Here is a 53143-nt window from a genome sequence, read left to right as displayed (position 1 = left end):
CGATGTACGAAGACGGCCGTAAGACCGGCGACTACGAGGAAGCCATCGACGTCGTGGACATCTCCGAACTCGTCGTGGAGGCGCTCGACGCGAAGGCCGCCGCGACGGGGACGGGCGGGGACACGACGCCCGCGTCTGCCGACTGAGTCGGCGGCGCGGCTGTTCTGTTTTCCTCGCTTTCTTCGCTTCTATTCTAAGTCCAAGCGGTCGATGGACTCGCGGATGACGCCCGCCGACTCCCGGAGCGCCGCCGTCTCGCTCTCAGAGAGGTCGAACTCGTGGACGTCGCGGACGCCGCTTTGGTTGACGGTACACGGGAGGCTCATGTAGACGTCGTCGATGCCGTGTTCCCCCGAGACGAGCGTCGAGACGGTGAGGATGGAGTTGTCGCCGCCGAGGATGCGCTCGGTGGTCGCGGCCACCGAGCGGGCGACGCCGTAGTTCGTCCGCTCCTTGCGCTCGATGATTTCGTAGGCCGCCTCGCGGACCTCCTCTTCGACGCGGGCTTTGAGCGCGTCGATGTCGTCGACGCCGTGGCTGGTGGCGTACGACTCGAACGGGATGCCGCCGAGGTTCGCCGAACTCCAGACGAGTACCTCGCTGTCGCCGTGCTCGCCGACGACGTAGGCGTGGACGTTCGCCGGGTCGAGGTCGAACTCGCGGCTGAGCGAGTGGCGGAACCGCGACGTGTCGAGGACGGTCCCCGACCCGATGACGCGCTCGGCCGGCAGGTCCGACACCTTCCATGTGACGTACGACAGCACGTCGACGGGGTTGGTGACGATGAGCATCACGGCGTCGTCGTTCAGCCCCTCGGTGATCTGCGGAATCATGTCGGCGAAGATGTCGGCGTTCCGCTCCATCAGGTCGAGGCGGGTCTCGTCGGGCTTCTGGCTGGCTCCGGCGGTGACGATGACCACGTCGGCGTCCCAGCAGTCCTCGTAGTCGCCCGTCCGCACCCGGACCGGCGACGTGAAGTACGCGCCGTGGTTGAGGTCCATCGCCTCGCCCTCGACGCGCTCTTCGGCGATATCGACGAGGATGATTTCGCCCACGAGACTGCTCTCCATCAGCGCGAACGCCGTGCTCGACCCGACTGCGCCGGCGCCGCCGACCACCGCGACCGTACCTTTGCCGCGTTCAGTGCTCATACCGGTCGTTCGAGCGACGGATTGATAAAAATAAACCCCTGTTTCGAAGAACTGGGAATACTACTTTTGTAACAGATGATAATTTGTTAGATACGGGTCGATAATGACACATTTTTCGAAAAGTAGTGAATACGGAGCGCGGTCGAACCCTCGTGCGGTCGCCCGTCGGTCGGCGCTCGGTGGACCTATTCGCGGTCGTACTCTTTCTTGAAACCGCGGAACTCGGTCCGGTGGGCCTCCTCGTCGGCGAGGATGGTCACGGCGAGGTCCTCGGTGACGGGGTCGTTTGCCTCCTCCGCGGCGTCGATGAGCGCGCGGTAGGTCTCGATGGCGTCCTCCTCGGCCGTGAGGACGCCGTTGATGACCGCGAGCACGTCCGTGCTGTCCTCCGGGGGCTGGAGGTCGTGCTGGCGCGCCTCGAATGACGCCGAGCCCGGCGGCTGCTCGTCGAGCTGCTTCAGCCGGTTGCCCAGCTGTTCGGCGTGGGTGAGTTCCTCCTGAATGTCGGTCTGGAGGGACTCCTTAATCTCCTCGGCCCGGACGCCGTCGAGGACGATGGAGTTGGTCATGTAGTTCATCACGGTCTCGATCTCGTCCTGATAGGCGCGCTTCAACAGCGCGGTTACGTCCTCAGACATAGCGACTTCGTATTGACGCTCTGGCAACAAATAGCTGTTCGCCGCGGCGAGTCGGGCGGGCGGTCGACCCGTCGGCGTCGGTGAAAATCGGCGTCTGAGACGGGTCGACGGCGCGGCTCAGTCTTCGAGCGCGACGAGTTCGACGACGTAGCCGTCGGGGTCCTTCACGAACGCCGCGCGGGCGTTCGCCGGGTCGATGTCGACCGGCGGCTTCACGACTTCGGGCGACTGCGCCTCGACGATGTCCTCGAACGCGCGGTCGGCGTCGGCGACTTCGACCGCGACGTGGTCGATGCCGGCGGGCTCGACGCGCGCCGCCGAGGTCGGGTCGTACTTGAACTGCAGTTCCATGTCGGTGTCGTCGCTGCCGACGTAGACGTTCCGGACGCCGTCGAGTTCGAACTCGTTGGTCCGTTCGAGGCCGAGGTCGGCGTAGAAATCGAGCGTGGCGTCGATGTCCGAGACGACGAGGGCGGTGTGGATGAGACCCATGGCCGACGCGACGCGGCGGGGAGAGATAACGTCTGGTCTTCGCGTCAGGCCTGCCGCGAGGCGTCCACGTCGATGGCGTCGACGGGACAGATGTCGACACAGAGCATGCAGTCGATACACTGGTCTTCGTTGGTCGGTTCGACCTTTTTCTCGCTCACCGGGTGGTCCGGCGTGTCGACCCACGTGAACACGTCGACGGGGCAGTTTTCGAGGCACGCGCCGTCCGCGAGACAGATGTCGTAGTCGACGGCGACGTGGGTGCCGTGGATGCCGAGTTTCTCCGGCGGTTCGACAGGTCCCCAGACGGCGACGCCGTTTTCCTCGCCCGCGCGTTCCCGGTTCTGGTCGAAGTTCGAGTCGATAGCCATCGCCGGGCGTTGGCCGTACCGCGTACTAAAACGTCCGCATCGAGACGCGAGAACTCGGAGACGGAGTCGGGGTCGAAGTCGGTGGTTGGGGCGGGGTCGGTCACCGAGACGACCGGGACGCGTCGGCGGCATCACCGGAGAACGCGGCCGCTCGGGGACCTCGAAAGCGGAAAAAGCCAGCGGGCGAGCGTCGGGCGGGCGACTAAGCCCGCGCGGCCTCGATGTGTTCGAGAACGCGCGAGATGTGGTGGTCGTCCCGGGCGGGAGCCTGTGTCCGATAGGTTCGGAGGGCGTCTACGAGATAGTCGAGTTCGGCGCTGTCGAAATCTTCGTCGCCGGCCTCGACCCGCGCGAGCAGGCCGGGGGCCGGCGTCGGCTCTTCGTCTGCATCGACCGCCCGCTCGATGGCGTCGAGCAAGGCGGCGTGGACGACCCACGTCTCTTCGCGAGACAGGTCGAGCGCCGTCGGACGGTCCTGGGCCGATGTGGTCATTGTGGGGCCTCTATCGTAACCTATGGTCGGGGAGATATAAATGTATGTGTGCTGTTGTCATACGGCACGCACGACCGCGAAAGCCACGGGGGCGTCCGCTCCCAAGCCCTAGTGGAATGCTTCGATTCCCGTCAGGTCAGCGCCGAGGACGAGCGTGTGGATGTCGTCGGTCCCCTCGTAGGTGTAGACGGTCTCGATGTTCTCCATGTGGCGCATCGGTGAGTAGTCGGTCGTGATGCCGTTGCCGCCGAGCATCTCGCGGGCGGTTCGGGTCACCTCGCGGGCGACGCGGACGTTGTGGCGCTTCGCCATCGACACCTGCTGGTGTCGCAGGTCGCCGCGCTCTTTCAGGTCGGTGAGGCGGTGGGCCATCAGTTGCGCGTTCGTGATTCGGGTCGCCATCTCCGCGAGTTTGCCCTGCTGGAGTTGGAACCGCGCGATGGGGCCGCCGAACTGGTCGCGGTCCTTCGCGTACTGACGGGCGTCCTCGAAGGCGTCGCGCGCCGCGCCGACGACGCCCCACGCGATGCCGAACCGCGCCTGCGTGAGACACGACAGCGGCCCGTTCATCCCCTCGACGCCCGGGAGCACGTCTTCCTCGGGCACGCGCACGTCGTCGAGGCCGATTTCGCCCGTGACCGACGCGCGCATCGAGAGTTTGCCCTCGATTTTGTTCGTCGTCACGCCGTCGCGGTCGGTCTCGACGAGGAACCCGCGGACCGGCGACCCCTCCGCCGACACGTCGCGCGCCCAGACGACCGCCACGTCCGCGATGGGCGAGTTCGTAATCCACGTCTTCGAGCCGTTGAGGACGTAGCCGTCGGCGTCGCGCTCGGCGCGGGTCTCCATCCCCGAGGGGTCCGAGCCGTGTTGCGGTTCGGTCAGGCCGAAACAGCCGACCGCCTCGCCCGACCCGAGCTTCGGGAGCCACCGCTCTTTCTGCTCGTCGGAACCGTAGGCGTGGATGGGGTAGATGACGAGCGACCCCTGCACGCTCGCCATCGACCGGAGGCCGGAGTCGCCGGCTTCGAGTTCCTGCATCAAGAGGCCGTAGGCGCGCTCGCCGAGACCGGGGAGGCCGTAGCCGTCGAGGTTGGGCGCGTAAAAGCCGAGGTCGCCCATCTTCGGGATGAGGTCGGTCGGGAACGTCCCCGCCTCGTAGTGCTCGCCGATGTCGGGTTTGACCTGCTCGTCGACGAAGCGGCGGGCCTCGTCGCGGACGAGTTTCTCTTCGCCGGTCAGGTCGCCCTCCAATCCCAGATAATCGAGCATGATAGACCCTGCGCTCGGCGCGGTGAAAAGCGATTCGCTCGGTCACGATTTGCGGGGACGGGAGGCCGAAAAGCCGGAGATGAGAGCGGGCTGGACGCGACTCGGCGGCGGCCCGGATGCGGCTCGGGTACGACTCGAAGACGGCTCGCGACCGTCGGAACGCTCAGGCCGCCGATTCGACCGAGCCCGCGTTCGTCCGGTTCACGTAGGTGACGAAGTTGTCGAACAGGCGCTTTGCCTCGCAGGCGGCGGCGTAGTTCTCCGGCGTGATACCGTCGACGACCGAGCGAATCCGCTCGTCGGGGAGGAAGTCCTTCTGGCGGGCGATGGCTTCTGCGGTGTCGGTGTCGTACTCGGGGTGGAACTGGACGCCGAAGGCGTGATTCCGGCGGAACGCGTGGACGCCGAACTCGTTTTCGGCGAGGAGGTCCGCGCCCGACGGGAGTTCCGTCACCCGGTCGCCGTGGGAGGTGAAGACGGTGAAGCGCTCACCGATGCCGGCGAGGATGTCGTTCCCGTCGTCCGGGCGAGTCCGCTCGATTTCGTTGTAGCCGAGTTCGAACGCGCCCATGTCCTCGACGGTGCCGCCGAGCGCCGCCGCGACGACCTGGTGGCCGAAACAGACGCCCAAGAGGGGAAGACCGCGCTCGTCGGCGTCGGCGACCCACGACACGAGGTTGCGAATCCACGGCTCGTCCCAGTAGACCGAGGACGACGAGCCGCTGATAACGACGCCGTCGTAGTCGAAGTGGTCGGGGAGACGGCCGTCGGTCACGTCGAACTCGACGAGGTCGGCGTCGAGTTCGCGCCTGAAGTTTCGTGACGTGCTCGAATCGCCGTGGGAGGCGTCCAAGAACGCGAGTCGCGGGCGAGTCATCGTGGAGAGACAATCGGTGCGGCTCTAAAGAAGTTGCGCCCGGAACGCTCACTGCCGGCATCTGCGACGGGGCGCGTCGGCGGCGACCGCGGGGAGAGCGCCCGACAGCGACGCTCAGTCGTCGTCGAGCGATTCGAGAAAGGAGACGAGCGCGTCGTTGACGAGCCGCGACCGCTCGACGGTGACGAGGTGGCGCGCGCCCGCGAACGACTCGAACTCGCCGCGCGGGAGACCCTCGGCCAGCGCGCGGCCACCCTCGACCGGCCAGACCGGGTCGTCGCCGCCGTGGAGGACGAGCGTCGGGACCGTCACCTCGTACAGCGGGCCGGCGTCGTAGTCGGCGACGGCGGCGGCCTGCGCGGCCCACGCCTCGGGGTCGGCGTCCTCTCGCTCGCGCCACGAGACGAGTTGCTCGACCACGTCAGGCTGTTCCGCGCGAAATTCTTCGGAGAGCGCCGGCGCGAGCGACTCGCGGAGCGCGGCCGGGTCGTCGGGCGCGGCGGAGAGCGGGTCGGGGTCGATGCCATCCCCGGAGGCGGCGGTGCCGACGAGCGTGAGGCTCCGGGCGCGGTTCGTCGTCCGCGCGGCCTCCAGCGCGACCAGCCCGCCGAGGCCGAATCCGACGAGGTGGGCCTTCCTGACGTTCGCGTCCGCGAGGACGGCCACGAGGTCGGAGACGAGCGTCGCGACCGAGTACGGCCCCGCGGGCGCGTCGGAGCGACCGGTCCCGCGGAGGTCGGTCACGAGGCTCTCGTAGGGGCCGGCGACGGCGGCGTGCTGCCACCCCCACTGCCACGCGCCGTAGCCCGCGTCGCCGACGAAGGCGACCGTCTCGCCGTCGCCCTCGCTGTCGTAGTACAGTTCGACCCCGTCCGCGACTGCCGTGGGCATACCGGGGGCTCGGCGGGCGAGCGACTTAGGGCGTCCGTCTCGCGGACGCGAAGCAAGCGAAACCGAACGTGAGCGCGACCCCGACCGCGAACTCGTCGGCGTCGCGCGACCGACTCAGGCGTTCAGGACCGTCCGAAGCACGTCGGGGGCCTCGTCGAGCGCGCCGTCGAGCGCGTCCACGTCGGGGCCGCCGCCCTGCGCGAAGTCCGCGGGACCGCCGCCGCCGCCGCCGACCTTGCCGGCGAGTCGACCGACGACCTGCCCGGCGTTGATGCCCACGCCGTCGGGGACGCCGACGACGAACTGGGCGCTGCCGCCCGCGGCGGAGCCGAGAACGGCGACCTTCCCCTCTTCGACCAGCGCGTTCGCGGTCGCGCGGAGTTCGTCCGCGTCGCCGTCGAGGCGCTGGACGACGGCGGGCGTACCGTCGATATCGATTTCGTCCGCCCCGGCCGCGGCGCGCGCCTCGGCGAGTTCCGTCTTCAGACGGTCGATGGTCTTGCCGCGCTCCTTCCACTCGGTGAAGAAGCGCTCTGCCGTCTCGGGCACGTCCGCGGGGTTCACGTCGAGCACGTCGGCCGCGCCGTACAGCGCGTCCTCGGTGCGCTGGGTGGCCTCGACGGCCGCGTCGCCCGCCGCGAAGACGACGCGCTCGACGCCGTCCTGCACGGGCTCCGTCGTCAGCACCTTGATGGCCCCGATGTCGCCGGTGCGCTTGACGTGGGTGCCGCCGCAGGCCTGCACGTCGCTGCCGACGTGGATGAGGCGAATCTGCTCGCCCGGCGGGATACCGCCCTGATAGAGGTCGAAGCCGTACTTCTTCTCGGCGTCGCGGCGGTCCGGCCACTCCTGTTTGACCGGGATGTTCCGCATCACGATTTCGTTGGCGACGCGCTCTATCTGCTTGACCTCCTCGCGGGTGATGCGCTCGTAGTGGGTCACGTCGAGCCGCGAGCGGTCGACGCCCTTCGACGCGCCGGCCTGCCGGATGTGGTCGCCGAGGACCGTCCGGATGGCGTGGCCGATGACGTGGGTCGCCGTGTGGTGGCGCATGAGCCGACGGCGGCGCTCGGCGTCGAGCTGGCCGCGGACGAACTCGCCCTTACCGGGGTCCTCGTCGGTTCGGTGGAGCACCACGTCGCCCACGATTTGCACGTCGGTCACTTCGACCGTCGTGTCGTCGGTGGCGAGCGAGCCGTGGTCGGCGGGCTGACCGCCGCCTTCGGGGTAGAACATCGTCTGGTCGAGGACCACGTCGTAGCCCTCCTCGCGCTCGAACACGTCGAGGACGACGGCCTCGAACTCGGTGCGCTCCTGGTCGTCGTAGTAGAGCTTGTCCGTCGCCGGCAGGTCGCCGAGGCGGTCGTCGCGCTCGTCGGCCTCGCCCTCGCCGTCGACCTGCTCGTGGCGGTCGGCGACGAGCGAGTAGAAGTCGTCGGGGATGTCGACGGTCGCGCCGCGCTCTTCCGCGATGTCCTGCACCATGTCGGGCTGGATGCCGTGGGAGTCGTACAGCTCGATGAGCTCGTCGAGCGGGATGGGCTCGTCCGTGTCGGCGTAGTCGTCGGCGAGCTGCTGGACCTTGCGGGAGCCGCGTTCGAGCGTCTTTCTGTACTTGCGCTCCTCGCTGCGGACGATGTCGCGGATGGTGTCGCGGTTCTGGTAGTCGAGGCGCTCGGCCTGCATGTCCACGAGTTCGTCGAGCGGGGCGTCCACGCCGAGGTTGTCCACGAGGCGCTTGGTGCGCCGGAGGACCATACGGGCGAGGTAGCCCGTCCCGACGTTCGAGGGGACGATGCCGTCGCCGAACATGTACGCGAGGGTTCGGCAGTGGTCCGCGATGGCGTAGATGTCTTCGAGCGGGCGGAGCAGCGAAGTGAGTTCGGCCTCGTCGACGCCGAGTTCGCCCGCGACTTCGGCGCGCGCGGTGGCGAGGTCGTCGATTTCGTCGATGTCGAGGTGGCCCGAGAGCTTCGCCGCGCGGTGGATGAGTTCCTCCTCCTCGTCGGTGTGCTCGATGCCGACGTTGTCCTTCAGGAACTCGATCATGTCGGGGTAGACGGCCTCGTACACCGTCGGCGTCCCCTGCGACACCCACGTCCACCGTTCGAGCCCGTAGCCCGTGTCGACGATGTAGGTGTCCATCGGCGAGTAGGTGTTGCCGTCCTTGAGTTCGTAGTCGCCGTCGGGGTCCTGCTTCATCGACATGAAGACGAGGGTGGCGAGTTCGGCGCCGCGGTAGAGCACCTCGAAGGCCGGACCGGCGTTGCCGCCGCCAACCCACGGGTCCTCGATGTAGGTGATTTCGGAGATGTCAGCGCCGAGCGACTCGAAGAACTCGTCGCAGAGGCGGACCGTCTCGTCCTTCCAGTAGACCTCGCCCTCGTAAGCGTACTTGTCGCCGGCCTCCTCGCGGGCGTTGAACGCGTGGTGGGCCATCATCTCGAACGCCATCGTGTGGCGACCGGTCTTGCCCACGTTGTCGATGTCCTGCATCCGGATGCAGGGTTGGGAGACGGTCAGCGGGTTGGCCGGCGGCGGCGTCTCGCCGGACGTGACGAGCGGCTGGAAGTCGTAGATAGAGGCCTGCGTCAAGAGCACGTCGTCGCGCCAGCGGTTCGCGGCGACCGGGTAGGGGTCGATGCGCTCGTGGTCGTGGTCCTCGAAGAAAGAGAGGAACTTCTCGCGCATCTCTTCGAGGGTGTACTCCTCGTCGAAGCCGGGGTTGTCGATGAAGGTGTAGTCGTCGGCGGGCGGTTCACCGCAGGTCTCGCGGTCGGGGTCTCGTGTCCAGAAGTGGACCCCCGTCACGGGGCACTGCTTCCGGTAGAAGCCCTCCTCCTCGAAGTAGTCGAGGCGGTACTCCGCTTCGAGTTCGCTCATTGCCAAACTCTGGTCTACCGTCGGGTAAAACAGTTCCGGGAAATGGACGCAGACGCCCGATTCCCCACAATTTCGCCCGCACGGGCCGCGTCGTTCTTTTCCCACCCGAGCGAACGAGGAGTATGAAACTCGCTTCGCTCCGGCGGCGACCGGCGGTCGAACTGCTCGCGTGGGTCGCCCTCGCGCAACTCGCGGGCGCGCTCGGGAGTGTCTTCACCGTCACCGACGCGGGGTCGTGGTACGCGACGCTCGCCCGCCCGTGGTTCGCCCCGCCGAACTGGGTGTTCGGCCCGGTCTGGGTGACGCTGTTTACCCTCATGGGCGTCGCCGCGTGGCTCGTCTCCCGGCGCGACCACCCCCGCCGCGAGCGGGCGCTCGCCGTCTTCGTCGGCCACCTCGTCGTCAACGTCGCGTGGTCCGCGGCGTTCTTCGGACTGCGGTCGCCCGCGGTCGGCCTCGCCGTCATCGTCGTCCTCCTCGCGGCGATTCTGGCGACGACGCGCGAGTTCGCCGCCGTCAATCGGCGCGCCGCCGCCCTCCTCGTCCCCTACCTCCTGTGGACGTGCTTCGCCGCCGCGCTCAACTACGGATTCTGGTCGCTAAACTGAGGAATCCGGCGAGGTCAAAGCGCCGCGCCGCCGAATCGGACCGCTCGCGGCGTGTTCTTGCTCATTGAAAACATGCCGCAACGATTATAGTTCTCGTCGCCCTCCAGTAGGGGGACTGCCGTGCACGCGACGGACCCAACGGTTTTCGTGGACGACGACTTCGACGATATCGACCTCGGCGACGGGGTCACGGTGGCGTCAGCGAGTGACGAGAACGACCCGAGCGACGCGGCGTGCGTCGTCGTCACGGACCCGGACGCCGAGAGACCCCGCGACGTGCCGACGATTCTGTACACCGAGGTGTCGCCCGAGGCCGTCGAGCGGCCGGCCCGATTCGACGCCTACGTCAGCCGCGGCGACCGCGCCGGACTCGAAACGCAGGTTCGCTGGGCGCTGTCGTCGGCCGGTTTCGCGAGCGGGCACGACGACAGGGCGGAGGGCGGAGCGGTGACGGGTTCCCGAACCGACGCCGAGTGGGACCGGCTCAAACGGCTCTACGAGGGGACGACCGACCTCATCGCCGCCGAGACGGTCGAGGAGTTGTACGAGCGAGCCATCGGTCTCACGGAACACATCCTCGAATTCGACAACACCTCGTTTTTCCGCCACGACGGCGAGGGCTTCTACGTCGTCGCCAACGACGACGACGTGGCAGAAACGGGCCCGATTTCGACCGACATGGGCCTGCTCGGGGAGACGTACCGGACCGGCCGCTCGTTTCTCGTGGACGACGTGCGCGACCACCCGGTAGCCGACCCCAACGACCCCGCCTATCGCTCGGCGGTGAGCGTCCCCGCGGGCGACGACGGCGTGTTCCAAGCCATCTCGAACGAGGTCGGCGCGTACGACGAGACCGACCGCACGCTGGCCGAACTCCTCGTGTCCTACGTCTCCGAGACGCGGAGTCGCATCGAGTCCGAAGCCGCCGTCAGAAAGAGCCGCGAGCAGATAGAGCGACTCCACCGAGGAGCCACCGAACTGGCCGCGGCGACGAGCCTCGACGAACTGTTCGAACAGACCGTCGAAATCACCGACGACATCCTCGAGTTCGACATCAGCTACGTGGGCGTCGTCGAGGACGGCTACATCGTTCCGGCGGCTATCTCGTCGGACGCGCCGGCCGACGGCGCGGAGCGCGTCCCGCTCGACGACGGCGGCATCGCGGCCGAGGTGTACCTGTCGGGGAACACGGACATCACCGACGACGTGCGCGACCACCCCGAGGCCAGGCCGGTCAAGCGGATGTACCGCGCGGTCCTGAGCGTCCCCATCGGGGACCTCGGCGTCTTTCAGGCGACCACGTTCACCCCCGGCGCGTTCGACGAGCGCGACGCCGAACTGGCCGAACTCCTCATGGCGCACGTCGCGGTCACGGCCGAGCGCATCCGCGCCGAGTCGCGGCTCCGTGAGGAGCGCGACCGCTCGACGGCGCTGTTCGAACACGTCTCCGACGCCGCCGTCGCCTACGACGTGGAAGCCGGCGCGGTCACGGTCCGCGACGTGAATCGGGCGTTCCAGTCGGCGTTCGGCTACGACGCCGACGACGTGGTCGGAAGCGACCTCCTCGGGCGAATCGTCCCGCCGGTGCCGGACCCGGACCCGGTGCCGGAACCGGGGGGCGACGAGACCATCCCCGAACTCCTCGTCGCCACCGGCGAGAGCTACCGCGGGGAGGTCCGCCGCCGGACCGACGGCGGCGTCCGCGAGTTCATCCTGAACGTCGTCCCGCTGTCGCCCGGCGAGGAGCGCGGGGCGGGCTACGCCATCTACACCGACATCACGGAGCGGAAGACCCGCGAAAGCGAGCTAGAGCGACAGAACGAGCGATTGGAGGAGTTCGCGAACATCGTGAGCCACGACCTTCGCAACCCGCTTTCGGTCGCCCGCGGGAACCTCGAACTGGCCCGCGAGACCGGCGACGAGGTGCGGTTCGACACCGCCGAGCGGGCGCTCGAACAGATGGAAGAACTCATCGACGACCTGCTGTCGCTCGCCCGCCGCGGCCAACTGGTCGACGAGACGGAGCGCGTCGACCTCGGGGCGGTCGCCCGGCAGGCGTGGGCGACCACCGATACCGGCGACGCCGAGTTGGTCACCAGCCAGTCGGTCGTCGTCGACGCCGACGAGGACCGCCTCGCCGAACTGCTTTCCAATCTGTTTCGGAACGCCGTCGAACATGGTTCCACGGGCAACCAGACTGCGTCTGGTGACGCCGCCGAGCACGGCTCGACGGGCAGTCGGGATACTCCCGACGACGCCGTCGAACACGACGGCCGCGACGTGCGCGTCGAGGTCGGCGGCGTCGACGGCGGCTTCTACGTCGAAGACGACGGCCCCGGCATCGAGCCCGAGCGCCGCGACGAGGTGTTCGAACCGGGCGAGACGACCGGCGAGGACGGCATCGGCTACGGGCTGGCCATCGTCCAATCCATCGCCGAGGCCCACGGCTGGTCGGCCATCGTGACCTCCGGAACGGCGGGCGGCGCGCGCTTCGAGTTCCGGGCGTGACAGACGCGAAAACGAGTGGAGAGACCGGAGACCGCGGCGTCGAAACGACCGGTGCAGTGTCCTGCGTTCAGTTCTGCGAGAGCGCGAGCGACGCGAGGAGCGCTTCGAGTTGGACCTGCTCGTTCGCGCCCTCGGAGATGCGGTAGTCGGCCTCGCCGATGCGCTCCATGAGGCGGACGGCGTCGCGCTCGTCGAGGTCGAACTCCCAGACCGAGCGGTGAAGCTGGTCGATGATGTCGCCGCCGGCCATCCCGGTGTCGACGATGAGCGTCTCTAACTGCTTGCGCGCGGCCGTGAACTCGCCGTCGATGGCGGCCCGGACCATCTCCTCGATGTCCTCGGGGCGGGCCGTCGAGGTAATCATGTAGACGGCCTCCTCGTCGACGACCTCGCCGGTCGTCGCGGCGGCCTGCAGGGAGTTGATGGCGCGGCGCATGTCGCCGCCGGCGGCGTAGACCAGCGCGTCGAGGCCGTCTTCCGTGACCTCGATGTCCTCGGCGGCGGCGATGTCGCGGACCTGCTCCGCGACGGCGTCGTCGCCGAGCGGCGAAAAGCGGAACACCGCACAGCGCGACTGGATGGGGTCGATAATCTTCGAGGAGTAGTTACACGAGAGGATGAACCGGGTGTTGTCGGAGAACTGCTCCATCGTCCGGCGGAGCGCCGACTGCGCGTCGTTCGTCAGCGAGTCGGCCTCGTCGAGGAAGATGACGCGGTAGTCGTGGCCGCCGAACGACGAGCGCGCGAAGTTCTTGATGCGGTCGCGGACCACGTCGATACCGCGCTCGTCGGAGGCGTTGAGTTCGAGGAAGTTGCCGCGCCAGTCGTCGCCGTAGATGGCGCGGGCGATGGCCGTCGCGGAGGTGGTCTTGCCGACGCCCGCCGGCCCCGCGAACAGGAGGTGCGGCAGGTCGTCGCGCTCGATGTAGCTGCGCAGGCGCTCGACGATGTCGTCCTGCCCGTAGACGTCGTCGAAGGTCTGCGGTCGGTACTTCTCGATCCAGATTTCACGACCCGCCGGGGCGTCGCCCGACTCCGCGGCCTCGCTCATATCCGTTCTACCGACCGCCCCGCACATAAACCGTGCGAGACGGAGACCGCCCCCGGCCGACGCCGAGCCGACGGACTGAAACCCGCGCCCGACCCACGAGCGACCATGAACGTGACCGTCGAGGTCGTCGGCGAGGAGACCAGCGAGGTCGCCGTCGGCGACGACGGGACCTACGCGGACCTCGTGCGGGCGGTGGACCTCAGCCCCCACGAGGTGACCGTCCTCGTCGACGGCCGCCCCGTCCCCGAAGACCAGTCCGTCGAAGTCGACCGCGTGAAGGTGCTCCGCCTCATCAAAGGCGGGTAGTCGGCGCATGGACGACACCGAAGAGACCGACGACACCGCCGAGAACCCCGATATCCGCGTCCGCGAGGGCGACCCCGACGAACTGGTGGCCGTGATGCGCGTCCTCGACGCCGGACTGCTCGAAGCCGACGCGGGCGCGGTCCGCGACCGACTGGCCGCCGGCGACTGCCTCGTCGCGGAGGCGTCCGGCCGGGTCGTCGGCGCGCTGGCGCTCGACGGCGACTATATCGAGGCCGTAGCCGTCTCCCCGAGTCGCCGCGGCCGGGGGGTCGGAACCCAACTCGTCCGTGCGGCGCTCGACCGCCGGGGCCGACTCGTCGTCGACTTCGACGGCGGCGTCAAGCCGTTCTACGAGTCGCTCGGATTCGACATCGAGGAGCGAAGCGACGACGAGGGGCGGTTTCGCGGCGTCCTGCACGACGAGTGACGGCCGCGCCGCCGCGGATGTTGAGAGTTAACAATCGACACAGATTTAGCCGCCGGTCGTCAAGCGCTAGGGAGTCAAGGCCCATGGCACACCGAGACCGGAGCGACCGTATCCTGACCGACTGGGACCGCGTGTTCGACGCGCTCGCGGACCCGTCGCGCCGCTACGTGCTGGAGTACCTCCACGACCGGTCGGAGCCGGCGACGGTCTGGGACCTCGCGGTCGCCCTTGCGGTGCGGACGACCGACCTCCCGCCCGACGAGGTCGACGTGCAGGTCGTCCAGCAGGCGGAGGTCGGCATCGTTCACGTCCACCTGCCGAAGCTTCAGGCCGCGGACCTCGTCGAGTCCGGGGGCGACGGCGTCTCGCTGACCGAGCACGCGGAGACGCTCCCGCTTTTCACGCCGGCGTACCGCGGGGTCGTCAGACCGGTCGGCGACGAAGAAGAGAGACGAGAGCCCTGAACCGTCCGCTCAGACGAGCGGTTCGACGAGTTCGCGGCCGGCTTCGAGGAGCGTCGAGACCGCGTCTTCGCTCCCGGCTTCGGCGTAGACGCGCATCTTCGGCTCCGTCCCCGAGGGGCGGACGAGGAGCCACGAACCGTCGTCTAAGAGGAGTTTGAAGCCGTCGAGCGTGACGACCTTGGCGATATCGCGGCCGGCGACCGTCTCCGGAAGTACGTCTTCGAGGTCGTCGATGACGCGCGCCTTCTCGGCGTCGGGGCAGGCGACGCTTATCTTGTCGGCGACGATGTCGCCGTGTTCGGCCTCGATGCGGTCGAGGCGGGCGTCGAAGTCCTCCTCGGCGGTCGCGGCGGCCGCGAGCAGGCCCATGAGGACGCCGTCCTTCTCGCGGACGTGCCCGCGGACCGAGAAGCCGCCGGACTCCTCGCCGCCCATGAGCGCGTCGTGTTCGCGCATGCCGTCTGCGACCCACTTGAAGCCGACCGCGGTCTCGAACACCTCCTCGCCGTGCGCCTCGGCGATGCGGTCGATGAGGAACGTGGTCGAGACGGTCCGGATGGCCGGACCGGAGTCGGATTCGAGCAGGTAGTCGTAGACGGCGGCGAAAAAGAGGTTCTCGTCGAGGACGCCGCGGTCGGGCGTGGCGATGCCGATGCGGTCGGCGTCGCCGTCGTTGGCGACCCCGAGGTCCGCGTCGTGTTCGGCCATCGCCTCGGCGAGGCCGCCGAGGTTCTCCGCGGAGGGCTCCGGCGAGATGCCGCCGAAGTCGGCGTCGCGCTCACAGCGCAGGCGGACGACCTCCGCGCCGGCGGCTTCGAGGAGCGCGTCGGTGACGCCGCGGCCGCTGCCGTGCATGGCGTCGTAGACGACCGTCAGGTCCGAGAGGTCGTCGCCGACGAGGTCCATCGCGTGGTCGGCGTGCGGCGAGACCACGTCGACGCGCTCGATGGTGCCGCGCTCGGACTCGGGGAGGAGGTCCGGTTCAGCGAGTCGCTCGGCGACCGCGTCGGTCACGTCGGGGAGCGCCGGCGCGCCGTCCGAGGGGATGAACTTCACGCCGTTGTACTCCGGCGGGTTGTGCGAGGCCGTGACCATGAGCGCCCCCGAGAGGCCGCGGTCGGCGATGGCGTAGGCGACGAGCGGGGTCGGGCAGTCGCGCTCCGGCAGGAGCACGTCGAAGCCGTTGCCGGCGACGACCTCCGCGAGCGACTCCGCGAAGCCGGGGGAGGTCTCGCGGGCGTCGTAGCCGACCAGCACCGGCGCGGTGAAGCCCTCGTCGGCGAGGTAGTCCGCGACCGCCTGTCCGACGACGCGGACCCGGTCGTCGGTGAACGTGTCCAGCGTGGCGCGCCACCCGTCGGTCCCGAATGAGATTTCGTCCATACGCGCACCACTCCGCGGTGGAGCAAAAAACTACGTTACGAGCCGACGGGGAGGAGAAGCGCTCACGACTCGACGAGTCGCTGTTTCTCCCGGCGGCGGAGCTGTTTAATCTCGTACTCGCGGGACATCGCGGCCGACTTCGAGTCGAACTCCTCGACGTGGACGAGTTCGACCGGGGTCCGACCGCGGGTGTACTTCGCTCCCTCGCCCGCGTCGTGTTCCGCGACGCGTCGCTCCACGTCGGTCGTGTAGCCGGTGTACAGCGAGCCGTCGTTACACTCGATGACGTAGACGAAGTGCACGAGAGAATGGTTCAGGGGCGCGGGTATGAACCCTGCGCCCGACCTCGCGCACGAGGAGTTGGCTTCGCGTGGTGGTCTTTTGTCGCTTCAGTGGTCATGCAGTGCGGGCACGCTGTCGAGCGACCTCCGCGATACCCGCGTTCGCCGAGCAGTTGGGACAGGCGAGAACCTGCCCGTTCTTGTCGGCGAACACGCGTGCGAAGCGCTCGGAGACGTGTGACCCGCAGTGGTCACAGACTGGCATTGTTGCGGTCCGGCAGCCACCAAGCCGGTGTGTGATACACAGTCCCCCACCCATATGAGGGCTTCGCGCGTGTGCGTACGCACGCGAAATCGCGCACGACCACGAGGGGACAGACGTGGGCGACGACGGGGGACAGACTGCGCCCGGTCAGGCGTCGTCGTCGCGGGCGTCAGCGACCGCGCGGGCGATGAGTCCGGCCTGCGCGCCGGCGATGTAGCCGGCGTCGACGTTCACCGCGGAGAGAACCGTACACGACTGGAGCATCCCGAGGACGGCCGCCTCGCCGTCGCCGCCGTGGCCGTAGCCCGTCGAGACGGGCAGGCCGATGACGGGCGTGTCGACGAGGCCGGCGACGACGGTCGGCAGCGCGCCCTCGCGGCCGGCGGCGACGACGACCACGTCGGCCTCGCGGAGCGTGTCGAGGTTGTCGAGCACGCGCCCGAGGTGGGCGACGCCCACGTCTTCGATTCGCTCGACGTCCACGCCCATCTCGCGGAGGACCGCGGCCGCCTCGCCCGCGGCCTCGGCGTCGGAGGTGCCGCCGGTGGCGATGGCGACGGTCGCGTCGAGGTCGGGGCGCTCGAACTCCGGCGCGGCCGCGACGACCGTCTTCGCCCGGGCGTCGCGGTCGATGTCGACGTCCGGGAGCGCGTCGGCGACGGCCTCGGCGTGGGCGGTGTCGGCGCGGGTGACGAGCGCACGACCGCTGGTCTCGACCGCCGCGACGGCCAGCGTGGCCGTCTCGTCGGGCGTTTTTCCCTCCGCGAGAATCGCTTCGGGGACGCCGCGCCGCGTCTCCCTGGCGGCGTCGAACCGCCCGGCGTCGGTCGTCGCGTACCCGGAGAGTCGTACCTCGGCCTCGGCGGGCGAGAGCGAACCGTCCGCGACCGCCTCCAAGATGTCGCGCATGGCCGCACGTTGGCCCGAGGCGTACTCATACCCGTCGTTCCGAGCTCTCGGGGATAAAGCATATATAAGTGGAGATTGTTCCCGGTAAATCCGTCCTCATAGAAGCGCCATAACCCCCAAATCCGGCGGTATTAACGTCCAATATAGGAAAGTTTATTAAAGGAGAATCGGTAGGACATCCTGTATGGCAGACCTCATTGTCAAGGCAGCCGTCAAGGAAGCGCTCAAGGACAAGAACGTGGCCTCGGACTTCTACGACGCTCTCGACGAGGAAGTCAAGGAGCTTCTCGAAGACGCTGCTCGCCGCGCTGAGCAGAACGACCGTAAGACGGTCCAGCCCCGCGACCTGTAAACTCGGTCTTTAGACCTCTCGTTCTTTTATCGCCGACCGAAGAGCGCCGGTTGTGTCTCTCAGAGAGAGCGACCCGCCCCGTGAGCCGGGGCGGTCGAGGTGGGACGTTCGAGCGTCGAACCACTCGGTCTGCCGGATTCCGTTCGAGCGCCGGACCAATCGAGTCAGAGTTCAGTGACTTCCACGCCGTCGTCGGTGCCGACGTAGACCGCGTCCGCGAGGCCGACGAACAGACCGTGTTCGACCGCGCCGGGGAGCGACGCGAGGTCGGTCGCGAGCGACTCGGGGTTCGGAATCGCGCCGAACTCGCAGTCGAGGACGAGATTTCCGTTGTCGGTGACGACGGGGCCGTCCTTCCGCTCGGCGCGGCGGAGCGTCGCCTCGCCGCCGAGGTCCGAGACGCCCGCCGCGACGGTCGTCCGCGCCGACGGGAGCACCTCGACGGGGACGGCGTGCGAGAGCGTTTCCGCGATTTTCGAGGGGTCGGCGACGACGAGGAACCGGTCGGCGAAGGCGTCGACCACTTTCTCGCGGGCGTGGGCCGCGCCGCCGCCCTTGACGAGCGCGCCGTCCGCGAGCGCAACCTGGTCGGCCCCGTCGATTGCGAGGTCGACAGCGTCCACCTCGTCGAGGTCGACGACGGGGATGCCGCACTCGCGGGCGAGTTCGCGGGCCGCGAAGGAGGTCGGGACGCCCCGGACGTCGAGGCCGTCGGCGACGCGGTCGCCGATGGCGCGGATGGCGAACGCGGTGGTGCTGCCGGTGCCGAGCCCGACGACGGCCCCGTCTTCGACCGCTTCGACCGCCGCCGCCGCGGCGCGGCGCTTCTGCGCGTCGGTTCCGCCGGTAGTCTTCATGGCTCAGCCGACTCGGCCGGCGAGTAAAAATTGTCCTGAAACGGGGCGGGAGAGACGCCCTCAGAGGCGGTCCAAGACCGCGTCCGCGTCGTAGGCGAGCGAGATGGCGCGGGTGCGACCGCGTCCCTCGATTTCGGTGTATCGGGCCTCGATGACGCCCAGTTGGTCCAGTTTGTTCACGAGTTCGGAGTAGCGCGTGTAGCCGAGGCCGGTCGCCTCGTTGAACGCGTCGTACACCGCGCCGGCGCGCTCGCCGTCGTACTCGGCGACGACCCGGACGAGTTCGCGCTCGGGGTCCGAAAGCCCTTGCAGACACCGCGAGAGGTGGACGTACTTCGACTTGTCGTAGGCGGCCTCCACGTCCTCCATGTCGACGGTTCGGGAGGCGCGCATCTCGGCGTGGAGGCCCGCGCGACGGAGCAGGTCGATGCCGACCCGGAGGTCGCCGCTATCGGCGGTGAACTCCGCGACCTGGTCGAGTTCGGGCGCGCCGATAACGTCCTCGTGGAAGCCGCGTTTCGACCGCCCGCGGAGGATATCGACGATTTCGTCCACGTCGTAGCGGGGGAAGAACACCTCCTCGGGCCGGAAGACGCTCTGGACGCGCCCGTCGAGTTCGTCGATGACGTCGAGCGAGAGGTCCGACGAGATGATGATGACGCCGATGCGCGCGCCGGAGTGCGCCTCGTGGGCGCGCAACAGCGAGTAGAGCGTGTCGGACGCCTCGTTCTCGTAGAACAGGTAGTTCACGTCGTCGAGCGCGACGACGAGCACCTCGTCGTCCTCGACGAGGCGGTCGGTTATCTGGCCGAACAGTTTCTTGAACGAGATGCCCGACGACGGGGGTTCGTACTCGAAGATGTGCTCGAAGACGCGCGAGAACACCGCGTAGCGCGTCGAGTCGACCTGGCAGTTCACCCGGACGGTCCGGACGCCCGACTGCGTGCCCAACTCGCCGAACAGCTTCTGGACCGCGGTGGTCTTGCCCGTCCCCGGCGGCCCACGCACCATCGTGTTCAGGGGGCGAGAGCCGCGGACCGCGGGCCGAAGCGCGTACTTCAGGCTCCGCAGTTGGCTCTCGCGGTGGTTGAACGTCTCCGGAACGTGGTCGATTTCGAAGACGTGTTCGTCGCGGAACACCGTCTCGTCCCACGACAGCATCCCCTCTTCGGGGTCCTCCCTCATCGAGTAAAGTACCACGCGCGGGGGACTTAATCGTTTACCGCGCCGGCGTCCGACGGGGGGCGGACGGGCGTCGTCTCGCTCGCGGTCGGCGTCGTCGCCGCGGTCCGGTGGGAGGTCGCGAGCCGATACGTCACTTACTGAAGGAGCCGGACGATTCGGTAGCCGATGGCGACAATCAAAATCAGTCCGACCGCGCCGATACCGAGGACGACCGGCGTCCCGCCGGTCCGCGAGAGCGCGCTCAGCGCCGGAAGCACGAAGACGGACAGCACGAGGAACCCGCCGAACAGCAAAAACAGCAGATAGACAGCGGTTCCGAGCACGTCCCAGATGGCGTTCTTCGTGGCGTGGTAGACGAGGTCGTACTGCTGTCGTTCCTCGGGGGAGAGCGAATCGGAGGGCACGGGCGAAGTTGTCGGCGTGTTAAGATAAATCGTGTGTTGGCGCTGGCGGCCGCGTCAGTCGAACTTCTCCAGCAGTCGCCCGTAGAAACTCGTCTCGTTCTCGCCGGCCAGTTTCTCCACGATGAGTTCCGGGGTCGACCGCGCGAGGTGGTCCTTCACGGGCGAGCGGTTGACGACGAGTTCGCCGTCTTTCAGTCCGACGGCCTCGATGCCGTCGACCGCGACCGACACGTCCGCCGCCTCGCGGATGCCGCCGGCGAGGTGGGAGACGAACACGGCCGCCGCGCCCTGTTCCGCGAGTTCTTCGAAGATGCCGGCGATGATTTTGGCCGACGCGCCGGGTTCGGTGATGCTCTCCAGTTCGTCCACGAGGACGAGGCGGTCGGCCGCGCCGTCGGTGAGCGCGGCGAAGTCGCGGAGGGTGCTCTCGAACGCGCCGGCGTCGAGCGTTCCCTGCGACTTGGCGTAGTAGTGGAGTTCGGAAAACCGCGAGAGGCGGACCGACTCGGCGGGGACGGGAAGCCCCATGTGCGCGAGGACGACGACGAGGCCCACGAGGTCGAGCGTCGAGGTCTTGCCCCCGCTGTTGACGCCCGACAGGAGCGTGACGCCCGACACCTCGTAGTCCACGGGGTCGACGTCCGCGAAGTCCACGTCGAGGAGGGGCGAGCGGCCGGCCTCGATGGCGAACGAGCCGGCACCGTCGTTTCCGGCCGCGCCGGTGAACTCGGGGAAGACGCAGTCGAAATCGTGGGCGAACCGCGAGACGGCGAGGCGCACGTCGAGTTCGAGCGCGTCGCGGACCAGCGTCTCGACGGGGTCGCGCAGCTCGCCGAGGTCGGCGGCGAGACCGGCTTTCAGCTTCGCGGCGCGGCGGTCGCGGGCGGCCTTCAGTTCGGTTCGGAGGCGGCCGACCGCCTCCTCGTCGTGGCCGAGCGGGAACGACGGGTCGTCGGGAAACACCCGCTCCGTGAGGTCGGCCTCGCCGGGGCGCAGCGACAGCGACTCCACGAGGTGGTCGCGGGCGGCCGAAAGCGCCTCGTCGAACTCGTCTTCGAGTTCGCGCGACAGCAGGGAGTCGACGCGCGCGCCCTGCTCGACGAGCGACAGGAAGTCGGTCCCCTCGATGGTCACGTCGCGCTCGCGAATCACGTCGCGGAGGCGGTCGTTGGCGACCGATTCGGCGGTCGAGACGGCGGTGTCGAGGTCGTCCACCGCGTTCGAGAGGCGTTCGAGTTCGTCGTCTCCGAGGACGGTCCCGTCGTCCGCCAGTCGGGACAGGGCGTCGCGGAGGGCGGCGAGGTCGCAGGGCGGGTCGAGTTCGGCCGCTTCGTGGACCGCGGCGGCCGCCTCCAAGGCCTCGCGGTTCGCGGCGAAGAAGGCCAGCAGTCGCTCGGGGACGACCTCGTCGGTCCGCTCGGCGGCGTCGGGGAGGACGCGCACGTCACCGTCCACGTCGATGCCGGCGAACGACTCGTCGAGGACGACCACCGTCGAGTACGACCGCGCGAGTTCGGCGATGTCGCGGCCGTCTTCGACGACCTCGATTGAGAGTTCGGGAAACGCCTCCTTGGCGGCGGCGTAGCGCTCCGCGTCGGCGGTGGCGATACAGCGCTCGCGGACGCGACGCGGCGTCGGGTCCGCGAGGGGTTCGACGCCCGACAGCGCCGCGAGCACGTCCGGGTCGGGGTCGAGGTCGGTCGCGTCGGCGGCGAACGCCCGGACCTCCTCGATGCGCGAGGCCGACCCGGTGGGAAACAGCGTCTCCAGTCGCTTCTCGGCGTACGTCGTGACCGTCCGCGCCTGCAAGAGACCGAGCGCGTCGCGGTAGATTTCCGAGGCGCGGTCGGTGGCGAGGAAGCCGCCGGGGTCGTCGTGGTCGCGGCGAATCGCGCCGCGGGCGATGGCCGCCGCCCTGCCCTCGGTGAGCCCCGGTGCCCGCGCGAGCGCCGCCACGTCGCCGTCGGTGAGGGCTCGCTCGGCGTCGTCGAGTTCCGCGAGCGCGGCGGCCGTCTTCTCGCCGACGCCCGGGATGGTCTCGAAGTCCATTCGGCCGGACCTATCGCGGCATAGGACAAAAAGTCGCGGGGTGGTGACTCCGGGACGACGGGCGGGTCGCGTCGACGCGGGAGCGCCTGTCGCGGCCGATTCGACGGCGCGTGCGCCCTTCGCGGTCGTTCGCGCCGGGGGCGAGGGGCTTTTGCCCGTCGGCCGGGAAAGGAGGCCATGAGCGAGCGAGACGTCGCGGCGAAGGCCGACGCAGTACGCGAGGCGCTCGCGGAGCGCGAGAGCGTCCTCATCGCCTTTTCGGGCGGCGTGGACTCCAGCGTGGTCGCCGCACTCGCCCACGAGGCGCTCGGTGACGACGCGGTCGCCTGCACCGCGAAAAGCGAGACCCTGCCGGACGCCGAGTTGGACGGCGCGAAGCGCGTCGCCGAGGAAATCGGCATCGAACACCTGACCGTCGAGTTCTCCGAGTTGGACAACCCCGACTTCGTCGCCAACGACGACGACCGGTGTTACCACTGCCGGACGATGCGCCTCGGCCGGATGTACGAGGCCGCCCGCGACCGCGGCATCGAGGCCGTCTGCGACGGGACCAACGCCTCGGACCCCGGCGAGGGCCACCGCCCCGGCCTCCGCGCCGTCGAGGAGTTAGAGGTGCTGTCGCCGCTTTTGGCCCACGGCATCACGAAAGAGGAGGTCCGCGCCATCGCCGACGACTACGACCTGTCGGTCGCAGACAAGCCCTCGATGGCCTGTCTCTCCTCGCGGATTCCGACCGGCCTCGAAGTCACCGAGGAACGGCTCTCGCGGGTCGAGCGCGCGGAGACGATTCTCCGGACGTGGGGCTTCGAGCAGTTCCGCGTCCGCGACCACGACGGCCTCGCCCGCATCGAGGTCGCGCCGGAGGAACTCGACCGCGCCCTCGACGCCGACTTCGTCCGCGCCGCCCGCGACCACCTGAAGGACGCCGGCTTCGACCACGTCACGCTCGACCTCCACGGCTACCGGACCGGGAGCGTCAGCCCCGGGGCCGAGGCGGAGACGGACGCCGACGCGGGCGACGACGACCTCCTCGTGGACGACGTGTTCGCGCAGGACTATCCGATGCGGAAGTAAGGAACCGCGAGGAAACGAGCGCCGCGACCGCGCCGAAAATCGACCGCAGAACGCTTACGCCGTCAGAAATCGCGTCTCGTTCTCGGCGACGACGTGGACGAGCGGTTCGTCGCCGTCGTTTCTCAGTTCGACTTCGAACTCGCAGATGCCGCCGTTGTCGAGCGGTTGCGACAGCATCGTCTCGACGATGTCGAGGCCCTTCACCTCACCGAGCGACAGCCGAATCGGCGCGCCGTGGCTGACGACGAGCACCGTCTCGTCGGCGTCGAGCGAGTCGGCGAGCCCCTCGTGAGCGTTGAGGACGCGGCGGCGGACCTCGACGAGGCTCTCGCCGCTCGGAGGGCGCTCGCGGGCGGCGGGCGCGCCGACCGCCGAGAGGAAGTACTGCGGGTACCGGTCGGTGAGTTCGTCGAATTCGAGCCCCTGAAACGACCCCACGTCGCGCTCGCGCCACGCCGAGTCGAGGACGGGTTCGAGGCCGAGTTCGCGGGCGACGGGGCGGGCGGTCTCTTGGGCGCGTTCGATGTCGGAGGAGACGAGGCGGTCGACCTCGTAGCTGTCCGCGACGTGGCGCGCGAGGGCGTCGGCCTGCTCGCGGCCGCGCTCTGTGAGCGACACAGGGGCCCACCCCTGTACGCGCCCGGCGCGGTTCCACGTCGTCTCGCCGTGTCTGGCGAGAAGGAGGGTTGCCATACGTCCGTCTCTCTCCTCACCGGCAATGAACGTTCCGCGCGAGATTCACGGTCTCGGCCGCCCAACTATTAGGTATGGCACACGAACTCGTCACGAGCATCGAGATAGACGCCCCGCCCGAGCGGGTGTGGGAGGCGCTCGTCGACTTCGACCGCTACCCCGAATGGAACCCGTTCATGCGAATCGCCGGGCGGCCGAACGAAGGCGCGACGCTCACCGTCCACCTGCGACCGCCGGGCGGGCGCGAATCGGAGTTCGAACCCGACGTGACCCACTGCGAGAAGCACCGCGAACTGCGCTGGGTCGGCCACCTCGTGGTTCCGGGGCTGTTCGACGGCGAACACCGGTTCCGCCTCGAACCGCTCGACGGCGGCGAGCGCACCCGGTTCGAACACGCGGAGACGTTCTCGGGCGTCCTCGCCGGACTCCTGTTGCGGTTCGTCGGCGAGCAAACCCGGGCGGGATTCGTCGCCATGAACGAGGGGCTGAAGACGCGCGTCGAGGGAGTGGTCGCGGCCGAGAATCGGAAGGCGACGGAGTCGTCGGACGCAGTGTGATTCCCCGCGGTCTCGGGGAGATTCGGCGCGTTACAGCGACTCGCCGCAGAAACGGCAGGTATCCCGGTCGGCTTCCTCCAGCGAGTGGCAGTTCGGACAGGAGACGGTCTCGGTACGGGCGGAAGAGATGCCGTCCGGCGACCGCGACTGACCCGCGCGGCGGCCCACCCCGGGTTTGTCGCGCCCGAGGTTGAGGTACAGCGCCAAGCCGAGAATCCCGCCGACGAACACCGAGAGGCCCCAGAGGAAGGCGTTGTGCGAACTGTGTCTGGTCGCGTCGATGCCGGCCCAGACGCTCACGGCGAACCAGAGCGGGAGGGCGACCGCAGACAGGGCGACGAGGTCGGCCATCGTGTCACTATTCCAACTATTATGACATAGGTCTTCTGAACGGGCGGCCGTCGGTGAAAGCGAGGCAGAACGACCCGGCCGAGGGAGCGACGGGAGGAAAACGAGACGCCGGTCAGTTCCCGGTCCAGCGTAAGGCCGCGAGCGTCCCCTCGAACAGGGTAATCATCGTCGCGCCGATGATGATGGGGGCCATCCCGGTCGGGTCGGGGCTGACGAGGAACGCGAGGCCGAGGAACGCGCCCCAGAACAGCAGGCGGCGGTCTTCGAGCCACCGTCGGGTGACGAGGTTCATCATGATGGCCAGTTCCACGAACAGCGGAATCTGGAAGACGACCGCCATGTAGCCCATCAGGATGAGAATGAGGTTGAACGTCTCCTTGAGGCCGAACGCGACGACCGCGGTCCCCTCGGTGTAGGAGGTGAAGTACGCGAAGATGGCCGGCAGCACCACGAAGTGGGCAAAGAGGACGCCGACGAGCGCGAGGACGAGGCTCGTCGGGACGGCCGCGAGGTAGTACTTGCGCTCTTTGGGGTAGAGACCGGGGCGCATGAACAGGTACGTCTCGTAGACGAACACGGGGAGGCCGATGACGGTCCCGGCGAGGCCGGCGACCTTCAGTTTGGTGAGGATGAGTTCGAGCGGGCCGTAGAGCCGCGGCCGGCGGTCGACGATGGTCTCCGCGCCGGGGATGTGGGAGTTCCAGAGGAAGTTGATGACGTCGGTCGCGCTCGGGATGTGGACGCCGAAGGCGGCCTGCGTGTCCACGAGCGCGTTGAGGATGTCCGCGCCGGGAAACAGCACGAGCGTAATCGCGCCGGCGACGCCGAGGACGACCGCCAACCGGCGAATCATCTCCTCGATGTGCGCGGTCAGCGGCATCTCCTGGTCGCTCTCGGGGGCCTCGCCGACGAGGCCGCCGGCGTCCTCGTCGTCGAAGTCGTCGCTCTCGAACTCGGGGTCGTCGAAGTCGGCGTCCTCGGCGGAGACGGACGACGGGGCCACACCGCCCATCTCGTCCTCGCCGGTCAGCGCCGGGCTCGCGCCGTCGGCCGCCGCGTCCGGGTCGGCGTCGTCAGCCGACTCGTCGCTCGAATCGTCGTACGTCCCCTCGGGAACGTGCGACGTGTGTTCGTCGTCCGCGAGGAGACGCGGTTCGTCGTCAGAGTCGGCGTCGGAATCGGCGTCGGAATCGGTAGCTGAATCATCCGCGTCGTCGGGAGCCGCGTCGGTATCGGAATCGGAGTCGTCGCCGTCGTCGCCCGTCTCGGCAGCAGCGTCGGCAGAAGCGTCGTCGTCAGACCCATGGGTGACGGTCTCGTCTCGCGGGGTGACTCGACCGTAAACCGGACCGTCGGACGACGAAGACGCGTCGTCGGCGTCGTCGGCGTCGCCGTCGGACGAGCGCTGGTCGGTGTCGTCCGAGGCGTCCGTCTCGTCGTCGGCCGCAGAGAGCCCTGCGTCACGCTCCTCGTCCGCCATTCAGGTGTCCTACGCTTCCGGCCAGTTATAGGTCTTTTCGCATCGCCCCGAGGAGGCGCGCCGAGGGAGCCGAACTCACGCCCGCGGTGAAAAAGATTGATAACCGCCAGACTGCTTTCGCCACGTACGTATGTCCAGCGCCCTCGACGAGGACACCCAACAGACCATCGCGGCGGGCCGCGAGACCGCCGGTGCGATGCTCCGAGCGGCGCAAAAAGACCTCCAGAAGGTCTTTATCGTCTTCCTCGTCGGGTTCCTCGGCACGTTCTACGCGCTCCGACTCTACGTCTGGGAGTTCTTCCGTGGCGTGACCAAGGCGCAGATGGACGCCAGCGTCTCCGGCAACGTCAGCATCATCGCCCAGACCCCCTTCGACGTGATTCTCTTGCAGGCCAAAATCGGTCTCGTCGTGGGGGTGCTGTTCGCGCTTCCGCCGTTTATCTACGTCTCGCGGGACGCGCTGAAAGCGCGGGACGCGTGGCCTAAATCGCCCGTCGCGCCGTGGAAACTCGCGCTCATCGGACTGACGATGGTCGCGCTGTTCGCCGCGGGGGTCGCCTACGGCTACTTCGTCTTCTTCCCGTTCACGTTCGCGTTCCTCGCGCAGAACGCGATTTCCGCCGGCTTCACGCCGAGTTACTCCATCGTGAAGTGGGCGCAGTTCATCTTCCTGCTCACGCTCTCGTTCGGCCTCGCGAGCCAACTCCCGCTCGCGATGACCGGGCTCTCATACGCCGAAATCGTCCCCTACGAGCTGTTCCGCGACAAGTGGCGGCACGCCATCGTCGGCATCTTCGCCTTCGGCGCGCTGTTCACCCCGCCGGACCCGTTCACCCAAATCATGTGGGCGGTGCCCGTCATCTCGCTGTACGCCTTCAGCCTCTATCTCGCTCGCGTGGTCGTCACGGCCAAACGCGGCAGCGAGAAGATGGACGTCAAATCGACCGCGACAACCCACTGGAACCTCCTCGCGGGCGTCGGCGTCGTCGGCGGCCTCCTCGTCTACGCCTTCTACGAGTACGGCGGCGTCGAACTCGCGAACGACGGCCTCGCCGCAATCGGCAGCGACTACGTGTTCCTCGCTCCCGGTTCGGGGGTCGCGTTGGGCGCGTTCGTCGTCGCCGGCGGCGTCGTCGGCCTCGCGTTCGGACTCGCCTACCTCGTCTACCGCGACATCGAGCGACTCGAACGGACCGAAGTCGGCGTCGGTGACCCGACGAAACTCGACCTCTCGGCGCTCGACGTGGCGGGCGTCCGCGCCGCGCCGCCGGAGGCGTTCGCAGACCTCGAAGAAGACGAGGTGATGGCCCTCGCGTCGGCCGCCATCGACGACGGGGACAAGGCCAAAGCGCAGGCGCTCATCGACCGATTCGACGAGGCCGAGGCGGACCGTGAGGCCGAAGCGGCCGACGCCGAAGACGAACCGGGCGAACTCGAAGACCGGACGACCCGCGCGGGCGGCGCGTTCGTCTCCGAACTGACCGAAGGCGAGACCGACGAGGACGACATCGGCGGCTACTACACCGACATCGCGTTCATCGTCGACTCGCTCACCTCGCGGGCGTTCTGGGTCGTCGGCTGGTTCATGCTCGTCCTCGCGACGACGTTCGGCTGGCTCTACACCGGCGGTATCAGGGACGTGTACGACGACTTCCTCGGCCGACTGCCAGCCGCCGTGCGACCCGAGGAAGTCCTCAACGTCGTCGCGCTCCACCCGATGGAGGCGCTCATCTTCGAGGTGAAGTTCTCGACGATTCTGGCCGTGCTGGCGACGCTCCCGCTCGTCGCGTACTTCGTGTGGCCCGCGCTCCGCGAGCGCAACATCATCCGCAAGCGTCGTCGGACGGTCTTCGTGTGGACCGGCGCGCTCGCCGGCGGCCTCCTCGGCGGCTTCGCGCTCGGCTACACCTACGTCGCGCCGACGGTCATCACGTTCCTCGTCGAAGACGCGCTCGCGGCGAACATGATAATCTCCTACCGCATCACCAACTTCTTCTGGCTCATCTTCTTCACCACCGCGGGCATCGGCCTCCTCGCCGACGTGCCCATCCTGATGGTGCTTCTCAACACCGCCGGCATCAGCTACCGGATGATGCGGAATCGCTGGCGCGAGGTCACGGTGTTCATCCTCGCCATCTCGGCGGTGTTCACCCCCGCGAGCATCACGACGATGTTCATGGTGACGCTCCCGCTGATGGCGGCCTACGGCGTCGGTCTCGGCGTCCTGTTCGTGCTGACGGTCGGCGGCCGGCGCGACCTCTCGCCCGCCCGCGGCGCGGCGGAGTGAGCGCGGCGCACCCGCGAGGGGCGTCACGACCCCGTCGACTCGACGACGCGAAGACGCGCCAGATATCGCCGCTGAGGCCGTTGAAAAGGCGTTAAGTATTCTCACGAGAATCCCCGAGTATGGCCAAGATAAGCGTCGAGATACCCGACGAACTGCTCGCGGACTTAGACGAGCACGTCGGCGACGACAAGAAGTTCGTGAACCGAAGCGATGCGGTTCGGGCGTCCATCCGGAAGACGCTCGACATCCTCGACGAAATCGACGACCGACACAACCGCCTCGTCGAAGATGAGTGAGGGGCGCTCGGCCATCGGACAAGTCGCCCTCGTCGGCCTGTTCGTCACCGCGCTGACGACGGCGCAGTTGACGGCGTCGAAACTGCTTTCGATTCCCCTGCCGTCGGCGGTGGGCGAACTCCCGTTCGTCGGCGCGGCCATCCTCATGCCGGGAGCGGCGCTGGCGTACGCGCTCACCTTCTTCGCGTCCGACTGTTACTCCGAACTGTACGGCCGCCGGGCGGCGCAGGTCATGGTGAACGTCGGCTTCGCCATGAACTTCGTCCTCCTCGGCCTCGTCTGGAGCACCATCGCCGCGCCCGCCGCGAACCCCGAGTTCGCCGCGCAGTTCGCCACGGTGCTCTCGTCGGGGACGAACGTCGTCGCCGGGAGCCTGCTCGCGTACCTCGTGAGTCAGAACTGGGACGTCGTCGTCTTCCACGGCATCCGCGAGCTGACCGACGGCTCGCTCCTCTGGCTCCGCAACATCGTCTCGACGGCGACGAGTCAGGCCATCGACACGGTCATCTTCGTCGGCGTCGGGTTCTACGCCGCGCCGACGGTCCTCGGCATCGGAGACGTGCTCCCGTGGAACGTCCTCGTCGGCCTCGCCGTCGGGCAGTACCTCCTGAAGCTCCTCATCGCAATCGTGGACACCCCGTTCGTCTACGGGACCGTCGCGCTCCTCCGCGGCGACGACGAGTCCTCAACCGACGGCTGGGTCGCGGACTGAGACGCCGGCCGGGGCGACGGACGGCTTATCTCTTTTGGTAGCATACCACACGATGTATGGCCGACGAGCACCGCCACAGGCTCACCGAGCGAGACGGGATGGAGATGGGGATTCGCTGTCCGAACTGCGGGACCTACACGTCGTTCGGCGACATCCTCGCCACCGGGGCCTGTCGCGGCGGTTGGAAGGGCTGCCGGACGGGGCTCCGACTCGACCTCGTGGTCGTTGAGTGAAAAGATGCGACGGGGCGGCGGACCGCCAGAACGTCGAGACGGCGGGGCGACGGGTCGAACGCGGGACGTGGCTCAGGCGGCCCCGTCGGTCTCGGGCGAGTCGCTCAGATAGAGGTACGCCGCCGCGGCGCTGAAGACGGCCTCGCCGCCCTTCGAGAGAATCGCCATCTCGCTGACTCGCCCGCTCATGACGGCCCACGCCGCGATTTGAGCGAGCGCGAACGCGATGGCGACGAGGTAGAACTCGCGCCGCCAGAACTTGCTCAGGTAGACGGCGATGCCCGCGAGGAAGCCGACGCCCGCGAGGACGAACAGAATCGCCTGCGTCTGGTCGAACTGCATCAACACCGGCGCGAGAGAGAGGTGGGCGTACACGGACGCCAACGCCCCGAGGATGGCGACGTACGGAACGATACCCGACGGGAGGCCGGTGAACAACGGTTGGGACTCGGTGGTCGTCGTATCTGCTGACATGGGTGACACGAGCAGAGTCGTGTCAAACACGGATAATGGTTGCCCGAAGTTAGACACAAATTGCGGCGGGCGCGGAGCCGTCGGCGCGGTCGCGGGCGGGCACGGGACGCGCCGGACTCGACGCGGAAACCGACGTGAGAATCGGCGCGCAGTCGTCGTCTCAGTCTTCCTCGTCGATTGGTTCAGCGAACGCGAACCGCGGTTTCACGTCGGTGACGCGGACCGTCGGCGTGTCGCCCGCCTCCGTCCCGGAGACGAACAGCGTGAACTCCTCGACTTTGGCGATGCCGTCGCCCTCGCTCCCCACGTCGACGATTTCCACGTCGAGTTCGTCGCCCTTCCGAACCGGGGCGGTGAGGAAGTGCTTGCCGACGAGGTACTGCTCGGAGGAGCTATCGCGGGAGGCGTCGGGGCGCATCGACCGAACGTACTGGAACTCCCGTTCCATGTCGGCGCGGAGGTCCGCCACGTCGGGGCCGTCGAACACCTTCACGGCGAAGTCGCCGCCGGTCGCCAACAGCTCCTGTGCGACCTCGAACGCCTGTCGGGCGAGGTAGACCGAGCGGGCGTGGTCCAGCGAGTACTCGCCGGTCATGTTCGGTGCCATGTCGGAGACGACGGCGTCGGCTCCGCGCTCACCGATGACGGCCGTCAGTTCCTCCTTCGTCTCGTCTTCGGTCATGTCGCCGCGAATCGTCTGGACGTTGTCGCGGTCGATGCCGCGGATTCGCTGGAGGTCGACGCCGACGACCTTGCCGTGGTCACCGACTTCTTCGGAGGCGACCTGGAGCCACCCGCCGGGGGCGGCACCGAGGTCGACGACGGTGTTGCCGGGACCGAACAGACCCGCGTCGCCGTCGAGTTGCTTCAGCTTGTAGGCCGAGCGGGCGCGGTAGCCCTCCTGTTTGGCCTTGTTGTAGTAGTGGTCTTTCCGTGCCATACTTACCTCGTTGAACTGCCCGTGATGTTCCGCGTGGGAACAGCCGGCGAATTCGCGTTCATATCGGGTGTGACGTGGTCAGCCCGGAAAGGCACATCGGATAGCGCCCGGAGACGGGGCGGCGCGGCTGCCAGCGCGGGGACCGCGGACGCGACACCGCCGAAGTCAGCCCGGAGACGACTCCGTCTGTGGACCGCGGAACGCCGACAGCGCGTCCGCATCCGCGTCCCCGCCGGCGCGGGAGAGAACCGTCACGATGTCGTCCGGCTCGATGACCGTGTCCCCGTGCGGGGTGAGTTCGCGGTCGCCCCGCTCGATGGCGATGACGAGCGTCTCGTCGTCGAGAATCCCCCGCTCGGAGGCGTCTTCGAGCGTGAGGCCGGCTATCGGCGCGTCGGACTGCACGGGGACCTCGACGACGCTCGCGTCGCCGGTGAGGCTGATGAAATCGTTGGCTTCGGGCGCGTGACCGCCGTCGTCGGGGTCGAACGGGCCGTAGGGGGCGAACAGCTCCTCTTCGAGCAGGTCTTCGTCTTCGATGTGGATGCCGATGTCGGTGAGCAACCGCGCGACGCGCCGGAGGTCGCCGGTGCTCTCGCCGACCGCGAGGACGTGGAGGTTGCGGCGACCGGTCATCAGCGTCCGGACGTTGATGACGCCCGGAATCGCCCGCGCCTCGTGGGCGAGCGCCTCTCGTTCGGTCACGGGAACGTCGCAGAGATAGAGGTTCGTGAGCTTCCCGCCGGCGAGTTCGAAATCGACCTGCGCGGTGCTGCCGCGGATGATGCCGGAGTCTTCGAGCTTGTGGATTCGGTTCCGGATAGTGGCTCCGGAGACGCCGGCCTCCGCCGCGAGCGTGCTGGCGGACGTGTTACGCGCATCGTCCATCAGGGCGTAGAGGATGCGGCGGTCAATCTCGTCGAGCCGGTGGTCGGTGTTACGATATGGCATCGGTGACTGTGTCGAGTTTCGGTTTGCGAAGTTAGCTACCCCGCGTTTTCATATAAGGCTTGTCTGGACGACGCCCGTCTTGCGAGACGGAACTGCTCGACCGAGGAGCCGCGAGGTGAGGACGGCCCCGTACCGGCCCGTGAGGGACCGCGAAGACGAGCCAGCCCGGAGACGGATGACCCACGGGGACTTCGTTCTTAGAAATTATATTCATTTCTATTTTCGAATTCGAAGTGAAAAGGTAGAACTTATATCGTTACACAACCGGGTAGCGACCATGCACGAGACGAACGTCACCGAGACGGCCGATAGCGCGGCGCTCCGACCCGAACAGCGGGTTCCGAAGCGACGGAGCGAGGGTCCCAGCACGGAGGCCAACGGATGAGCGACGAGGAACTCGCGAAGGACCTCGGCCTCCTGTCGGCGCTGACTATCGGCATCGGGACGATGATCGGCGCGGGCATCTTCGTCCTACCCGGCGTCGCGGCCAGCACCGCCGGCCCGGTCGTCGTCGCCTCGTTCGTCGTCGGGGGGCTCATCGCGCTGGTGAACGCGCTTTCGGTCTCCGAACTCGGCACCGCGATGCCGAAAGCCGGCGGCGGCTACTACTACGTCAACCGCGCGCTCGGGCCGCTGTTCGGCTCTATCGCCGGCCTCGGCGACTGGATGGGGCTGGCGTTCGCCTCCGCGTTTTACAGCATCGGCTTCGGGCAGTACCTCGCGACGCTCGTGCCGATGCCGGAGTTCCTCTTTCTCAACGAGGTGCAGGTCGGCGCGCTCGTCGCCGGGGCCGTCTTCGTGGGCGTCAACTACATCGGTGCCAAGGAGACCGGCGGCGTACAGACGGTCATCGTCACCGTCCTGTTGGCGATTCTGGCCCTGTTCGCGGTCCAGGGCTGGCTGTCGTTCGACGTCGCAACGCTCGTCGGTGACGGCGGTATCGCGCCGTTCGGCTACGGTGCCATCCTGCCGGGGACGGCGCTCGTGTTCGTCTCGTTTCTCGGCTACGCGAAGATTGCGACCGTCGCCGAGGAGCTGAAGAACCCCGGCCGGAACCTCCCGCTGGCGGTTATCGGGAGCGTCGCCATCGTCACCGTCCTCTACGCGATTCTCGTGAGCATCATGCTCGGCGTGGTGCCGTGGCCGGACCTGAGCCAGAGCGCGCCGCTGACGCAGGCGACGCAACTCGCGTTCCCCGGCGGGCTGGCCGGCCTCGCCGTCACCGTCGTGACGCTGGGCGCGCTCCTCGCGACCGCCTCCAGCGCGAACGCGTCGATTCTGGCGTCGGCCCGAATCAACTTCGCGATGGGCCGGGACCGAATCGTCACCAACTGGCTCAACGAGATTCACCCGAACTACGCGACGCCCTACCGGTCGATTCTCGTCACGGGTGCCGTCATCATCCTCTTCATCGCGGCGCTCGGCCGAGACATCGAGGTGTTGGCGAAAGCCGCGAGCGTCCTCCACCTCGTCGTCTACGCGCTCATGAACGCGGCGCTCATCGTCTTCCGGGAGACTGACCCGGAGTACGACCCGGCGTTCACCGTGCCGCTGTACCCGGTTACGCCGCTCGTCGGCATGGCGCTCTCGCTCGGACTGCTGGCGTTCGTCGGCGGGGAAGAGCTCCTGCTTTCGGGGCTGTTCGTCGTCGGTGCCGTGGTCTGGTACTTCGTGTACGCACGCAACAACGCCGACAGACAGGGGCTTCTCGGTCGGCACATCCTCTCTCGGGGCGACGAGCTACCGAACACGGTCGTCGACGCCGCGGCGACGGTCGCGCCGAACGGGTCGGGTCGCATCGACGACGCGCCCGCGACGACGACGATGGTCGCGGTTTCGAACCCCCGAACCGAGCGGGCGCTCGTGACGCTCGCGGCCGCGCTCGCGAAGTTCGACGGCGGGCGGGTCCTCGCGACCCACGTCATTCAGGTCCCGGACCAGACCTCGCTGGCGGCCGCGGCCGACCAACGCGACCGCATCTCGAAGGCGTCCGAACGGCTCATGGCCGACGCGCGAGCCGACGTCGAACAGCTGGACGTGCCGGTCGACACGCGGACGATTCTCTCCCACGAGGGGCTCGCGGAGGTGTTCGACGCGGCGCGCCAACACGGCGTCGACCGGGTCATCATGGGCCACAGCGGCGCGAAACTCGCCGGCGGACGGGTCGAGGGCGCGCTCGACGAACTGACGCACGACCTCCCGTGCGACGTGGTCGTCCTCGACGGGGAGGAGTTCGACCCGAGCGAGGTGCTGCTCCCGACGGCGGGCGGGCACTCGTCTGACCTCTCCGCGGAGGTCGCACGAGCGCTGCAAGCGACGACCGACGCGCACATCTCGGTGCTGCACGTCGCTGACGAGGTCGCGGCCGGTCGGGAGTTCCTCGAACAGTGGGTCGCGGAACACGACCTACACGGAGTGGAGCAACTGGTCGAGACGGGCGACGTGGAGACCGTCATCGGCGAGGCGGCGGCGGACAAGTCGCTCGTCCTCGTCGGCGCGACGGAGACCGGCCTGCTGTCCCGACTCGTCGGCGGGTCGCTGGCGCTGTCCGTGCTCGACGACCTCGAGACGACCGTGTTGCTGGCCGAGCGCCCCCGGCGACGGTCGCTCCGAGAGCGGCTGTTCGGCTAACCCGCGAGTTCGTCGAACAGCGCCGAAACGCGCCCCTCGATGTCGTCGCGAATCGCCCGGACCGCATCGAGGTCCCGGCCGTCCGGGTCGTCGAGGTCCCAGTCGCGGGCGTCGCCGCGCCACGTCATGGGACAGATGCCCTCGGCCGAACAGCCCATCGTGACGACGATATCCACGTTCATAATCTCGTCCTGCTCGATTGCGCGGGGCGTCTCGTCGGCGAGGTCGAACCCCGCATCGCCCATGACCTCGACGACCTCGTCGTGGACGTGGTCGGCGGGGTCGGTGCCGCCGGTGACGACCTCGATGCGGTCGCCGACGCCGCGCTCGTCGCGTTCCCGGCGGGCGAAGGCCGTCGCCATCTGACTCCGGCCGGCGTTCTGGACGCAGACGAAGGCGACGCGGGTCGTAGTCGCGTCGGCGTCGGCGTCAACATCGACATCGGCGGCGTCGGTCATCGCTCGGCACCTCGTCGGCGGGCGGCTGGCTTCGTCTCCTCGTTCGCCATGGTCTGGAGTTACACAATCAGCTATTTGAGTGCTTTGAAGCCCGAAACCCTCGAAATCGTCGGATTAGCTATGTACGAAGGCAGTGACAACAACACCCATGGGGAGCCGAGGGGAGCGGTGGGGTGCTCGCGGGAGCGCGCACGCGGGAGAGCGTGCGAACATCATATTGCGGTGAGTCCAAATCAGGAGTATTTTTAAGACCGCTGTCGTACGACGGCACATATGTTCAAGGCCATCGTGAGCGCCGCGACGCTCCGGGACGCGCTCGACTCCGTGAGCGTCCTCGTCGACGAGTGTAAGATTCGACTCAACGAGGAGAGTCTCTCCATCCGCGCCGTCGACCCCGCGAACGTCGGCATGGTGGACCTCACGCTCGACGCGGCGGCGTTCGAATCCTACGAAGCCGACGGCGGCGTCATCGGCGTCAACCTCTCTCGCCTCGAAGAGGTCGCCGGGATGGCGGGCTCGGGCGACCTCATCCACCTCACGCTCGACGAGGAGACGCGCAAGCTCAACATCCGCATCGACGGGCTGTCGTACACGCTCGCGCTCATCGACCCCGACTCGATTCGCCAGGAGCCCGACATCCCGGACCTCGACCTCGCAGCGAACATCGTCCTCGAAGGGACGCACCTCGACCGCGGTATCAAGGCGGCCGACATGGTTTCGGACCACATCCGCCTCCGCGTCGACGGCGCCGAAGAGACGTTCCACATCGAGGCCGAAGGCGACACCGACGACGTGGACCTGTCGCTTCCCCCGGCGGACCTCATCAGCATCGAAGCCGGCGCGGCCGACTCGCTGTTCTCGCTCGATTATCTCAAAGACATGAACAAGGCGATTCCGACCGACGCCGAGGTCACCGTCGAACTCGGCGAGGAGTTCCCGGTCAAGCTTCACTACCAAATCGCAGAAGGGATGGGCACCATCACGTACATGCTCGCCCCGCGCATCCAGAGCGACTGAGCGGACGTTTCGGCGGCCGCGTCGTTGTCCGACCACCGAGCCGTCCCACTCGTTTCTCTCGATTCTCAGCGGTCAGCGACCGCGCCGCCCGACTCGTCGGCCGCGATGACGCGGTTCGGTCGCGGCGTCGACTCAAGAGCGGTAGCGGTCGATGACGCGCTTGGCCGAGACGGCCTTTTCCTTCCAGCCGTAGCCCGCCTCGTAGACGTGGCGCTTCTTCTCGACGAGTTCGGCGGGCGTCGCCTCCTCGAAGCCGCCGCGGTCCCACGCGCCGGTGTCGCGGAGCCAGTTGACGACGTTTTCGCGCGTCTCGGGCCACGACAGGCCGACCATCTCGTACCACGCTATCATGGCGAAGACGGCGTTGTCGTGACAGCCGGGGACGCTCCCGTACTGGTGGAGCGTCCGCATCGGCTCCCGGGTCGGCTCCGAGACCTCCTCTCTGAACTCCTCGGCGGTGCGCAGTCGGAGAACGCCCGTGTTCGCGTCCGACACCCGCTCGTCGCGCTTGAGTCGGCGGAGCGCGGCCTGCTGAAGCGGCCCCCACTCGCCCGGCGCTTCGCGGCGGAGCGTCTCCTCGTCGCACGGGCCGCCCGCGAGGACGGAGACGATGTCGACGTAAGCCCGCTCGACTTCGACCCACGGCGTCCCCTCGAAGCGACAGTCGGCGTCGTGGAGACTGGTCGTGGCGCGGCAGTCCGGACACGGGTAGTCGAAGTGCGGCACGTGAGAGCCTGAGGAAGTGGTCGGTAATAGGTTGTGTGATGCGCCGTCGTCGCGGCGGGGCGGGTGAGAGACTCGGCCGCACGGCCCACGCCGCCACCGCCGAATCCGTCGCGTTTATCGGTGGGCACCCGGAACGTGGCGGTATGCGGATGCGCCCGCTCCACGCCCGATACCCGTTTTTCGCCGCGGCCAGAGAGGCGGTCGAATCGGCGGACGTCGCCATCGCGACGCTCGTCGCAGAGGACGCCCCGGCCGTCGAGCGTGGCGTCGAGCGCGTCGAACGCGCCCTCATGGAGGGCACCGTCGAACCCGACCCCGGCGAGGCCTACCCGCGGGAGACCAAGACGGAACTGCTTTCGTACCCCATCTCGCGCATCATCGTCTCGCTCGTCGAGACGCCCGCGGCGGTGGACAAGTACGCCCGCGCCGAGGCCGACACGGCCTACGAGCGCATGCTCGCTGACTTCGACGCCGGCGACGACGACGTCCACGGCGAGGCCCGCGCGAGTCTCGACGACTTCCTCCGCGAGTTCGACCTCGACGGCGCGGTGCGGGCCGAGTCGAACCGGACCCGCAACAGCCGCCGCGCGCCCGCCCACTACTGGGTCGACGTGGGGCCGTATCTCACCTACTCCGACACCGACTGGGGCGCTGACTGGCGACTCGTCAACCGCTCGCTGGCCGACGGCGCGGTCCGCGTCACCCGCGAGGAGCTCTCGGAGCTGCTCCGCGAGGCTGTCCGCCGCCGGGTCGCCGAGGGGCTTCCCTTCGCCGTCCGCGGCAGCGACGCGGGCGACCGCCTCGCCGACGCGCTCAAACCCCACGTCGAGCGCCTGCGGAACCTGCTTTCGGACCGCGGCGCGGTCAACGCCGTCTACGTCGACGCGGTGGACCCCGACCACTTCCCGCCCTGCGTCGAGGCGCTGTTGGCGCGGGCGCGAGAGGGCGAGTCGCTCCCGAACGAGGCGGCGTTCGCGCTCGCGGCGTTCCTCGTCGGCGTCGGCCTCGACCCCGAGGAGGTCGGGGGCGTCGTCGGCGACGAAACCGCCGAGGCGTTGCAGAAGCGGGCGACCGTCCTCGCGGATTCGAGCGGGTCGCAGTACGCGCCGCCGACCTGCGAGACGATGCAGGCGTACGACCTCTGTGTGAACCGCGACGACCGCTGTGACACCATCGAGCACCCGATGAACTACTTCGAGACGGCGACGAACGACGCGGACGCGGACGCCACCGACGAAGCCGCCGACTGACGGAGTCCGTGCTGACGACGTAGCCAACCCGCGAGCGCCGCCGCTGCGCGTCGAGCGCCCGCGCGACGGCGAACCCGTCGTCGAAACCGACCAGCCGGATTAGGAAGAACGCGACAGCCAAACGCCGATACCAGCCATCACGAGGACGAACGCCGTGATAGCGCCGACGAGTGCGAGCCCGCCGGTGGAGACGAGTCCACTCTGGTTGTAGGTCGCACCGATGCCGACGATGAGGGCGATAAACACCCCGACCGCGACGATGGAGACGGCAATCTTCCGCCGCATCTCCGCTTCGATAGCCATGCGACGACGTATCCGCGGCCGTTCTAAAAGGTCTTCGATGGGCGGATGCCCGACGAGAGCCACTCACGCGCCCGATTTTCCACACGAAACGAGGGTTTAGGTCGTTCGAGAACCTACACGCAGGTGACGGAAACCGACCCCGAACGGCCGCTGGGAGGGTCGGAATCCCGCACCACCATGACGCACATCGCACACACACCCGCGTCGACTCGCCGCCCGGTGCGCCGCAAGACAACGCTTCCGTCGGACGGACTGTCCGGGCGCGCCCGCCGCGCCCGCGTCGAACCGATGGCCGTCCGGCCGCTCCGAGACGGTCGCTACGTCGTCGAGACCGACGGCGGCACCTACGTCGTCGACGTGGAGGCGCGCACCTGCACCTGTCCCGACAACGCCATCCGGCACGCCCGCTGTAAGCACCTCCGCCGGGTCGCCATCGAAATCACCCGCGGCGAGGTCCCGCCGCCGGGCCGCCGGCGCGCCACCTGCGCCGTCTGCGGCGACGAGACGTTCGTTCCGATGGACGCGACGGGGCCGCAGCTCTGTCGCGACCACGACCACCGCGCCGGCGACCTCGTCCGCGACCGCGAGAGCGGCGGCCTCCTCGTCGTCACGCGGGCGCTCGGCACGCGCGCCGACGAGACGCCGACGGAGACGGGAACCCTCGTCTCGGCGTACGAGACGAACGCCGACTACGGCGACCACGAACCGACGTTCGAGGCGGTCTATCTCGACTCGCTGCCGGTGAACGCCGGTCTCTCCGACCTCGGTGAACTGCACGCCTACCGGTTCCCCGCCTCGCGGCTCAGCCGCGTCGAGCGCGGCTTCGTGGGCGCGAACTCGCTCGGCGAGCGGCTCGCTCGGGCGTGAGCGAGCGCGGAAAATCGCGTCGCGACCTCAGTCGCCGCCGAGTTTGGTCTGCGTCGGGCCGCCGGTGAACGACTCGAAGTCCTCGCCCTCCGCCAGCGCCGTCTCCTTTTTGACGCGGTAGTTCCCGCCGTCGGTCACGTAGAGGTCGCCGGGGTGGAAGAAGTACCAGTCCTCGCGGTCGAACCGGACGGCGATGCGAGCCTTCGCGCCGAAGTTCCGCGAGAAGTAGACGAGCGCTTCGACCTCCTCGCCGCTCAGGTAGATGGGGCGGCCGCTGGAGGCCTTCGCCTCGATGGCGTAGAACACCTCGCCGTTGCCCGCGAGCACGTCGGGGAGTTCGCGCGTCGTCGCGCTCCCGGAGGCGGGCGCGCGCATGACGGCGAAGCCGGCCTCGTCGAGAGCGTTGACGAGTTCGCGCTCGCGTCGGTCTCCCTTTCTGTTCGAAGACATGGTCGGGAGTCGGCCGCGGGCGGTGATAAATGGGGCGACCGGCGTCCGGGAGCGCAGACGAGATGCGCGGCGTCACTCGAAAAGCGGGACGGCGTCCCCCCACAGCGCCCGGAACTGGCGGTCGAACTCGTCGACGACGCCCGCGTCCGTCACCACGACGACGCCGAGGCGGTCGGCGGCGGACTGCGGGTGCGGAATGTCGACCGACGCGACCGTCCCGTCGACGACGTCGAACGAGACCGGCAGGTGCGGCAGGACGCGGATTCGAACCGTCTGGGGCTTCGACGCCACGAGGCCCCGAAACTCGTCGGGAAGCGAGTCGAGCACGGGGTCGCTGAGGAGCAGCGACACGTCGAGGTCGTCGCGAGCGCCCTCGAAGAACGCGTCGAACTCGGTTCTGAGCGTCTCCCACGACGCCCGCTCGTACGGCGGGCCGACCGCGGCGGAGACGGACTCGGTCGCCGCCCGGACGTGTTCGTGCATCGCCGTCCGCATCTCGTCGCCGCCGAGGCGGCCGAGCCAGACGCTCCCGTCCGCCGGCGGCGTCGGCAGGAGGTTCGACCGGACCGCGTCGGCCACGTCGCGGTATCGCGTCCACTCCTCGCGCAGTTCCGCCGCGCGCTCGGCCAGCAGTCGCTCGACCGCCGCGCCCGGGTCGACGGCGGCGTACCGCGTCGGCTGGGTCGACTGCGCGCGGACCAGTCGGCGCGACCGAAGCCCGTTGAGCACGTCGTAGACCCGGCCGTTCGGGACGCCGCTCGCGTCCGAGACGGTCGCGGCCGTCGCGGCTCCCGTGACGAGGAGCGTCCGGTACGCCTTCTCCTCGTAGTTCGACAGGCCGAGTTCCCCGAGTTCGGTCATAGGCGGGACTCCCTCGCCCACAAGTTAGTATTTTGATGTTTCTTGGCCGGCCGCGAGCAACGAACCGCAAGTGGCGGGCGATTGCAGAACGCTCATCCGGGTCGTGGCGGGACCGACGGACATGAACCCGTACGTGTTACTCGCCGGCGCAATCGCGTCGGAACTCGTCGGAACGACCGCGCTCAAACTGTCCGCGGGGTTTTCCAAGCCCGTGCCGAGCCTCGGCGTGGTAGTCGGCTACGGTCTCGCGTTCTACCTCGTCTCGCTGACGCTCGAAGAGCTCCCCATCGGTGTGGTGTACGGGACGTGGGCCGCGCTGGGCATCGTCGGCGTCGCGGCCATCGGCGTCGTCGTGTTCGACGAACCGGTCGACCTGACGGGCGTCGTCGGCCTGCTTCTCATCCTCGCCGGGATTTACTGCGTCAACGTCCTCTCGGAGATGGCCGCGCACTAACGCCGGCGAGTGGGCCGAACGCGGTCGCTGACGCGCGGCGGCTGTGAGAAACGAGAGAGAGCGCGGGTCGGCTTACGTTCCGTGGGCCCAGCTACCCATGTACTCGCGCTGTTCGTCGGTCATCGAGTCGAACTCGATGCCCTCGGCGTCGAGTTTGATTTCGGCGACTTCGCGGTCCAGTTCGTCGGGCACGTCGTGGACGCCGGCGTCGTAGTCGTCCCCGTTTTCGACGAGTTCGCGGACGACGACGGCCTGCACGCCGAACGACTGGTCCATGACCTCGACCGGGTGGCCGAGCGCGATGGGCGACGCGAGGTTGACGAGGCGGCCCTCGGCGAGGACGTTCAGGCGGCGGCCGTCTTCGAGTTCGTAGGCGTCGACGCCGTCGCGGGCCTCGTACTCGTCGACCGCGAGGTCCGACAGCGCGTCGAGGTCGATTTCGATGTCGAAGTGGCCGGCGTTGGCGAGCAGGACGCCGTCTTTCATGTTCTCGAAGTCCTCGCGGGTGATGACGTCGCGGTTGCCGGTGGTCGTGATGAACACGTCGCCGACCTTCGCGGCCTCCTCCATCGGCATCACGTCGTAGCCCTCCATGTGGGCTTCGAGCGCGCGCCGGGGGTCGACCTCGGTGACGATGACGTTCGCGTTCTGGCCGGCGGCCTTCTTGGCGACGCCCTTGCCGCAGTAGCCGTAGCCGCCGACGACGACGTTCTTGCCGGCGTACGAGAGGTTCGTCGTCATGGCGATGGTGGCCAACGACGACTCGCCCGTGCCGTGGACGTTGTCGAACAGGCGCTTCATCGGCGTGTCGTTGACGGCGAAGACGGGGTAGTTCAGTTCGCCGTCCTCGTCCATCGCGCGGAGGCGGTGGACGCCGGTCGTGGTCTCCTCGGCCCCGCCGACGATGGTGTCGATGAGTTCGGGGTACTCCTCGTGGATGGTAAAGACCATGTCCATGCCGTCGTCGACCGTGACGGTCGGTTCGTGGGCGATGACGGCGTCGATGGCCGCGTAGTAGTCCTCGTCGTCGACGCCGCGGACGGCGTAGGAGGTGATGGCGTCGTGGGCGTCGAGCGCCGCCGACACGTCGTCGTGGGTCGAAAGCGGGTTACAGCCGGTGATGGCGACTTCCGCGCCGCCGAGCGCCAGCAGTTCGACGAGGTTCGCCGTCTTCGCCTCGACGTGCATCGCCATACCGACGACCTCGCCGGCGAGCGGCTGTTCCGACTCGAACTGCTCGCGGAGCTCTTGCAGGATGGGCATGTGCTGGAGCGCCCAGTCCATCTTGCGTCGTCCCTCCGTCCGGGCGGCCTCGACGTCGTCGAGGTGCTCGGAGACGGGAGCGTAGTGTTCGCTCATACCCGTGGGTTCGGAGAGGGGTCCGAAAACCCTACCGAAGGCGGTCGCCGCCCCCGAATCTACAAGTGTCAACCGTGAGATTGTACCGCCGAGGGCCGATGCTCGTCATAGATAACGGCAAGACGCTCGCCGAACAGGAGTTGTTCGCCCTGATGAGCGCCCCCGCAGTTCCGGACCTCTTGCGCGTCGCCGACGAGCCGCTGACGGTCAAGGAGCTGAGCTGTCGGGCCGACGTGCCGCTGTCGACGGCCTACCGGGAGGTCAAGCGGCTCCACGAGGCGTCGCTGTTCGAGAAGTCCATCATGGTCGACCACAGCGACGGCCGACACGTCGCGCAGTACCACCGGACGTTCGAGCGCATGGAGGTCAGCGTGACCGACGACGGACTGCGCATCGAGCTGGCCGGGTAGCAGGCTGGAGGGCGGTGCGACCGGACCAGACGGCGGCGAGTCGGAGGCGGTGGCGGACCGGACGGGGGTTCAGACGCGCTCGCGGAGCGACGCGACCGCTTCGCGGGCGCGGGCCATCACGGCGTCCTCGTCGAGCGTCAGCACCTCGCGGTCCCGCATCAGCACCCGCCCGTCACAGACCGTGTGGCGAACGTCGGAGCCGCGGGCGGCGTACGCGAGGTGGCTCACGAGGTCGTTCGCGGGCGTGAGATGCGGCGCGTCGAGGTCGACGACGGCGAGGTCGGCCGCGCCGCCGACTTCGAGCGCGCCGCCGGGGAGGTCGACGGCGGCGGCGGAGCCGGCGGTCGCCATCCGTACCACGTCGGGCGCGGCGACGGCGCTGGCGTCGTCCGCGGCGAGTTTGCCGAGCATCGCGGCGTCGCGCATCTCGTCGAACATGTCGAGGTCGTTGTTCGAGGCCGCGCCGTCGGTGCCGAGGCCGACCGTGACGCCCGCGTCGAGCAGTTTCTGGACGGGAGCCATGCCGGAGGCGAGTTTCATGTTCGACGCCGGGCAGTGGACGACGCCGGTGCCCGCGTCCGCGAGCAGGTCGATTTCCGCGTCGTCGACGTGGACGCCGTGGGCGAGGAAGTCGTCGGCGGTGAGCATGCCGAGGTCTTTCGCGTACGACAGCGGGCGCTCGCCGCGCCCGTCGACGATGGGGTCGACCTCGTCGGTCGTCTCGTTGGCGTGGTAGTGGACCGGGATGCCCTCGTCGTGGGCGTCGGCGACGAACTCGCGGAGGTACTCCTCCGCGACCGTCGTCAGCGAGTGCGGCATCGCGGCGGTCCGAATCCGGCCGTCCGCCGCGCCGTCGAACTCGCGGGCCACGTCGAGGCTCTCGTCGATGTCGGCCCGCGCGTCCGCGTCGTCCTTCCCGAGCGTGACGACGCCGTGGCCGAGGCGGGCGCGGAGGCCGGCCTCCTCGACCGCGGCGGCGATTTCGGGGACGTGGAAGTACATGTCCGCGAACGCGGTGGTCCCCGACTTAATCATCTCCACGAGGCCGAGTTCCGCGCCGGCGCGCACGTCCTCGGGCGTGAGCGCGCCCTCCGCGGGCCAGATGTCCTCGCGGAGCCACGCGTCGAGCGGCTTGTCGTCGGCGTAGCCGCGCAGGAGCGTCATCGCCACGTGGCAGTGGGCGTTCACCAGACCGGGCGTGACGAGACAGCCCGCGGCGTCGAGCGTCTCGTCGGCGTCGGCGTCGAGGTCCGCGCCGATGTCGAGGATGGTTCCCTCGTCGCGGTCCACGAGTACGTCCGCGTCCTCGACCGTCGCGTCGGGGCGGAGCACCTGTCCGCCCGCGATTCGGAGCGTGTTCATGTCGCTCGTTCGGGGCGGCGGGGTGGTGAATCCACCGTCTCGCGGCCGCGAGAGACGACCGCCGGTTTCGGCGCTGAGCGGGCCGAATACCGGCGGTAGTCCGATTCCCGAAAATCGAGAACGAGCACCCTCCCTTAGGTCCGAACCCCCAGTATCGGGGGACATGGAGCCCCCGTCGAACCTCGCGCTCGTTCCGGGGCACGTCCAAGCGGGCGGTCCGTGGATGACCGCGGTCGTCGTTCTCGCGGGCGTCTCGTCGGTCACGCTGGCCGCGCTCGGCGTCGCCGTCTTCCTCCGGCGGCGGACGCGGTCGCACCTGCTCGTCGCGCTGGCGCTGTTGGCGTTCGCGTCGCGGGCGGCCGTCGCGGCGCTGACGCTCGGCGGCGTCCTCTCCGAGTTCGACCACCACGTCGTCGAACACCTCTTGGACCTCGCGATGGCCGGCCTCGTCCTCGCGGCCATCTACTACGCCCGGAGCATCGAGCGCGAGGCGGGGGTCAACGACCCATGAGTGAGACACGAACCCGCGTCGCCGACCACATCAAGCACAACCCGGGAGTCCACTTCAACGAGCTCGTTCGCGCGCTCGACCTCGCTCCCGGCCAGGTACAACACCACGTCCGCAGACTGCTCTCCGACGAGACGGTCCGCCGCTCCGAGTTCTACGGACGGACGCACTACTTCCCCCCCGAGTTCGACGCGTGGGAGCGCGGCGCGCTCGCGCTCGTCCGCCGGGAGACCGCCCGCGACATCCTCGGCCACCTCCTCGAACACGGCGACGCCCGCCCCGACGACGTGGCCGACGACATCGGCGTCGCCCGCAGCACGCTGGAGTGGCACCTCGACCACCTCGTCGAACGCGACGTGGTCCGCAAGGAGCGCGACCTGCACAACCGCGTGACGCTCGTCCTCACCCACCCCGAGCGGACGACCCGGCTGTTGGACGACGTGTCGCCGTCGCTCCCCGAGCGGTTCGTCGACCGGTTCGACCGCCTGCTCGACCACCTCGTCGAAGGATAGCGTCGGGTCCCCGGAGCGGTCCCTACGCGTCCGTCTCGTCCGCCCCGGAGCCGTCTCGGACCCGTTTGATGCGCGATGCCAGCAACGGCTCGAACGAGAGGAACGACCCCGCGCGGCCGGTATCGACCTCGTCGGCGGTCGCGGCGAGCGCGTCGGCGACGGCCGCGCGGCCGACCCGTTCTGCCGCCGCCTCGTCGGCCCGATAGACGAGCCGCTTGCTCGCGTACTCGCCGGTCACGAGCAGTATCACGCCGACTCCGGCGAAGGTCAAGAACGACAGGACGAACCCGAACGGCGACCACGCGATGCCCCAGAAGACGAACGCACCGGCCGCGGTCACGGTGAACAGCCGAAGCCCGTAGACGAACCGAACGACCCGTCCGGCGTCGACCGCGAGGAGCGCCGTAACCGTCTCGTCGTCGTAGCGGTCGAGCAGCGAGTCGGTGAGAAAGAGCGTCTTCCGACCGACCGGGCCGCGGACGAGGTGGTCCGAGCGGTGGCCGCCGCCGTCGAGGAGTCGAATCCGTGAGACCGAGAGACCGGCGCGGTCGCACAGGCGGTCGAGTCGCTCGCGCGTCGCGTCGTCGGGGACCGTCGTCGTCTGCGAGACGCCCACGAGCGGTGCCGAAAAGGCGTACGCGGCGGCTGCGAACGCGAGCAGGGTGAGCAGGCCGCTGGTCTCCAAGACCCGGAATTCGACGTGTAGCACGGTCACCACGCAGAAGACGAGCGCCGCGATGAAGAGCTGATAGCGGAACATCTTCGCGGCCGCCGCTCCCGCGCCCATATCGGCGTCTCGCACGCGTCTCGCCACCGGGAACGCGCCCATGTACGAGACGGTCGCCACGACCGCGGCACCGACGCCGGTGAGCGCCCAGCCGAGAGCCGCCCACGGCCAGTCGGTCTGGAGGCCGACGGCCGCGAGGAGCGCTCGGTCCGCGTTCGTCCACCAGACGACGCCGACGAACAGGATGGCGGCGTAGAGCCAGTTGCTTCGAACTCGCTGTCTGAACCGCTGGACGGACACGTCTCGGCGTTCGAGGCGACCGGCGCTGAGTCGGGACCAACCGGCACCGAGGAGGGAGACGCCGACGAGCGCGCCGGCGAACGTGACGGGAGCCATAGGTGACACTTCGCAGACGTGTCAAAAACCGTTCCGGCTTGCGAAAGTCAATTACCTCCGGGACGTGACGGGGAGGTATGCGAATCGCCGTGCCCAACAAGGGCCGCCTGCACGAACCGACGATTGAACTTCTGGAGCGTGCGGGGCTGCACCTCGACAACGGTGCCGAGCGCAAACTCTACGCCGGGACCGTCGACCCCGACGTGACCGTGCTGTTCGCCCGTGCCGCCGACATCCCCGAGTACGTCCGCGACGGGGCCGCCGAGGTCGGCATCACGGGCCTCGACCAGGTCCGCGAGTCGGGCCACGAACTCGAGGACCTGCTCGATTTGGAGTACGGCAAGTGTCGGCTCGTCCTCGCCGCGCCCGAGGACGGCGACATCGAGACCGTCGACGACGTGTCGGGCAAGGTCGTCGCCACCGAGTTCCCCCACATCGCGCGGACCTACTTCGAGGAGGCGGGCATCGACGCCGAAGTCGTCGAGGTCACGGGCGCGACCGAACTGACGCCCCACGTCGAGATGGCCGACGCCATCATCGACATCACCTCGACCGGGACGACCCTGCGGGTGAACCGGCTCGCGGTCGTCGACGAGGTGCTGTCGTCGTCGGTTCGGCTGTTCGCCCGCCCCGACGTGGTCGACGACCCGAAGGTCCAGCAGTTGCTCATGGCGCTCGAATCCGTCCGCTCGGCGGAGGGCAAGCGCTACCTGATGATGAACGCGCCGCGCGAGAAGCTCGACGAGGTGAAGGAGGTCATCCCCGGCCTCGGCGGCCCGACCGTGATGGACGTCGCCGGCGACTCGACGGTCGCCGTCCACGCCGTCGTGAACGAGCGCGACGTGTTCGAGGTCGTCAGCGACCTGAAAAGCGTCGGCGCGAGCGGCATCCTCGTGACCGAAATCGAGCGGTTAGTCGAGTAAGCGACGCGCCGATTTTCACTGTTTCCAGCGCAGCTCCGGCACCGTGACCGACGGGTCGAACCCGAGGTCGCCGCGGCGCACCCGGACGTAGGCCGCGATGCAGACCGCGCCGAGGACGATTGCGCCGACGCCGAGCAGACCGGCCTCCGGGCCGAACGCGCCGCCGGTAATCACGTCGGGGCCGCGTTCGGTCGTCTCGACGAGCGACGTGCCGAAGTCGAGGCCGCTGACCGCGAAGCCGAAGACGCCGCCCTGCACGAAGTTCCACGAGATGTGGATGCCCGTCGGGATGGCGAGGTCGCCGGTGAGCGCGTAGCCGAGGCCGAGCATGACGCCCGCGAGCGTGATGCTCGTCGTGCTGGCGAACCCCGCGTTCGGGTTCGTGTAGTGGGCGACGCCGAACACCGCCGAGGAGACGGCGAGGCCGCCGGCGACCGCCGCGTCCGGGCCGAACCGCCAGCGGAGGCCCTCGGCGACGTCGGTGAGGACGATGCCCCGAAGCAGGAGTTCCTCCGCGATGCCGACGACGACGAAGAACGCCAGAAGCGACCCGACGCCGAGCAGTCGGTCGACGCCGAGCGGGGCGGGAGAGACCGCAATCCAGCCGGCCGCGACGCCGACGACGAAGACGGCGGTCATCAGGCCCGTTCCGAGCGCGAGGCCGAACCCGAGGTCGACCGCCCACTCGCGGTCGAGTCCGAGTCCGAGGTCCGCGACGGTCCGCCTATCGACGTACCGCGCGACGACGAGCGCGGCGAGACCGCTCGCGCCGACCGAGACGAGCGAGACGACGAGCGACGCGAGGCGGCTCGACCCGGCGAGGCCGCCGAGCGCGGTCGAAAGCGAGAATCCGACCACCAGCGAGACGGCCACGAAGACGACGGGCGTCAAGAGCAGGCGAAACGGGGCGCGCGGCCGGCGTTCCGCGTCGTTCCAGAGGAGTCGGCGGGGAGACACGAACGGGGGTTCGGCGGCCTCGGGCAAGAAAGTACGGCGGGTGCCTCAGAATGGCGCGGTCAGCAGGATGGCGGAGAGGCCGAACAGGACGAGACCCAGAAGCACCGAGACGACGAAGTGGATGACGACCACGTACGCCGACAGGCGGGTCGACCGGCCGTAGAGGTACTTGACGAAGCCGAAGTCGAGGCCGAGTGCGAGCGCGAGCGCGACGAAGGAGTTCCAGCCGAAGGAGGTGAAGACGACGGCGATGGCCGCCGGGACCGGGCCGACGGCGAACGCTTTCTTGAGTTCCACGTCGCCGAGGACGTTCCGCGCGGCGATGTGGGCGGTGAGAGAGAGGAACAGCGCGAACAGCGCGAACGTTCCGGCGACGGCCGTGACCGGCGCACCGGTAGCCGTCTGCAAGGTGAGCGCGTCCATACCGGCCCGAAGGACGCGACTGACTTAGATTCGGTCGATTCGAGTCCCGGTTACGCGACGCAGTCGAGGTTCGGTGGCGTTAGAACGACCCGTTGAGGAGACCGAGTTCGGAGAGCCGCGAGATGATGACGTCGACCGCCGCCTCGGCGTCTGTCGGCTGTTTGCCGCCCGTGATGACGAGTTTGCCCGACCCGAAGAGGAGCGCGACGACGCTCGGTTCGTCGAGGCGATAGACGAGGCCGGGGAACTGCTCCGGTTCGTACTCGATGTTTTCGAGACCGAGCCCGATAGCGATGGCGTTGAGGTTCAGGTTCTCGCCGAGGTCCGCGCTCGTGACGATGTTCTGCACGGTGATTTCGGGGTCGTCGTCGACCGGAATCTGAAGCTCGCGGAGCTTGTCGAAGACGATTTCGAGGCTCTCGTGGACGTCGTCGGTCGACTTCGCGCCGGTGCAGACGATTTTCCCGGACCGGAAGATGAGCGCCGCGGACTTCGGCTCCTGCGTACGGTAGACGAGTCCCGGAAACTGCTCGGGGTCGTAGTCGGCACCCTCGAGGTCCATCGCCACGCTCTGGAGGTCGAGCTCTTGGCCGATTCCCGTGGAGGCGACGACGTTTTCGATGTTGATTGTGTCCTTGGGGTCGGTCATACAACGATTTAAGTCACGTATTTAAGGGTTAAAAAGATTGGTGCGAGGGAATGACAGCTTACGCGCGGCGGTGAATAATCCGGGCGTTTCGAGCGGTGACGACCGCGCCGAGAACTGTCAGCGAAAGTGGAACTGCGAGTCGGGCGACCGCCGGCTTGAGCGCCCAGTAGGCCGCGAAGAACAGCGCGACCGAGACGAGCTTCAACACCGCGAACGAGCCGGGACCGGGGTCGCCGCCGGAGAGGCGTCGCACGAGGGGATTGCCTTCCTGCACGCCCGCCGTCCTGACTCCGAGGACGGTCGTGACGTAGTCGCCGAGCCCGTAGGTGAGCGCCGCCGCGCCCCAGAGGATGGCGTCGAGAGAGGTCATGCGAGTGGATTCGGAGCGCCCGATATAAGTCTCGCCGTCGTCGAGGTGTCAGGTTCAGCGGAGTCGCGGTCGGTCCGGGCCGGCCGGCGCCCCCGCGGGCGCGACGACGACCGATACCCTCATTTCCGCGGCCCGTCAGGTCCGAGCGTGTACGGATTGGAACTCGCCGGCGAGGAAGACGCCTTCGCCGCCCGCGAGGCCGAGGCGGCCGCGACGGGCGTGACGGTCGTCGCCCCCGGCCTCGCCACCGCCCGCGGCGTCGACCCGGAGCGCGCGAGGCGACTCGCCTACACCCGGCGCGTCGTCGAACTGGTCGGGCGATGCGACCCCGACATCGAGGCCGCCCGCGCCGTCGTCGCGGCCGCGAACGTCGACCGCGGGGGGACCGTCGCCGTCCGCGCCCGCGACGTGCGAGGACTCGCCGGTATCAGCACGACCGACGCCGAGCGCGAACTCGGGTCGGCGCTCGTCGAGCGCGGCTTCGGCGTCGACTTGGACGACCCCGACCACGAGCTACGGGTCTACTTCTCCGAGGACGCCTGTCTCGTCGGCTGGACCGCCGTCGAGGCCGTCCGCGACTTCACCGACCGGAAACCGACCGACCGGCCGTTTTTCCAGCCGGGCAGCATGGCCCCCGTGGACGCCCGCGCCTTCGTCAACATGGCCGGCGCGCAGCCCGGTGCCCGGATTCTGGACCCGATGTGCGGCACCGGCGGCGTCCTCCTCGAAGCCGGCCTCGTCGGTGCCGACGTGGTCGGCGTCGACGCCCAAGCGAAGATGGTCGGCGGCGCGCGGGAGAACCTGCGTCACTACGTCGGCTCCGGCGACGTGGTCCGCGGCGACGCCACCGCGCTCCCCCTCCGCGACGATTCGATGGACGGCGCGGTGTTCGACGCCCCCTACGGCCGGCAGTCGAAAATCGCCCGCCACTCGCTTGCGGACCTCGTCGGCGGCGCGCTGGCGGAGGTCCGCCGGGTCGCCCCCGAGTGCGTGATGGTTGCCGACCGGTCGTGGGCTGAGGCGGCCGAGGACGCCGGCTGGGAGGTCGAACGAGTGTTCGAGCGACGGGTCCACCGGTCGCTGGTGCGGTACGTGCATCTGCTGCATCGGTAGTCGGAATCGGCGGCGGTGCGGCGGCTCCGACACGGCCGCAGCCGAGACGGGTTTGTTCAACCGCGCGACAAGGCTATGAGCGAGCGCGTCGAAGCGGAGGCATGTCGCGCACGGTTCGAGAGGTTCTCGCGGAAGCGTACGACCCCGACCCACAAGCGATGGTCATCGTCGCGATGGGGTCGTCGTTCCTGCTGTTTTCGCTCCTGTCGTACCCGGCCGGGTCGAACCCGTACTACCTGTTCGGTCTCGTGGTGGCGGTCCTCTCGCTCGTCGTCTCGGTCGTGGTGCTGGCCGTCGAGACGCGCCGGTAGCCGAGGCGACCGGAGATGACTGGAGGCGACTGAGACCGTTAGAGGACTTCCTTCTGCAGTGAGATTTCCCCGTCCGAGCCGACGCGCACCATCACGTACTCGTAGTCCTGAATCCGCCCGTCGTAGGCCACTTCGCCGTCGACGAGGAGTTCCACGTCGCAGGTCTCGGCGTCGGCCTGTCGGATGAGCGTCTCCGTCTCGCCGGGCGAGAGTTCGATGTCGCTCTCGCGGCACGCGGGGTTCAACACGACTTCGCCGGAGAAGCCATCGTCGACCCGGACGCGAACGAGCTCCGACCCCTCGCAGAACTCCGTCCGACCGCAGTCGCTCGTGGTGGTCGCGGCCCGTCCGGATTCGGTCGACTCCGACTCGGAGGTGTTGGTTCCGGTCGTGGTCGTCGTCTCGGTCGGGGATTCGGCGGGGCCGCCGAGACATCCCGAGAGGAGGGCGAGCGAGCCGAGAGACGCGAGGACCCGTCTGCGCTGCATGAGAGGTTGTTCATCTGTCACGTTAAGTGCCTTGTGTGCTCGACGTCCCTCGCCGGGACGGCGCGCTGGCGGCGGTCGCCCGGCCCGACTTAGCTCATGAACAGCCGCCGGTCGGCGCGCTCGTGATTCGCGGAGAGAACGTCGATGAGTGGCGCGAACGGCGACATCTCGTCTATCCCTCGGTCGGCGCTGTCGGCGGCGGCCTCGGTCATCACCGGCTGGAGGTCGTGGAGAATCCGCTGGGCGTCGGTGTGTCCGAGCGAGAGCACCCGCTGGGCGGCCCCGACGAGTCCGGTCACGAAGCCGTGACAACAGAGCAGACACGCCTCCGAGGCGTCGATGTCCGCGCTCGCGGCGGCGACACCGAGGACGACGGCGTAGTTCCCGGTCGCGTCGTCGGCGTCGACGACCTCGGCGTACTCGTCGAGGAGGGGCGACTCGCGGAGCTCCCGCTGGAGCGAGAGGAGGCGGTTGCCGGACTGTCGGGCGCTCTTTCTGAACTCCTTGGACAGCGTCGCCGCCGTCAGACGGCGGTCGGCGCGACAGACCGCGTCGAAGTCGCCGTCGCGGGCGGCGGTGTGAGCCGCCCGAAGCGCGACCAGTTCGCACGGGCCGACCTGCTGTTTGAGATACGTCGATAGCAACGCCCGGAGGTCGTCGGCGTCTTCGACCCGATTTTCCTGAACGAACTGTTCGAGGCCGTAGGAGGCGGTGTACGTCCCGACCGGGAGGAACGAATCGGCCAACCGAAAGGATTCGAGCCGAGCGCCGTCGGTCATCGCTCGTCCCCCCGAGCGGACCGGAGCAGGCCGTCGTGGCTGTGGTCGTGATCGCCGTGGCTGTGGTCGTGATCGCCGTCCCCGTGACTGTGCCCGCCGTGGTGGTGGTCGCCGTGGCTATGGCTGTGGTCGCCGTGGCCGTGGTCGGGTCCACCGTCGTCGAAGAGAGCCGGCGAGACGGTCTCGCGTCGGGTCGTCACGCCCGGCGGGAGGTGGTCCGCGACGGTCGCTTCCATCCGCTCGTAGGTGTCGGGAACCGGGAACAGCGCCTCGCCGTCACGGATGGCGAGGTCCCAGTGGCGGTTGCCGAGCGCGTGACCCAGTTCCACCGCGGCGGTCGTGGACACGTCGGCGGCGCCCACGTCGACGACGAGCACGTCGATAGCCGCGAGTTCGACCACGACGAGGTCGCCAGTCTCCGTTTCGAGCACGTCGCCGTCGTCGAGTTCGCGCCCGACGACGACGCCGAGGTCCCGGCCGTCTTCGGTCTCGGTTCTGACGCGCGAGCGCCGTCGGTCGTCGTCGGACAGCACCACGCGGGCGGCGTCGGCCTCGTCGAGTCTGGCTCGGACCGCCGGGTCGTCCCGGTGGCCGAGGTAGGTGTCGGCGACGAGCATCAGTACTTCCTCCCGGACGGCGCGGGGGCGTCGAGTAACGCCCGCCGCGCACGGTCCCAG

Annotated in this window: 63 protein-coding genes (2 of these 63 running past the window's edge); 24 read left to right on the top strand and 39 right to left on the bottom strand. The window is 68.6% G+C overall.

All coding sequences use genetic code 11. The annotated features are described in order from the left end of the window. Nucleotides 1–146, top strand: partial view of a (Fe-S)-binding protein gene (locus tag DVK03_RS01445; protein WP_115802060.1) — the final stretch only. Its footprint begins 1969 nt before the window's first position; 146 of the gene's 2115 nt are visible here — the last part of the coding sequence; the start codon falls outside the window, past its left edge; its stop codon occupies nt 144–146. Nucleotides 147–188: 42 nt separating this feature from the next. Here the strand turns inward: DVK03_RS01445 and DVK03_RS01440 are convergent, their stop codons facing one another. From DVK03_RS01440 to alaS, 9 genes are all read right to left on the bottom strand, one after another. Next, nucleotides 189–1151: an L-lactate dehydrogenase gene (locus tag DVK03_RS01440; protein WP_004065537.1), complete on the bottom strand. Its 963-nt coding sequence runs from the start codon at nt 1149–1151 to the stop codon at nt 189–191. A gap of 185 nt (nt 1152–1336) precedes the next feature. Further along, nucleotides 1337–1789 (bottom strand): ferritin-like domain-containing protein, encoded by a 453-nt coding sequence (locus DVK03_RS01435; RefSeq protein ID WP_004045327.1) that lies wholly within the window; start codon nt 1787–1789, stop codon nt 1337–1339. Between the two features lie 117 nt (nt 1790–1906). Further along, a complete protein-coding gene (locus tag DVK03_RS01430) occupies nt 1907–2281 on the bottom strand; it encodes a VOC family protein (RefSeq protein ID WP_004065539.1) in 375 nt (124 codons plus the stop codon). Nucleotides 2282–2325: 44 nt separating this feature from the next. Then, the gene (locus DVK03_RS01425; protein WP_004045325.1) at nt 2326–2649 is read right to left on the bottom strand and encodes a ferredoxin family protein; all 324 of its coding nucleotides are present in this window, start codon (nt 2647–2649) and stop codon (nt 2326–2328) included. Between the two features lie 202 nt (nt 2650–2851). Beyond that, nucleotides 2852–3142, bottom strand: coding sequence for a hypothetical protein (locus DVK03_RS01420; RefSeq protein WP_004065541.1), 291 nt, complete (start codon nt 3140–3142; stop codon nt 2852–2854). Nucleotides 3143–3250: 108 nt separating this feature from the next. Continuing rightward, a complete protein-coding gene (locus DVK03_RS01415; protein ID WP_006600777.1) occupies nt 3251–4414 on the bottom strand; it encodes an acyl-CoA dehydrogenase family protein in 1164 nt (387 codons plus the stop codon). A 163-nt stretch (nt 4415–4577) separates the two neighbouring features. Then, nucleotides 4578–5291 carry a type 1 glutamine amidotransferase gene (locus tag DVK03_RS01410; protein ID WP_115802059.1) on the bottom strand — a complete coding sequence of 238 codons (714 nt, stop codon included), beginning with the start codon at nt 5289–5291 and terminating at the stop codon, nt 4578–4580. Between the two features lie 114 nt (nt 5292–5405). After that, complete coding sequence (locus DVK03_RS01405) at nt 5406–6182, bottom strand: alpha/beta fold hydrolase (protein ID WP_115802058.1); 777 nt, start codon at nt 6180–6182, stop codon at nt 5406–5408. Between the two features lie 114 nt (nt 6183–6296). Continuing rightward, entirely contained in the window at nt 6297–9065 is a 2769-nt protein-coding gene (alaS, locus tag DVK03_RS01400) for an alanine--tRNA ligase (protein WP_115802057.1), read from the bottom strand. A 122-nt stretch (nt 9066–9187) separates the two neighbouring features. Here alaS and DVK03_RS01395 point away from each other — a divergent pair, with 122 nt between their 5' ends. Both DVK03_RS01395 and DVK03_RS01390 read left to right on the top strand, forming a co-directional pair. Next, on the top strand, nt 9188–9673 hold the full coding sequence (locus tag DVK03_RS01395; protein WP_004045319.1) for a TspO/MBR family protein: 486 nt from the start codon (nt 9188–9190) through the stop codon (nt 9671–9673). A gap of 147 nt (nt 9674–9820) precedes the next feature. Further along, nucleotides 9821–12181, top strand: coding sequence for a GAF domain-containing sensor histidine kinase (locus DVK03_RS01390; RefSeq protein WP_199505970.1), 2361 nt, complete (start codon nt 9821–9823; stop codon nt 12179–12181). Nucleotides 12182–12248: 67 nt separating this feature from the next. Here DVK03_RS01390 and DVK03_RS01385 read toward each other — a convergent pair whose 3' ends face one another. Beyond that, on the bottom strand, nt 12249–13232 hold the full coding sequence (locus DVK03_RS01385) for a replication factor C small subunit (protein WP_115802055.1): 984 nt from the start codon (nt 13230–13232) through the stop codon (nt 12249–12251). A gap of 105 nt (nt 13233–13337) precedes the next feature. Between DVK03_RS01385 and samp2 the strand changes: the two genes are divergently transcribed. The 3 genes from samp2 to DVK03_RS01370 all read left to right on the top strand — a co-directional run bounded on the left by samp2 (nt 13338) and on the right by DVK03_RS01370 (nt 14429). Beyond that, a complete protein-coding gene (samp2, locus tag DVK03_RS01380) occupies nt 13338–13538 on the top strand; it encodes a ubiquitin-like modifier protein SAMP2 (RefSeq protein WP_008609462.1) in 201 nt (66 codons plus the stop codon). A 7-nt stretch (nt 13539–13545) separates the two neighbouring features. After that, a complete protein-coding gene (locus DVK03_RS01375; RefSeq protein WP_115802054.1) occupies nt 13546–13965 on the top strand; it encodes a GNAT family N-acetyltransferase in 420 nt (139 codons plus the stop codon). Between the two features lie 83 nt (nt 13966–14048). Then, on the top strand, nt 14049–14429 hold the full coding sequence (locus DVK03_RS01370; protein ID WP_115802053.1) for a helix-turn-helix domain-containing protein: 381 nt from the start codon (nt 14049–14051) through the stop codon (nt 14427–14429). 9 nt (nt 14430–14438) lie between these two features. On the opposite strand, the gene DVK03_RS01365 is transcribed toward DVK03_RS01370, so the two are convergent. The 3 genes from DVK03_RS01365 to larB form a co-directional block, all read right to left on the bottom strand. After that, entirely contained in the window at nt 14439–15812 is a 1374-nt protein-coding gene (locus DVK03_RS01365) for a phosphoglucomutase/phosphomannomutase family protein (RefSeq protein ID WP_004045313.1), read from the bottom strand. A 62-nt stretch (nt 15813–15874) separates the two neighbouring features. Next, entirely contained in the window at nt 15875–16114 is a 240-nt protein-coding gene (locus tag DVK03_RS01360) for a GIY-YIG nuclease family protein (protein ID WP_004045312.1), read from the bottom strand. A 391-nt stretch (nt 16115–16505) separates the two neighbouring features. Next, nucleotides 16506–17267 carry a nickel pincer cofactor biosynthesis protein LarB gene (gene larB / locus DVK03_RS01350; protein ID WP_004065562.1) on the bottom strand — a complete coding sequence of 254 codons (762 nt, stop codon included), beginning with the start codon at nt 17265–17267 and terminating at the stop codon, nt 16506–16508. Nucleotides 17268–17451: 184 nt separating this feature from the next. Here larB and DVK03_RS01345 point away from each other — a divergent pair, with 184 nt between their 5' ends. Then, nucleotides 17452–17619: a DUF1931 family protein gene (locus DVK03_RS01345; protein ID WP_004045310.1), complete on the top strand. Its 168-nt coding sequence runs from the start codon at nt 17452–17454 to the stop codon at nt 17617–17619. 164 nt (nt 17620–17783) lie between these two features. Here the strand turns inward: DVK03_RS01345 and rpiA are convergent, their stop codons facing one another. The 4 genes from rpiA to DVK03_RS01325 form a co-directional block, all read right to left on the bottom strand. Beyond that, a complete protein-coding gene (gene rpiA, locus DVK03_RS01340; protein WP_115802052.1) occupies nt 17784–18476 on the bottom strand; it encodes a ribose-5-phosphate isomerase RpiA in 693 nt (230 codons plus the stop codon). Nucleotides 18477–18536: 60 nt separating this feature from the next. Then, nucleotides 18537–19661, bottom strand: a complete 1125-nt coding sequence (locus tag DVK03_RS01335) for an ORC1-type DNA replication protein (protein ID WP_004045308.1) — start codon at nt 19659–19661, stop codon at nt 18537–18539. A gap of 134 nt (nt 19662–19795) precedes the next feature. Then, the gene (locus tag DVK03_RS01330; RefSeq protein WP_008606091.1) at nt 19796–20065 is read right to left on the bottom strand and encodes a hypothetical protein; all 270 of its coding nucleotides are present in this window, start codon (nt 20063–20065) and stop codon (nt 19796–19798) included. 54 nt (nt 20066–20119) lie between these two features. Beyond that, a complete protein-coding gene (locus DVK03_RS01325; RefSeq protein ID WP_115802051.1) occupies nt 20120–22114 on the bottom strand; it encodes an endonuclease MutS2 in 1995 nt (664 codons plus the stop codon). Between the two features lie 177 nt (nt 22115–22291). On the opposite strand from DVK03_RS01325, the gene larE reads away from it, so the two are divergent. Next, entirely contained in the window at nt 22292–23188 is an 897-nt protein-coding gene (larE, locus tag DVK03_RS01320; protein ID WP_115802050.1) for an ATP-dependent sacrificial sulfur transferase LarE, read from the top strand. 54 nt (nt 23189–23242) lie between these two features. Here larE and DVK03_RS01315 read toward each other — a convergent pair whose 3' ends face one another. Continuing rightward, nucleotides 23243–23881 (bottom strand): histidine phosphatase family protein, encoded by a 639-nt coding sequence (locus tag DVK03_RS01315; protein ID WP_004065573.1) that lies wholly within the window; start codon nt 23879–23881, stop codon nt 23243–23245. Between the two features lie 74 nt (nt 23882–23955). On the opposite strand from DVK03_RS01315, the gene DVK03_RS01310 reads away from it, so the two are divergent. Further along, on the top strand, nt 23956–24438 hold the full coding sequence (locus DVK03_RS01310; protein ID WP_115802049.1) for an SRPBCC domain-containing protein: 483 nt from the start codon (nt 23956–23958) through the stop codon (nt 24436–24438). Nucleotides 24439–24468: 30 nt separating this feature from the next. On the opposite strand, the gene DVK03_RS01305 is transcribed toward DVK03_RS01310, so the two are convergent. Both DVK03_RS01305 and tatCo read right to left on the bottom strand, forming a co-directional pair. Further along, a complete protein-coding gene (locus DVK03_RS01305; protein WP_115802048.1) occupies nt 24469–24789 on the bottom strand; it encodes a hypothetical protein in 321 nt (106 codons plus the stop codon). A 112-nt stretch (nt 24790–24901) separates the two neighbouring features. After that, nucleotides 24902–26269, bottom strand: a complete 1368-nt coding sequence (gene tatCo, locus DVK03_RS01300; protein ID WP_115802047.1) for a Sec-independent protein translocase protein TatCo — start codon at nt 26267–26269, stop codon at nt 24902–24904. A gap of 130 nt (nt 26270–26399) precedes the next feature. Here tatCo and tatCt point away from each other — a divergent pair, with 130 nt between their 5' ends. The 4 genes from tatCt (at nt 26400) to DVK03_RS19910 (ending at nt 29797) form a co-directional block, all read left to right on the top strand. Next, nucleotides 26400–28556: a Sec-independent protein translocase protein TatCt gene (gene tatCt, locus DVK03_RS01295; protein ID WP_004065582.1), complete on the top strand. Its 2157-nt coding sequence runs from the start codon at nt 26400–26402 to the stop codon at nt 28554–28556. A 119-nt stretch (nt 28557–28675) separates the two neighbouring features. After that, complete coding sequence (locus DVK03_RS01290; protein WP_004045298.1) at nt 28676–28852, top strand: ribbon-helix-helix domain-containing protein; 177 nt, start codon at nt 28676–28678, stop codon at nt 28850–28852. After that, the gene (locus tag DVK03_RS01285) at nt 28845–29564 is read left to right on the top strand and encodes a queuosine precursor transporter (RefSeq protein ID WP_004045297.1); all 720 of its coding nucleotides are present in this window, start codon (nt 28845–28847) and stop codon (nt 29562–29564) included. The genes DVK03_RS01290 and DVK03_RS01285 overlap by 8 nt, the downstream gene beginning before the upstream one ends. 56 nt (nt 29565–29620) lie before the next feature. Further along, nucleotides 29621–29797 carry a hypothetical protein gene (locus DVK03_RS19910; RefSeq protein ID WP_004065585.1) on the top strand — a complete coding sequence of 59 codons (177 nt, stop codon included), beginning with the start codon at nt 29621–29623 and terminating at the stop codon, nt 29795–29797. Between the two features lie 72 nt (nt 29798–29869). On the opposite strand, the gene DVK03_RS01280 is transcribed toward DVK03_RS19910, so the two are convergent. From DVK03_RS01280 to DVK03_RS01270, 3 genes are all read right to left on the bottom strand, one after another. Next, nucleotides 29870–30271 (bottom strand): hypothetical protein, encoded by a 402-nt coding sequence (locus tag DVK03_RS01280; protein WP_004045295.1) that lies wholly within the window; start codon nt 30269–30271, stop codon nt 29870–29872. 160 nt (nt 30272–30431) lie between these two features. Beyond that, entirely contained in the window at nt 30432–31211 is a 780-nt protein-coding gene (locus DVK03_RS01275; protein WP_115802046.1) for a 23S rRNA (uridine(2552)-2'-O)-methyltransferase, read from the bottom strand. 165 nt (nt 31212–31376) lie between these two features. Then, nucleotides 31377–32162, bottom strand: a complete 786-nt coding sequence (locus tag DVK03_RS01270) for an Lrp/AsnC family transcriptional regulator (protein WP_004065591.1) — start codon at nt 32160–32162, stop codon at nt 31377–31379. A gap of 381 nt (nt 32163–32543) precedes the next feature. Here DVK03_RS01270 and DVK03_RS01265 point away from each other — a divergent pair, with 381 nt between their 5' ends. Next, a complete protein-coding gene (locus DVK03_RS01265; RefSeq protein WP_004065595.1) occupies nt 32544–34793 on the top strand; it encodes an amino acid permease in 2250 nt (749 codons plus the stop codon). On the opposite strand, the gene DVK03_RS01260 is transcribed toward DVK03_RS01265, so the two are convergent. Beyond that, nucleotides 34790–35251, bottom strand: coding sequence for a low molecular weight phosphatase family protein (locus tag DVK03_RS01260; RefSeq protein ID WP_004065597.1), 462 nt, complete (start codon nt 35249–35251; stop codon nt 34790–34792). The two genes, DVK03_RS01265 and DVK03_RS01260, sit on opposite strands and share 4 nt — an antisense overlap. A 273-nt stretch (nt 35252–35524) precedes the next feature. Between DVK03_RS01260 and DVK03_RS01255 the strand changes: the two genes are divergently transcribed. Beyond that, nucleotides 35525–36268, top strand: a complete 744-nt coding sequence (locus tag DVK03_RS01255) for a DNA polymerase sliding clamp (RefSeq protein ID WP_004065599.1) — start codon at nt 35525–35527, stop codon at nt 36266–36268. A 132-nt stretch (nt 36269–36400) separates the two neighbouring features. Here the strand turns inward: DVK03_RS01255 and DVK03_RS01250 are convergent, their stop codons facing one another. Further along, nucleotides 36401–36994: a hypothetical protein gene (locus DVK03_RS01250; protein ID WP_004065601.1), complete on the bottom strand. Its 594-nt coding sequence runs from the start codon at nt 36992–36994 to the stop codon at nt 36401–36403. A gap of 149 nt (nt 36995–37143) precedes the next feature. Between DVK03_RS01250 and DVK03_RS01245 the strand changes: the two genes are divergently transcribed. Next, on the top strand, nt 37144–38244 hold the full coding sequence (locus DVK03_RS01245; protein WP_115802709.1) for a DNA primase: 1101 nt from the start codon (nt 37144–37146) through the stop codon (nt 38242–38244). Between the two features lie 99 nt (nt 38245–38343). On the opposite strand, the gene DVK03_RS01240 is transcribed toward DVK03_RS01245, so the two are convergent. Beyond that, the gene (locus DVK03_RS01240; RefSeq protein ID WP_004065604.1) at nt 38344–38547 is read right to left on the bottom strand and encodes a hypothetical protein; all 204 of its coding nucleotides are present in this window, start codon (nt 38545–38547) and stop codon (nt 38344–38346) included. 219 nt (nt 38548–38766) lie between these two features. Here DVK03_RS01240 and DVK03_RS01235 point away from each other — a divergent pair, with 219 nt between their 5' ends. After that, a complete protein-coding gene (locus DVK03_RS01235; protein WP_006600785.1) occupies nt 38767–39414 on the top strand; it encodes an SWIM zinc finger family protein in 648 nt (215 codons plus the stop codon). A gap of 27 nt (nt 39415–39441) precedes the next feature. On the opposite strand, the gene hjc is transcribed toward DVK03_RS01235, so the two are convergent. Beyond that, complete coding sequence (hjc, locus tag DVK03_RS01230; protein ID WP_004045284.1) at nt 39442–39864, bottom strand: Holliday junction resolvase Hjc; 423 nt, start codon at nt 39862–39864, stop codon at nt 39442–39444. 72 nt (nt 39865–39936) lie between these two features. Beyond that, nucleotides 39937–40725: a TrmB family transcriptional regulator gene (locus tag DVK03_RS01225; RefSeq protein WP_115802045.1), complete on the bottom strand. Its 789-nt coding sequence runs from the start codon at nt 40723–40725 to the stop codon at nt 39937–39939. 121 nt (nt 40726–40846) lie between these two features. Between DVK03_RS01225 and DVK03_RS01220 the strand changes: the two genes are divergently transcribed. After that, a complete protein-coding gene (locus DVK03_RS01220) occupies nt 40847–41179 on the top strand; it encodes a multidrug efflux SMR transporter (RefSeq protein WP_115802708.1) in 333 nt (110 codons plus the stop codon). A 72-nt stretch (nt 41180–41251) separates the two neighbouring features. On the opposite strand, the gene DVK03_RS01215 is transcribed toward DVK03_RS01220, so the two are convergent. After that, nucleotides 41252–42538 (bottom strand): adenosylhomocysteinase, encoded by a 1287-nt coding sequence (locus DVK03_RS01215; RefSeq protein WP_006600786.1) that lies wholly within the window; start codon nt 42536–42538, stop codon nt 41252–41254. Nucleotides 42539–42636: 98 nt separating this feature from the next. Between DVK03_RS01215 and DVK03_RS01210 the strand changes: the two genes are divergently transcribed. Further along, nucleotides 42637–42948 carry a helix-turn-helix transcriptional regulator gene (locus DVK03_RS01210; RefSeq protein ID WP_004045280.1) on the top strand — a complete coding sequence of 104 codons (312 nt, stop codon included), beginning with the start codon at nt 42637–42639 and terminating at the stop codon, nt 42946–42948. Nucleotides 42949–43017: 69 nt separating this feature from the next. Here DVK03_RS01210 and DVK03_RS01205 read toward each other — a convergent pair whose 3' ends face one another. After that, the gene (locus DVK03_RS01205) at nt 43018–44310 is read right to left on the bottom strand and encodes an amidohydrolase (protein ID WP_115802044.1); all 1293 of its coding nucleotides are present in this window, start codon (nt 44308–44310) and stop codon (nt 43018–43020) included. A 163-nt stretch (nt 44311–44473) separates the two neighbouring features. Between DVK03_RS01205 and DVK03_RS01200 the strand changes: the two genes are divergently transcribed. Both DVK03_RS01200 and DVK03_RS01195 read left to right on the top strand, forming a co-directional pair. After that, nucleotides 44474–44821: a hypothetical protein gene (locus DVK03_RS01200; protein ID WP_004045278.1), complete on the top strand. Its 348-nt coding sequence runs from the start codon at nt 44474–44476 to the stop codon at nt 44819–44821. Beyond that, on the top strand, nt 44818–45330 hold the full coding sequence (locus DVK03_RS01195) for a winged helix-turn-helix transcriptional regulator (protein WP_004045277.1): 513 nt from the start codon (nt 44818–44820) through the stop codon (nt 45328–45330). The genes DVK03_RS01200 and DVK03_RS01195 overlap by 4 nt, the downstream gene beginning before the upstream one ends. Nucleotides 45331–45352: 22 nt before the next feature. Here DVK03_RS01195 and DVK03_RS01190 read toward each other — a convergent pair whose 3' ends face one another. Further along, complete coding sequence (locus DVK03_RS01190) at nt 45353–46453, bottom strand: peptidase (protein ID WP_115802043.1); 1101 nt, start codon at nt 46451–46453, stop codon at nt 45353–45355. A gap of 77 nt (nt 46454–46530) precedes the next feature. On the opposite strand from DVK03_RS01190, the gene hisG reads away from it, so the two are divergent. Beyond that, nucleotides 46531–47376 carry an ATP phosphoribosyltransferase gene (gene hisG, locus DVK03_RS01185; RefSeq protein ID WP_115802042.1) on the top strand — a complete coding sequence of 282 codons (846 nt, stop codon included), beginning with the start codon at nt 46531–46533 and terminating at the stop codon, nt 47374–47376. A gap of 15 nt (nt 47377–47391) precedes the next feature. Here the strand turns inward: hisG and DVK03_RS01180 are convergent, their stop codons facing one another. The 4 genes from DVK03_RS01180 to DVK03_RS01165 form a co-directional block, all read right to left on the bottom strand. Further along, complete coding sequence (locus tag DVK03_RS01180) at nt 47392–48360, bottom strand: CPBP family intramembrane glutamic endopeptidase (protein WP_115802041.1); 969 nt, start codon at nt 48358–48360, stop codon at nt 47392–47394. 18 nt (nt 48361–48378) lie between these two features. Next, nucleotides 48379–48756, bottom strand: a complete 378-nt coding sequence (locus DVK03_RS01175) for a hypothetical protein (protein ID WP_004065624.1) — start codon at nt 48754–48756, stop codon at nt 48379–48381. 79 nt (nt 48757–48835) lie between these two features. Continuing rightward, nucleotides 48836–49405, bottom strand: a complete 570-nt coding sequence (locus tag DVK03_RS01170) for a TATA-box-binding protein (protein WP_004045271.1) — start codon at nt 49403–49405, stop codon at nt 48836–48838. A gap of 58 nt (nt 49406–49463) precedes the next feature. Then, nucleotides 49464–49775, bottom strand: coding sequence for a DUF5658 family protein (locus DVK03_RS01165; RefSeq protein ID WP_004065626.1), 312 nt, complete (start codon nt 49773–49775; stop codon nt 49464–49466). 156 nt (nt 49776–49931) lie between these two features. On the opposite strand from DVK03_RS01165, the gene DVK03_RS01160 reads away from it, so the two are divergent. Both DVK03_RS01160 and DVK03_RS01155 read left to right on the top strand, forming a co-directional pair. After that, the gene (locus DVK03_RS01160) at nt 49932–50888 is read left to right on the top strand and encodes a methyltransferase domain-containing protein (RefSeq protein WP_115802040.1); all 957 of its coding nucleotides are present in this window, start codon (nt 49932–49934) and stop codon (nt 50886–50888) included. Nucleotides 50889–50989: 101 nt separating this feature from the next. Then, nucleotides 50990–51199 (top strand): hypothetical protein, encoded by a 210-nt coding sequence (locus DVK03_RS01155; RefSeq protein WP_115802039.1) that lies wholly within the window; start codon nt 50990–50992, stop codon nt 51197–51199. Between the two features lie 38 nt (nt 51200–51237). Here the strand turns inward: DVK03_RS01155 and DVK03_RS01150 are convergent, their stop codons facing one another. The 4 genes from DVK03_RS01150 to DVK03_RS01135 form a co-directional block, all read right to left on the bottom strand. Next, nucleotides 51238–51687 (bottom strand): hypothetical protein, encoded by a 450-nt coding sequence (locus tag DVK03_RS01150; RefSeq protein ID WP_115802038.1) that lies wholly within the window; start codon nt 51685–51687, stop codon nt 51238–51240. Between the two features lie 89 nt (nt 51688–51776). After that, nucleotides 51777–52466, bottom strand: a complete 690-nt coding sequence (locus DVK03_RS01145) for an urease accessory protein UreF (protein ID WP_115802037.1) — start codon at nt 52464–52466, stop codon at nt 51777–51779. After that, the gene (locus DVK03_RS01140; RefSeq protein WP_115802036.1) at nt 52463–53083 is read right to left on the bottom strand and encodes an urease accessory protein UreE; all 621 of its coding nucleotides are present in this window, start codon (nt 53081–53083) and stop codon (nt 52463–52465) included. The genes DVK03_RS01145 and DVK03_RS01140 overlap by 4 nt, the downstream gene beginning before the upstream one ends. Continuing rightward, on the bottom strand, nt 53083–53143 hold the final stretch of the coding sequence (locus tag DVK03_RS01135) for an urease accessory protein UreD (protein WP_115802035.1). The gene runs 839 nt beyond the window's last position; 61 of the gene's 900 nt are visible here — the last part of the coding sequence; its start codon lies beyond the right edge, outside the window; the stop codon is at nt 53083–53085. The genes DVK03_RS01140 and DVK03_RS01135 overlap by 1 nt, the downstream gene beginning before the upstream one ends.

Source organism: Haloferax sp. Atlit-109R, assembly GCF_003665865.1.
GTDB lineage: Archaea > Halobacteriota > Halobacteria > Halobacteriales > Haloferacaceae > Haloferax > Haloferax volcanii.
This window is presented reverse-complemented; position numbering and strand designations above follow the sequence as displayed.

Bases quoted from the DNA above. Each gene is read 5' to 3' on its own strand.
- DVK03_RS01440 (WP_004065537.1), bottom strand. From the start codon at position 1,151: ATGAGCACTGAACGCGGCAAAGGTACGGTCGCGGTGGTCGGCGGCGCC.
- DVK03_RS01435 (WP_004045327.1), bottom strand. From the start codon at position 1,789: ATGTCTGAGGACGTAACCGCGCTGTTGAAGCGCGCCTATCAGGACGAG.
- DVK03_RS01430 (WP_004065539.1), bottom strand. From the start codon at position 2,281: ATGGGTCTCATCCACACCGCCCTCGTCGTCTCGGACATCGACGCCACG.
- DVK03_RS01425 (WP_004045325.1), bottom strand. From the start codon at position 2,649: ATGGCTATCGACTCGAACTTCGACCAGAACCGGGAACGCGCGGGCGAG.
- DVK03_RS01420 (WP_004065541.1), bottom strand. From the start codon at position 3,142: ATGACCACATCGGCCCAGGACCGTCCGACGGCGCTCGACCTGTCTCGC.
- DVK03_RS01415 (WP_006600777.1), bottom strand. From the start codon at position 4,414: ATGCTCGATTATCTGGGATTGGAGGGCGACCTGACCGGCGAAGAGAAA.
- DVK03_RS01410 (WP_115802059.1), bottom strand. From the start codon at position 5,291: ATGACTCGCCCGCGACTCGCGTTCTTGGACGCCTCCCACGGCGATTCG.
- DVK03_RS01405 (WP_115802058.1), bottom strand. From the start codon at position 6,182: ATGCCCACGGCAGTCGCGGACGGGGTCGAACTGTACTACGACAGCGAG.
- alaS (WP_115802057.1), bottom strand. From the start codon at position 9,065: ATGAGCGAACTCGAAGCGGAGTACCGCCTCGACTACTTCGAGGAGGAG.
- DVK03_RS01395 (WP_004045319.1), top strand. From the start codon at position 9,188: ATGAAACTCGCTTCGCTCCGGCGGCGACCGGCGGTCGAACTGCTCGCG.
- DVK03_RS01385 (WP_115802055.1), bottom strand. From the start codon at position 13,232: ATGAGCGAGGCCGCGGAGTCGGGCGACGCCCCGGCGGGTCGTGAAATC.
- samp2 (WP_008609462.1), top strand. From the start codon at position 13,338: ATGAACGTGACCGTCGAGGTCGTCGGCGAGGAGACCAGCGAGGTCGCC.
- DVK03_RS01375 (WP_115802054.1), top strand. From the start codon at position 13,546: ATGGACGACACCGAAGAGACCGACGACACCGCCGAGAACCCCGATATC.
- DVK03_RS01370 (WP_115802053.1), top strand. From the start codon at position 14,049: ATGGCACACCGAGACCGGAGCGACCGTATCCTGACCGACTGGGACCGC.
- DVK03_RS01365 (WP_004045313.1), bottom strand. From the start codon at position 15,812: ATGGACGAAATCTCATTCGGGACCGACGGGTGGCGCGCCACGCTGGAC.
- larB (WP_004065562.1), bottom strand. From the start codon at position 17,267: ATGCGCGACATCTTGGAGGCGGTCGCGGACGGTTCGCTCTCGCCCGCC.
- DVK03_RS01345 (WP_004045310.1), top strand. From the start codon at position 17,452: ATGGCAGACCTCATTGTCAAGGCAGCCGTCAAGGAAGCGCTCAAGGAC.
- rpiA (WP_115802052.1), bottom strand. From the start codon at position 18,476: ATGAAGACTACCGGCGGAACCGACGCGCAGAAGCGCCGCGCCGCGGCG.
- DVK03_RS01335 (WP_004045308.1), bottom strand. From the start codon at position 19,661: ATGAGGGAGGACCCCGAAGAGGGGATGCTGTCGTGGGACGAGACGGTG.
- DVK03_RS01325 (WP_115802051.1), bottom strand. From the start codon at position 22,114: ATGGACTTCGAGACCATCCCGGGCGTCGGCGAGAAGACGGCCGCCGCG.
- larE (WP_115802050.1), top strand. From the start codon at position 22,292: ATGAGCGAGCGAGACGTCGCGGCGAAGGCCGACGCAGTACGCGAGGCG.
- DVK03_RS01315 (WP_004065573.1), bottom strand. From the start codon at position 23,881: ATGGCAACCCTCCTTCTCGCCAGACACGGCGAGACGACGTGGAACCGC.
- DVK03_RS01310 (WP_115802049.1), top strand. From the start codon at position 23,956: ATGGCACACGAACTCGTCACGAGCATCGAGATAGACGCCCCGCCCGAG.
- DVK03_RS01305 (WP_115802048.1), bottom strand. From the start codon at position 24,789: ATGGCCGACCTCGTCGCCCTGTCTGCGGTCGCCCTCCCGCTCTGGTTC.
- tatCo (WP_115802047.1), bottom strand. From the start codon at position 26,269: ATGGCGGACGAGGAGCGTGACGCAGGGCTCTCTGCGGCCGACGACGAG.
- tatCt (WP_004065582.1), top strand. From the start codon at position 26,400: ATGTCCAGCGCCCTCGACGAGGACACCCAACAGACCATCGCGGCGGGC.
- DVK03_RS01290 (WP_004045298.1), top strand. From the start codon at position 28,676: ATGGCCAAGATAAGCGTCGAGATACCCGACGAACTGCTCGCGGACTTA.
- DVK03_RS01285 (WP_004045297.1), top strand. From the start codon at position 28,845: ATGAGTGAGGGGCGCTCGGCCATCGGACAAGTCGCCCTCGTCGGCCTG.
- DVK03_RS19910 (WP_004065585.1), top strand. From the start codon at position 29,621: ATGGCCGACGAGCACCGCCACAGGCTCACCGAGCGAGACGGGATGGAG.
- DVK03_RS01280 (WP_004045295.1), bottom strand. From the start codon at position 30,271: ATGTCAGCAGATACGACGACCACCGAGTCCCAACCGTTGTTCACCGGC.
- DVK03_RS01275 (WP_115802046.1), bottom strand. From the start codon at position 31,211: ATGGCACGGAAAGACCACTACTACAACAAGGCCAAACAGGAGGGCTAC.
- DVK03_RS01270 (WP_004065591.1), bottom strand. From the start codon at position 32,162: ATGCCATATCGTAACACCGACCACCGGCTCGACGAGATTGACCGCCGC.
- DVK03_RS01265 (WP_004065595.1), top strand. From the start codon at position 32,544: ATGAGCGACGAGGAACTCGCGAAGGACCTCGGCCTCCTGTCGGCGCTG.
- DVK03_RS01260 (WP_004065597.1), bottom strand. From the start codon at position 35,251: ATGACCGACGCCGCCGATGTCGATGTTGACGCCGACGCCGACGCGACT.
- DVK03_RS01255 (WP_004065599.1), top strand. From the start codon at position 35,525: ATGTTCAAGGCCATCGTGAGCGCCGCGACGCTCCGGGACGCGCTCGAC.
- DVK03_RS01245 (WP_115802709.1), top strand. From the start codon at position 37,144: ATGCGCCCGCTCCACGCCCGATACCCGTTTTTCGCCGCGGCCAGAGAG.
- DVK03_RS01240 (WP_004065604.1), bottom strand. From the start codon at position 38,547: ATGGCTATCGAAGCGGAGATGCGGCGGAAGATTGCCGTCTCCATCGTC.
- hjc (WP_004045284.1), bottom strand. From the start codon at position 39,864: ATGTCTTCGAACAGAAAGGGAGACCGACGCGAGCGCGAACTCGTCAAC.
- DVK03_RS01225 (WP_115802045.1), bottom strand. From the start codon at position 40,725: ATGACCGAACTCGGGGAACTCGGCCTGTCGAACTACGAGGAGAAGGCG.
- DVK03_RS01220 (WP_115802708.1), top strand. From the start codon at position 40,847: ATGAACCCGTACGTGTTACTCGCCGGCGCAATCGCGTCGGAACTCGTC.
- DVK03_RS01215 (WP_006600786.1), bottom strand. From the start codon at position 42,538: ATGAGCGAACACTACGCTCCCGTCTCCGAGCACCTCGACGACGTCGAG.
- DVK03_RS01210 (WP_004045280.1), top strand. From the start codon at position 42,637: ATGCTCGTCATAGATAACGGCAAGACGCTCGCCGAACAGGAGTTGTTC.
- DVK03_RS01205 (WP_115802044.1), bottom strand. From the start codon at position 44,310: ATGAACACGCTCCGAATCGCGGGCGGACAGGTGCTCCGCCCCGACGCG.
- DVK03_RS01200 (WP_004045278.1), top strand. From the start codon at position 44,474: ATGGAGCCCCCGTCGAACCTCGCGCTCGTTCCGGGGCACGTCCAAGCG.
- DVK03_RS01195 (WP_004045277.1), top strand. From the start codon at position 44,818: ATGAGTGAGACACGAACCCGCGTCGCCGACCACATCAAGCACAACCCG.
- DVK03_RS01190 (WP_115802043.1), bottom strand. From the start codon at position 46,453: ATGGCTCCCGTCACGTTCGCCGGCGCGCTCGTCGGCGTCTCCCTCCTC.
- hisG (WP_115802042.1), top strand. From the start codon at position 46,531: ATGCGAATCGCCGTGCCCAACAAGGGCCGCCTGCACGAACCGACGATT.
- DVK03_RS01175 (WP_004065624.1), bottom strand. From the start codon at position 48,756: ATGGACGCGCTCACCTTGCAGACGGCTACCGGTGCGCCGGTCACGGCC.
- DVK03_RS01170 (WP_004045271.1), bottom strand. From the start codon at position 49,405: ATGACCGACCCCAAGGACACAATCAACATCGAAAACGTCGTCGCCTCC.
- DVK03_RS01165 (WP_004065626.1), bottom strand. From the start codon at position 49,775: ATGACCTCTCTCGACGCCATCCTCTGGGGCGCGGCGGCGCTCACCTAC.
- DVK03_RS01155 (WP_115802039.1), top strand. From the start codon at position 50,990: ATGTCGCGCACGGTTCGAGAGGTTCTCGCGGAAGCGTACGACCCCGAC.
- DVK03_RS01150 (WP_115802038.1), bottom strand. From the start codon at position 51,687: ATGCAGCGCAGACGGGTCCTCGCGTCTCTCGGCTCGCTCGCCCTCCTC.
- DVK03_RS01145 (WP_115802037.1), bottom strand. From the start codon at position 52,466: ATGACCGACGGCGCTCGGCTCGAATCCTTTCGGTTGGCCGATTCGTTC.
- DVK03_RS01140 (WP_115802036.1), bottom strand. From the start codon at position 53,083: ATGCTCGTCGCCGACACCTACCTCGGCCACCGGGACGACCCGGCGGTC.